Annotated in this window: 52 protein-coding genes, 1 tRNA gene, 1 pseudogene and 1 riboswitch (1 of these 55 cut by a window edge); of the genes and pseudogenes, 23 read left to right on the top strand and 31 right to left on the bottom strand. The window is 65.2% G+C overall.

The features are described from left to right. Positions 1-1,119, top strand: partial view of a M3 family metallopeptidase gene (locus tag QCE63_RS06265; RefSeq protein ID WP_309831569.1) — the 3' portion only. Its footprint begins 993 nt before the window's first position; the window shows 1,119 of its 2,112 coding nt (coding positions 994-2,112); its start codon lies off the left edge, out of view; the stop codon is at positions 1,117-1,119. A 54-nt stretch (positions 1,120-1,173) separates the two neighbouring features. On the opposite strand, the gene QCE63_RS06260 is transcribed toward QCE63_RS06265, so the two are convergent. Both QCE63_RS06260 and QCE63_RS06255 read right to left on the bottom strand, forming a co-directional pair. Beyond that, positions 1,174-2,448, bottom strand: a complete 1,275-nt coding sequence (locus tag QCE63_RS06260) for an amidohydrolase family protein (protein WP_309831567.1) — start codon at positions 2,446-2,448, stop codon at positions 1,174-1,176. Between the two features lie 103 nt (positions 2,449-2,551). Beyond that, positions 2,552-3,400, bottom strand: a complete 849-nt coding sequence (locus QCE63_RS06255; RefSeq protein ID WP_309831565.1) for a nitrilase-related carbon-nitrogen hydrolase — start codon at positions 3,398-3,400, stop codon at positions 2,552-2,554. A 105-nt stretch (positions 3,401-3,505) separates the two neighbouring features. On the opposite strand from QCE63_RS06255, the gene QCE63_RS06250 reads away from it, so the two are divergent. Then, positions 3,506-4,405, top strand: coding sequence for a LysR substrate-binding domain-containing protein (locus tag QCE63_RS06250; protein ID WP_309831563.1), 900 nt, complete (start codon positions 3,506-3,508; stop codon positions 4,403-4,405). Here the strand turns inward: QCE63_RS06250 and QCE63_RS06245 are convergent. From QCE63_RS06245 to QCE63_RS06210, 8 genes are all read right to left on the bottom strand, one after another. Then, positions 4,389-4,979, bottom strand: coding sequence for a GNAT family protein (locus QCE63_RS06245; protein ID WP_309831560.1), 591 nt, complete (start codon positions 4,977-4,979; stop codon positions 4,389-4,391). The two genes, QCE63_RS06250 and QCE63_RS06245, sit on opposite strands and share 17 nt — an antisense overlap. Before the next feature lie 56 nt (positions 4,980-5,035). Continuing rightward, positions 5,036-7,837 carry a sensor histidine kinase KdpD gene (locus QCE63_RS06240; protein ID WP_309831558.1) on the bottom strand — a complete coding sequence of 934 codons (2,802 nt, stop codon included), beginning with the start codon at positions 7,835-7,837 and terminating at the stop codon, positions 5,036-5,038. Positions 7,838-7,881: 44 nt separating this feature from the next. Then, a complete protein-coding gene (gene kdpC, locus QCE63_RS06235) occupies positions 7,882-8,454 on the bottom strand; it encodes a potassium-transporting ATPase subunit KdpC (RefSeq protein ID WP_309831556.1) in 573 nt (190 codons plus the stop codon). 24 nt (positions 8,455-8,478) lie between these two features. Further along, positions 8,479-10,536, bottom strand: coding sequence for a potassium-transporting ATPase subunit KdpB (gene kdpB, locus QCE63_RS06230; protein ID WP_309833706.1), 2,058 nt, complete (start codon positions 10,534-10,536; stop codon positions 8,479-8,481). Between the two features lie 85 nt (positions 10,537-10,621). Next, complete coding sequence (kdpA, locus tag QCE63_RS06225; RefSeq protein WP_309831554.1) at positions 10,622-12,430, bottom strand: potassium-transporting ATPase subunit KdpA; 1,809 nt, start codon at positions 12,428-12,430, stop codon at positions 10,622-10,624. After that, a complete protein-coding gene (locus QCE63_RS06220; protein ID WP_309807913.1) occupies positions 12,427-12,522 on the bottom strand; it encodes a potassium-transporting ATPase subunit F in 96 nt (31 codons plus the stop codon). The genes kdpA and QCE63_RS06220 overlap by 4 nt, the downstream gene beginning before the upstream one ends. Further along, the gene (locus tag QCE63_RS06215; RefSeq protein ID WP_309831551.1) at positions 12,519-12,626 is read right to left on the bottom strand and encodes a potassium ABC transporter ATPase; all 108 of its coding nucleotides are present in this window, start codon (positions 12,624-12,626) and stop codon (positions 12,519-12,521) included. Before QCE63_RS06215 ends, QCE63_RS06220 begins: the two co-directional genes overlap by 4 nt. Positions 12,627-12,794: 168 nt before the next feature. Next, positions 12,795-13,346 (bottom strand): glycosyl hydrolase 108 family protein, encoded by a 552-nt coding sequence (locus QCE63_RS06210; protein WP_309831549.1) that lies wholly within the window; start codon positions 13,344-13,346, stop codon positions 12,795-12,797. A 418-nt stretch (positions 13,347-13,764) separates the two neighbouring features. Here QCE63_RS06210 and xth point away from each other — a divergent pair, with 418 nt between their 5' ends. After that, positions 13,765-14,547 carry an exodeoxyribonuclease III gene (gene xth / locus QCE63_RS06205; protein ID WP_309831548.1) on the top strand — a complete coding sequence of 261 codons (783 nt, stop codon included), beginning with the start codon at positions 13,765-13,767 and terminating at the stop codon, positions 14,545-14,547. A 22-nt stretch (positions 14,548-14,569) separates the two neighbouring features. Here the strand turns inward: xth and ntrC are convergent, their stop codons facing one another. The 3 genes from ntrC to glnA all read right to left on the bottom strand — a co-directional run bounded on the left by ntrC (position 14,570) and on the right by glnA (position 18,931). Continuing rightward, a complete protein-coding gene (ntrC, locus tag QCE63_RS06200) occupies positions 14,570-16,063 on the bottom strand; it encodes a nitrogen regulation protein NR(I) (RefSeq protein WP_309831546.1) in 1,494 nt (497 codons plus the stop codon). Between the two features lie 148 nt (positions 16,064-16,211). After that, entirely contained in the window at positions 16,212-17,354 is a 1,143-nt protein-coding gene (gene glnL / locus QCE63_RS06195) for a nitrogen regulation protein NR(II) (RefSeq protein WP_309831544.1), read from the bottom strand. A gap of 161 nt (positions 17,355-17,515) precedes the next feature. After that, the gene (glnA, locus tag QCE63_RS06190; protein WP_309831542.1) at positions 17,516-18,931 is read right to left on the bottom strand and encodes a type I glutamate--ammonia ligase; all 1,416 of its coding nucleotides are present in this window, start codon (positions 18,929-18,931) and stop codon (positions 17,516-17,518) included. Positions 18,932-19,292: 361 nt separating this feature from the next. Between glnA and QCE63_RS06185 the strand changes: the two genes are divergently transcribed. Continuing rightward, a complete protein-coding gene (locus tag QCE63_RS06185; protein WP_309831539.1) occupies positions 19,293-19,757 on the top strand; it encodes a rhodanese-like domain-containing protein in 465 nt (154 codons plus the stop codon). A 394-nt stretch (positions 19,758-20,151) separates the two neighbouring features. On the opposite strand, the gene QCE63_RS06180 is transcribed toward QCE63_RS06185, so the two are convergent. The 6 genes and pseudogenes from QCE63_RS06180 to hrpA all read right to left on the bottom strand — a co-directional run. Further along, positions 20,152-20,850, bottom strand: coding sequence for a copper homeostasis protein CutC (locus QCE63_RS06180; RefSeq protein ID WP_309831537.1), 699 nt, complete (start codon positions 20,848-20,850; stop codon positions 20,152-20,154). Continuing rightward, positions 20,847-21,665 carry a molybdopterin-binding protein gene (locus QCE63_RS06175; protein WP_309831535.1) on the bottom strand — a complete coding sequence of 273 codons (819 nt, stop codon included), beginning with the start codon at positions 21,663-21,665 and terminating at the stop codon, positions 20,847-20,849. Before QCE63_RS06175 ends, QCE63_RS06180 begins: the two co-directional genes overlap by 4 nt. Before the next feature lie 19 nt (positions 21,666-21,684). Next, positions 21,685-22,545, bottom strand: coding sequence for an EI24 domain-containing protein (locus QCE63_RS06170; RefSeq protein ID WP_309831533.1), 861 nt, complete (start codon positions 22,543-22,545; stop codon positions 21,685-21,687). A gap of 78 nt (positions 22,546-22,623) precedes the next feature. Continuing rightward, positions 22,624-23,634 (bottom strand): sterol desaturase family protein, encoded by a 1,011-nt coding sequence (locus tag QCE63_RS06165; RefSeq protein ID WP_309831531.1) that lies wholly within the window; start codon positions 23,632-23,634, stop codon positions 22,624-22,626. Between the two features lie 91 nt (positions 23,635-23,725). Next, a complete protein-coding gene (locus QCE63_RS06160; protein ID WP_309831530.1) occupies positions 23,726-24,751 on the bottom strand; it encodes a beta-propeller fold lactonase family protein in 1,026 nt (341 codons plus the stop codon). 120 nt (positions 24,752-24,871) lie between these two features. Further along, positions 24,872-28,777: pseudogene (hrpA, locus tag QCE63_RS06155) on the bottom strand (ATP-dependent RNA helicase HrpA); the annotation flags it as partial. Positions 28,778-28,870: 93 nt separating this feature from the next. Between hrpA and QCE63_RS06150 the strand changes: the two are divergent. The 4 genes from QCE63_RS06150 to proP all read left to right on the top strand — a co-directional run bounded on the left by QCE63_RS06150 (position 28,871) and on the right by proP (position 33,990). Further along, positions 28,871-29,500, top strand: a complete 630-nt coding sequence (locus tag QCE63_RS06150; RefSeq protein ID WP_309833823.1) for a hypothetical protein — start codon at positions 28,871-28,873, stop codon at positions 29,498-29,500. A gap of 592 nt (positions 29,501-30,092) precedes the next feature. Then, a complete protein-coding gene (argA, locus tag QCE63_RS06145; protein ID WP_309807899.1) occupies positions 30,093-31,475 on the top strand; it encodes an amino-acid N-acetyltransferase in 1,383 nt (460 codons plus the stop codon). A gap of 62 nt (positions 31,476-31,537) precedes the next feature. Further along, entirely contained in the window at positions 31,538-31,810 is a 273-nt protein-coding gene (locus tag QCE63_RS06140) for an oxidative damage protection protein (protein ID WP_309831527.1), read from the top strand. A gap of 704 nt (positions 31,811-32,514) precedes the next feature. Next, positions 32,515-33,990, top strand: coding sequence for a glycine betaine/L-proline transporter ProP (gene proP, locus QCE63_RS06135; protein ID WP_309831524.1), 1,476 nt, complete (start codon positions 32,515-32,517; stop codon positions 33,988-33,990). A gap of 55 nt (positions 33,991-34,045) precedes the next feature. Here proP and QCE63_RS06130 read toward each other — a convergent pair whose 3' ends face one another. Then, complete coding sequence (locus QCE63_RS06130) at positions 34,046-34,498, bottom strand: metallophosphoesterase family protein (protein ID WP_309831522.1); 453 nt, start codon at positions 34,496-34,498, stop codon at positions 34,046-34,048. A 168-nt stretch (positions 34,499-34,666) separates the two neighbouring features. On the opposite strand from QCE63_RS06130, the gene QCE63_RS06125 reads away from it, so the two are divergent. The 3 genes from QCE63_RS06125 to QCE63_RS06115 all read left to right on the top strand — a co-directional run bounded on the left by QCE63_RS06125 (position 34,667) and on the right by QCE63_RS06115 (position 36,261). Beyond that, positions 34,667-34,751, top strand: a tRNA-Leu gene (locus QCE63_RS06125). A 333-nt stretch (positions 34,752-35,084) separates the two neighbouring features. Further along, on the top strand, positions 35,085-35,831 hold the full coding sequence (locus tag QCE63_RS06120) for a hypothetical protein (RefSeq protein ID WP_309831520.1): 747 nt from the start codon (positions 35,085-35,087) through the stop codon (positions 35,829-35,831). After that, entirely contained in the window at positions 35,803-36,261 is a 459-nt protein-coding gene (locus QCE63_RS06115; RefSeq protein ID WP_309831518.1) for a DUF4279 domain-containing protein, read from the top strand. Before QCE63_RS06120 ends, QCE63_RS06115 begins: the two co-directional genes overlap by 29 nt. 105 nt (positions 36,262-36,366) lie before the next feature. Here the strand turns inward: QCE63_RS06115 and QCE63_RS06110 are convergent, their stop codons facing one another. The 3 genes from QCE63_RS06110 to QCE63_RS06100 form a co-directional block, all read right to left on the bottom strand. Next, on the bottom strand, positions 36,367-37,863 hold the full coding sequence (locus QCE63_RS06110) for a hypothetical protein (protein WP_309831516.1): 1,497 nt from the start codon (positions 37,861-37,863) through the stop codon (positions 36,367-36,369). 177 nt (positions 37,864-38,040) lie between these two features. Beyond that, positions 38,041-38,265, bottom strand: a complete 225-nt coding sequence (locus QCE63_RS06105; RefSeq protein ID WP_309831514.1) for a hypothetical protein — start codon at positions 38,263-38,265, stop codon at positions 38,041-38,043. A gap of 123 nt (positions 38,266-38,388) precedes the next feature. Next, entirely contained in the window at positions 38,389-38,709 is a 321-nt protein-coding gene (locus tag QCE63_RS06100) for a hypothetical protein (RefSeq protein ID WP_309831512.1), read from the bottom strand. 238 nt (positions 38,710-38,947) lie between these two features. On the opposite strand from QCE63_RS06100, the gene QCE63_RS06095 reads away from it, so the two are divergent. The 3 genes from QCE63_RS06095 (at position 38,948) to QCE63_RS06085 (ending at position 41,515) form a co-directional block, all read left to right on the top strand. Then, positions 38,948-39,310 (top strand): hypothetical protein, encoded by a 363-nt coding sequence (locus QCE63_RS06095; protein ID WP_309831510.1) that lies wholly within the window; start codon positions 38,948-38,950, stop codon positions 39,308-39,310. Between the two features lie 59 nt (positions 39,311-39,369). After that, the gene (locus QCE63_RS06090) at positions 39,370-40,170 is read left to right on the top strand and encodes a phosphodiesterase (protein ID WP_309831508.1); all 801 of its coding nucleotides are present in this window, start codon (positions 39,370-39,372) and stop codon (positions 40,168-40,170) included. A gap of 64 nt (positions 40,171-40,234) precedes the next feature. Further along, positions 40,235-41,515 carry an MFS transporter gene (locus QCE63_RS06085; RefSeq protein ID WP_309831506.1) on the top strand — a complete coding sequence of 427 codons (1,281 nt, stop codon included), beginning with the start codon at positions 40,235-40,237 and terminating at the stop codon, positions 41,513-41,515. An 8-nt stretch (positions 41,516-41,523) separates the two neighbouring features. Here the strand turns inward: QCE63_RS06085 and QCE63_RS06080 are convergent, their stop codons facing one another. The 5 genes from QCE63_RS06080 to QCE63_RS06060 form a co-directional block, all read right to left on the bottom strand. Then, positions 41,524-41,964, bottom strand: a complete 441-nt coding sequence (locus QCE63_RS06080; RefSeq protein ID WP_309831501.1) for a response regulator — start codon at positions 41,962-41,964, stop codon at positions 41,524-41,526. 89 nt (positions 41,965-42,053) lie between these two features. Beyond that, on the bottom strand, positions 42,054-42,686 hold the full coding sequence (locus tag QCE63_RS06075; protein WP_309831499.1) for a response regulator transcription factor: 633 nt from the start codon (positions 42,684-42,686) through the stop codon (positions 42,054-42,056). 118 nt (positions 42,687-42,804) lie between these two features. Next, entirely contained in the window at positions 42,805-43,380 is a 576-nt protein-coding gene (locus QCE63_RS06070; RefSeq protein ID WP_309831497.1) for a ferritin-like domain-containing protein, read from the bottom strand. Between the two features lie 171 nt (positions 43,381-43,551). Further along, positions 43,552-43,713: a DUF1328 family protein gene (locus QCE63_RS06065; protein ID WP_016344888.1), complete on the bottom strand. Its 162-nt coding sequence runs from the start codon at positions 43,711-43,713 to the stop codon at positions 43,552-43,554. A 61-nt stretch (positions 43,714-43,774) separates the two neighbouring features. After that, positions 43,775-43,951, bottom strand: coding sequence for a DUF1328 domain-containing protein (locus QCE63_RS06060; RefSeq protein WP_309807883.1), 177 nt, complete (start codon positions 43,949-43,951; stop codon positions 43,775-43,777). A gap of 152 nt (positions 43,952-44,103) precedes the next feature. Here QCE63_RS06060 and QCE63_RS06055 point away from each other — a divergent pair, with 152 nt between their 5' ends. Further along, positions 44,104-45,660, top strand: a complete 1,557-nt coding sequence (locus tag QCE63_RS06055; protein ID WP_309831495.1) for a sensor histidine kinase — start codon at positions 44,104-44,106, stop codon at positions 45,658-45,660. Between the two features lie 229 nt (positions 45,661-45,889). Next, complete coding sequence (locus QCE63_RS06050; RefSeq protein ID WP_309831493.1) at positions 45,890-46,024, top strand: entericidin A/B family lipoprotein; 135 nt, start codon at positions 45,890-45,892, stop codon at positions 46,022-46,024. 401 nt (positions 46,025-46,425) lie between these two features. Here the strand turns inward: QCE63_RS06050 and QCE63_RS06045 are convergent, their stop codons facing one another. Then, positions 46,426-47,208: a DUF4397 domain-containing protein gene (locus QCE63_RS06045; RefSeq protein WP_309833704.1), complete on the bottom strand. Its 783-nt coding sequence runs from the start codon at positions 47,206-47,208 to the stop codon at positions 46,426-46,428. Between the two features lie 342 nt (positions 47,209-47,550). Then, complete coding sequence (locus QCE63_RS06040) at positions 47,551-48,492, bottom strand: EamA family transporter (RefSeq protein WP_309831491.1); 942 nt, start codon at positions 48,490-48,492, stop codon at positions 47,551-47,553. Between the two features lie 250 nt (positions 48,493-48,742). Beyond that, positions 48,743-48,884, top strand: a riboswitch (TPP riboswitch). A 180-nt stretch (positions 48,885-49,064) separates the two neighbouring features. On the opposite strand from QCE63_RS06040, the gene thiC reads away from it, so the two are divergent. The 7 genes from thiC to QCE63_RS06005 all read left to right on the top strand — a co-directional run bounded on the left by thiC (position 49,065) and on the right by QCE63_RS06005 (position 56,086). Further along, positions 49,065-50,996, top strand: coding sequence for a phosphomethylpyrimidine synthase ThiC (gene thiC, locus QCE63_RS06035; RefSeq protein WP_309831489.1), 1,932 nt, complete (start codon positions 49,065-49,067; stop codon positions 50,994-50,996). Positions 50,997-51,229: 233 nt separating this feature from the next. Beyond that, the gene (locus QCE63_RS06030) at positions 51,230-51,442 is read left to right on the top strand and encodes a glycine zipper 2TM domain-containing protein (protein WP_309831487.1); all 213 of its coding nucleotides are present in this window, start codon (positions 51,230-51,232) and stop codon (positions 51,440-51,442) included. A 206-nt stretch (positions 51,443-51,648) separates the two neighbouring features. Continuing rightward, positions 51,649-52,152: a hypothetical protein gene (locus tag QCE63_RS06025; RefSeq protein WP_309831485.1), complete on the top strand. Its 504-nt coding sequence runs from the start codon at positions 51,649-51,651 to the stop codon at positions 52,150-52,152. A gap of 257 nt (positions 52,153-52,409) precedes the next feature. Further along, positions 52,410-52,535 (top strand): hypothetical protein, encoded by a 126-nt coding sequence (locus tag QCE63_RS06020; protein WP_309831483.1) that lies wholly within the window; start codon positions 52,410-52,412, stop codon positions 52,533-52,535. Between the two features lie 278 nt (positions 52,536-52,813). Then, the gene (locus tag QCE63_RS06015; protein ID WP_309831481.1) at positions 52,814-54,415 is read left to right on the top strand and encodes an L-lactate permease; all 1,602 of its coding nucleotides are present in this window, start codon (positions 52,814-52,816) and stop codon (positions 54,413-54,415) included. 125 nt (positions 54,416-54,540) lie between these two features. Continuing rightward, positions 54,541-55,473 (top strand): DMT family transporter, encoded by a 933-nt coding sequence (locus QCE63_RS06010; RefSeq protein WP_309831479.1) that lies wholly within the window; start codon positions 54,541-54,543, stop codon positions 55,471-55,473. 85 nt (positions 55,474-55,558) lie between these two features. Further along, positions 55,559-56,086: a hypothetical protein gene (locus tag QCE63_RS06005; protein WP_309831476.1), complete on the top strand. Its 528-nt coding sequence runs from the start codon at positions 55,559-55,561 to the stop codon at positions 56,084-56,086. 37 nt (positions 56,087-56,123) lie between these two features. On the opposite strand, the gene arfB is transcribed toward QCE63_RS06005, so the two are convergent. Then, positions 56,124-56,537 carry an alternative ribosome rescue aminoacyl-tRNA hydrolase ArfB gene (gene arfB, locus QCE63_RS06000; RefSeq protein ID WP_309831474.1) on the bottom strand — a complete coding sequence of 138 codons (414 nt, stop codon included), beginning with the start codon at positions 56,535-56,537 and terminating at the stop codon, positions 56,124-56,126. Positions 56,538-56,860: the final 323 nt, after the last annotated feature.

Genomic DNA, 56,860 nt, shown 5'->3' with positions numbered 1-56,860 from the left:
TTCGCCGCGACCGAACTCGGCATGCCTGAACTGCAGCCGTGGGACGTCGCGTATGCGGCCGAGAAGCTGCGTCAGAAGCGTTACTCGTTCTCGGAGAACGAGGTCAAGCAATACTTCCCGCAGGAAGCCGTGCTGAAGGGCCTGTTCAAGGTCACTGAAACACTCTTCAACGTGTCGATCCGTCGTGACGAAGCGGCCGTGTGGAACCCGGACGTGCGCTTCTTCAGAGTCGAGAATGCGGACGGCACGCTGGTCGCGCAGTTCTATCTGGATCTTTACGCGCGCGAAGGCAAACGCGGCGGCGCCTGGATGGACGACGCCCGCTCGCGTCACAAGCGCGTCCAGGGCGGCGTGCAGACGCCGGTGGCGTATCTCACCTGCAACTTCTCGGCGCCGGTGGGCGGCAAGCCCGCCTGCTTCACGCACGACGAAGTCATCACGCTGTTCCACGAGTTCGGTCACGGCCTGCATCACATGCTGACACGCATCGACGAACTGGGCGTGTCGGGCATCAATGGCGTCGAGTGGGATGCGGTCGAACTGCCGTCGCAATTCATGGAGAACTTCTGCTGGGAGTGGGACGTGCTCACCGACATGTCCGCCCACGTGGAATCCGGCGCGCCGCTGCCACGCGAACTCTTCGACAAGATGCTCGCCGCGAAGAACTTCCAGAGCGGGCTGGGCACGCTGCGCCAGATCGTCTTCTCGATGTTCGACATGGTGCTGCACACGTCCTACGATCCGGCCAACGGCACGCAGAACGTCAACGACCTCGCGCGCGCGATCAACGAGCAGTTCCACGTCATTCCGCAGGCGCCGTTCTCGCGCTGGCCGAACACCTTCAGCCATATCTTCGCCGGGGGTTACGCGGCCGGCTACTACAGCTACAAGTGGGCCGAAGTGCTGTCCGCCGACGCATACGCCGCGTTCGAGGAAGCCGCGAAGCTCGGCAGCGGTTCGGTGCTGGACGGACAGACCGGCATGCGCTATCGCCGGGAGATTCTGGAAGTGGGCGGCAGCCGCCCGGCGATGGAATCGTTCAAGGCATTCCGCGGCCGCGAGCCGGACATCGACGCCTTGCTGCGGCATAACGGCATGTCGGGACAGGCGGTCCACTGAGCACACTGACCGGCACGATCAAGGACGCCGGCATCCCGCGGATGCCGGCGTTTTTTATCGACGGATGCGAAAGTCCACTTCAGCGGGCCGGCCTTCCAGCGCCAGCGTCGCGCGCACGGCGGGACTGCGGCTCACGACCTTGCCTCTTCTCACCACCGCCGTGCGGGCCGCGCGCAAGCGGATGGCCTCGATCGGATCGCGCGCATCGAGCACCACGCAGTCCGCGTAACAGCCCACTTCGATGCCATAGCCCTCCAGCCCGAGGATGCGCGCCGGATTGATCGTGACCGCATCGAAACAGGCGCGCATTGCCTCGACACCCGTCATCTGCGCGACGTGCAGCCCCATGTGCGCGACTTCGAGCATGTCGCCCGAGCCGAGGCTGTACCACGGATCCATCACGCAGTCGTGGCCGAAGGCAACCGTGACGCCCGCCGCCATCAACTCGGGCACGCGCGTCATGCCGCGCCGCTTCGGATAGGTATCGGCGCGGCCCTGGAGCGTGATGTTGATGAGCGGATTGGCAATCGCGGCCACGCCGGATTCGCGCATCAGCGGAATAAGCTTGCTCACGTAGTAGTTGTCCATCGAGTGCATCGAGGTCAGATGCGAACCCGTCACACGTCCCTGCAAGCCGAGCCGGTGCGTCTCCGCGACCAGGGTTTCGATATGGCGCGACAGAGGATCGTCCGATTCGTCGCAATGCATGTCCACGCGCAAGCCCTGTTCGGCCGCGAATTCGCACAGCAGCTTCACCGATGCCGCGCCGTCGTCCATCGTGCGCTCGAAATGCGGAATGCCGCCGACCACATCGACACCCAGCGCGATCGCACGTTTCAGGTTGTCGAATGCGCCGGCGCTGCGCAACACGCCGTCCTGCGGAAACGCGACGAGTTGCAGATCGAGATAGGGCTTCACGCGCCGCTTCACTTCGAGCAGCGCCTCGACCGCCAGCAGGCGCGGATCGCATACGTCCACGTGCGAGCGGATGGCGAGCAGCCCGCGCGCCACGGCCCAGTCGCAATATTGCAGCGCCCGTTCGACGAGCGCTTCCTGCGTCAGGTCGGGCTTCAGTTCGCCCCACAGCGCGATGCCTTCGAGCAGCGTGCCCGACGCATTCACGCGCGGCAGGCCATAGGACAGCGTGGCGTCCATGTGGAAATGCGCATCGACGAAAGGCGGCGTGACGAGCGCGCCGTTGGCATCGATTTCCTCACGCGCGGCGGCGGAGAGATGCGGCTCGATGGCGGCGATGCGCCCGGCATCCATGCCGATATCGACGAGTTCGCGCGCTCCTGCGAGCGCCGCGCGGCGAATGATCAAATCCATGTGCGAAACCTCCGTCAGTCCCGGGCCATGTGTCCAGCGTCTGGCCCGATTGTAGCGGGACAGAAATGCGCTGCGGATGTTGCCGGAGTGCCGCTGGAGGGTCCTATCGCGGCACGCGGTTGCGCGCGACCACCGCGAAGCTGATCGGCAGCGAACCGCGCGGCATCGCGCGCTCGGGTTCCTGCGCGAGCGGATACGACTGGCTCTGCCGCGCGAGCGCTTCATAGAGTTCCGGGCGGCGTGCCGCAAACGCCTTGCGTCCGGCGCTCGCGGCCGCCTGTGCCGGTTGCACGCACGCGATGATCGGCCCGTCCGTGCGCTGCAGGCGGCGCGCGAGCATGCGGCCATCCGGTCCGACGATCCGCGCCTCACGCGCCGCCGGATGCGCGCAGGCGATATACAGGCCGTTGTCGGCGGCGCGCGCGGCAAGCGTGGCATGCGCCGGTGCGACATCGTTCATCGGCGCGACGAGCAGCGTCGCACCGAGCAGCGCCGTCATCCGCACGTTCTCGACAATGTCGTTGTCGTCGCCAATGAGAATGCCGACGCGCATCCCGAACGGCGTATCGCTGACGGTGAAGCGGTGACCGCCATGCAGCGCGCGCTGCGTCACGTTCAGTCTCCGATGACGCACGCGCATGCCGCCCGGAAAGCACAGCGCATAGGCGTCGTAAAGCCGGCCGTCGCCACCGCGTTCCAGCCAGCCGACGCCGGCCGCGACGCCGCTTGCATCGACCGCCATGGCGACCGTGTCGAGCGATGGGCCGTCGACGGACTCGGCGAGCGTCGCGCCGTGCGGGCCGCTGATGCTCCACTGCGGAAACAGAGCGAGCTGGACGCCGCGCGTCGCGACATCCGCTAGCGCACACGCCACCCGCGCGGCGTTGCGTGCGGATTCGTCCGCTTGCGCTTCAAACGGCACGACAGCGACGCACAACGAAGCAGCTTCCACACGACACCTCGACGGGAACGTAAGAACGGCCTCATTGAAACGCTCGCGCATCGATAAGTAAAATGAATCTTTTGATCGATTCGATCACCGTTTGGAATCGAAGCCATGGACCTCAGGCTGCTCAGGGCATTTCTCACCATCGCTGAACTGCGCCATTTTGGCCGCGCCGCGCAGGCGCTGCATCTGAGCCAGCCGGCGCTCAGCAAGCAGGTCGCGGCGCTGGAAGCGAGCCTCGGCGCGCGCCTCTTCGAGCGCGGCCGTCACGGCGCCGAACTGACCTCATTCGGCGCGGCATTCATGGCGGACGCCGCCACGCTGATACGCGACGCCGACGCCGTGCTCGCACGCGCCCGCGAAGCCGCGAGCGGCGCGCGCGGCTTCCTGCGCGTCGGACTGTGCCTCTCGACGCTCACGCACGTGCCCCGGCTCATCGCCGAGTTCGGCGCGCTGCATCCGGGCCTGCGCATCACGCTGCACGATCTTTCGTCGCACGAGCAGACGCGCCGCCTCCTCACGGGCAAGCTCGATGCCGGTTTCATGCGCATCCCGGCCGAAGCGGGTCTTGCGGCGTTCCCCGTGCTCGATGAAACGCTCGCGCTCGCCCTTCCCGGGCAGTCCCGCCACACGCGGCTGCCCGCGCAACTGGACGAACTGAACGAACCCGGTTTCATCGTATTGGCGCGCGCGCGGGGACCGGGCCTTGCCGGGCAGATCGAGCGCTGGTGTGCGGAACATCGCTTCGTGCCGCGCGTGATTCAGGAAGCCGACGATATCCAGACCGTGCTGGCGTCCGTGGCGGGCGGCGTGGGCGCGGCGTTCCTGCCGTCGCGGGCGCAATATCTGTTGCGCGATGCGCGCGTGCTCCCCTTGCGCGACAAGCCCGCGCGCTGGCGCATCGGCCTCGCGTGGGCGAAGGAACGCGACGACGCGGTCACGCGCGGCTTCGTCGCGTTCATGAAGACGCGCAGCAAGGCCCTGAAACCCGCCGCTACGCCGGACGCCTGAGCCTCGCTTCGAGCATGGTCTTCACATCGGGCCATTCGTCGTCGATGATCGAAAAGCGCACCGAATTGCGCTTGCGGCCATCCGGCATGATGCGTTCGTGACGCACGATGCCTTCCTGCTGCGCGCCGATGCCGAGAATCGCAGCGCGGGATTTCTCGTTGAGTTCGTCGGTCGTGAACTGCACCCGCACGCACTGCATGACCTCGAACGCGTGCGTGAGCATCAGCAGCTTCGCCTCGATATTGATGCCGGTGCGCTGCGCCGATGCCGCCAGCCACGTGCTGCCGATTTCGCACTTGCGGTTGACGCGGTCGATCTTCCAGAAGCGCGTGCTGCCGACAACGCGTCCATCCTCCCGCCGCACGATCACGAAGGGCATGACCGTGCCGGCGTCGCGGTCCGCGAACACGGTGTCGATCATGCGGTCGATGGTGTCCTCGTTCGGCACGACCGTCACCCGCAGATTCCACAGTTCGCCGTCGGCGGCGGCCGCCAGCAACGCGGCGCGGTCTTCGCGTCGCAAAGGCCGGAGCTGGACGCGCATGCCGCTCAACGTGGGTTGGGATTCGCTCATGGCCGCTCTTCTTTCGTGGGTCGAGGGCACATCATAAAGCGCGGCCGGAGCGAGCCCTATGCTTCCCGCGCGGTGTGCTCGCCGGGCGGCAGGTCATCGGGCACGTCGCGCGGTGCGGCGTCGCTCACCGGCAGCGTGAACCAGAAGCGCGCGCCGCGCACGCGGCCTTTGCCGTCCCGTCGATTCTCGACGCCGATCTTCCCGCCGTGCGCCTCGACGATCGCGCGGCAGATCGCGAGACCCAGCCCGATTCCCGCTTGCGCCGATTCCTTCTCGCCGCGCGTGAACTTGTCGAACAGACGCGCCCGCAGCGCCTCGGGCACGCCCGGGCCTTCGTCGTCGAGATGCACGCGCACGACACGCGCATGGCTTTCATCTGCATCTTCCGCCTCGACCCGCTCGGCGCCGATGCCCACTGGCGTACCCGCCGGCGTGTACTTCGCCGCGTTCTCCAGCAGATTGGCGAAGAGCCGTTCCATCAGCACCGCGTCGAGTTCGAGCAAGGGCAGGTCCGCTGGCACGTCCGTGTGTATCCTCCGGCCCGCGAGCACGCGACGCGAGGCGGCGAGCGCCGCGCCAACCGTTTCCTCCAGCATCGACCACTGCCGGTTCAGCCGCACCGACCCGGCTTGCAGCCGCGCCATGTCAAGCAGGTTGACCACCAGCCCGCTCATGCGCAGCGCTTCCTCGTGGATCGCCTGCACCAGTTCGCGCGAGGTTTCCGGGTTGCCGCCGCCCGCCTCGCGCGCCTGCTCCTCCAGCACGGACGCGAAGCCGACGATCGACGTAAGCGGCGTGCGCAAGTCGTGCGAGATCGCCGACAGCAGCGAGTTGCGCAGCCGCTCCGATTCCATGTTGACGAGCGCATCCTGTGCGATCTCGACGTAATGCACCCGTTCGAGCGCCAGCGCGATCTGCGCCGCGAAGGTCTCGATCATGCGGCGCTGCTCGGGCACGGCAAACTCGCCTTCGCGCCCGGTGACGAGCGCGAGCACGCCGCGCGTGCGCATCGGCGCCTTCAGCGGCAGGTACAGCGCGCGGCTCGCGGGCAAGGTGTCCGTGCCGTGGCCCGCCGGCCGCTGCTGGTCGTAGACCCATTGCGCGACATCGGCATCGAGGGCCGTTTCGTCCAGCCCGATGCCGCCCTCCTCGCCCACGTTCCGGCGCACCTTGTCCGCCGCGTCGGGCAGGAGAATCGCGGCTTTCGCCTGGAAGACCTCGGCGACATGCCGCACGCCGATCCCGACAATCTGCCCGGTCATCAGCGCCGCGCCGAGCTCCTTGGTCATCGCGTACATGGCGCCGGTCCGGCGTTCGCGCAGCGACGCGATGCGCGCCTGACGCCTGAGGCTCGACGTGAGATGGCTGATGGTGAGCGAGGTCAGCAGCATCACGCCGAAGGTCAGCAGATACTGCGTGTCCGTAACCGAGAATGACAGTTGCGGCGGCACGAAAAAGAAATCGACAGCGGCGACCGAAAGAAACGACAGCATCACGCCCGGCCCGCGCCCGAGCCGCACCGCCGTGAAGACCACGCCGAGCAGATAGAGCATCACGAGATTGGTGATCGCGAACTGACGCGCGGCGAGCAGGTCCGCCACCAGCGTGATGCCCGCGCCGATCGCCAGCGCGATGCCATACGCGCGCGGCGGCGAGTGCGCGCCGTCGCGCCATGCGGCGAGCGCGCCCGGACGCGGCGCCTGCGTGCCGCCCGGTTCGTCGCGCGCGCCGGTCGCGACCAGCGTCACGTCGATGTCCGAACCGCGCTGGACGATGCGCTCGCTCACCGGGGCATCGAAGAGCCGCCGCCAGCCGCGCGCCGCCGATGCCCCCGCGACCAGCTTCGAGACATTGCGCAGCCGCGCGTAGTCGATGAGCGTCGCGGCGGCATCGGCGCCATCGAGCGTGACCGTTTCCGCGCCAAGTTCGGCTGCGAGCTTGAGCGCGTCGAGCGTGCGCGTGCGGCGTTCGTCGGAGAGACGCTGCAGCTTCGGGGTTTCGACATACACGGCAAGCCAGTCCGCCTTCAGCGCCGCGGCAAGACGCGCCGCCGCGCGCACCAGCGTCGCGCTTTCCGGCCCGGGCCCGACGCACGCGATCAGCCGCTCGCGCGCCCGCCAGATGGGCTCGATGGACTGGTCGGCACGGTACTCGCGCATCTGGGCATCGACGCGGTCGGCGGTGCGGCGCAAGGCCAGCTCCCGCAGTGCGATCAGATTGCCCTTGCGGAAGAAGTTGCGCACCGCGTGCGCGGCCTGCTGCGGCACGTAGACCTTGCCGTCGCGCAGGCGGTCGAGCAGTTCTTCGGGCGGCAGATCGACGAGCGTGACTTCATCGGCGAGATCGAAGATGCGGTCGGGGATCGTCTCGCGGACCCGGATGCCGGTAATCCGGCCGACGATGTCGTTCAGGCTTTCGAGATGCTGCACGTTGACGGTCGTGTAGACGTCGATGCCCGCGTCCAGCAACGCCTGCACGTCCTGCCAGCGCTTCACGTGGCGCGCGCCCTGCACGTTGGCGTGCGCCAGTTCGTCGACGAGAATCAGTTGCGGCTTGCGGCGCAGCGCGGCGTCGAGATCGAACTCGGCGAGCACGCGGCCGCGATAGTCGATCTGCGCGGGCGGCAAGGTGTCCAGCCCGTGTGCGAGCGCCAGCGTTTCCTTGCGCCCATGCGTCTCGACCACGCCGACCAGCACCTCGCCGCCTTCGTCGCGACGCCGGCGCGCGGCCTGCAGCATCGCGAAGGTCTTGCCGACGCCCGCGGACGCGCCGAAGAAGATCTTCAGCCGGCCGCGCTGGCGCTTTTCTTCCTCGCGGTGAAGTTTGTCGAGAAGCTCGTCTGGGGTTGGGCGGGGCATGTGCTGCTTCGGGTGGGCGGGCGCGCTGGGTCGAGGTTCCGTTCTTATTGCTTGTCGAGCGCAAGGTTCAATTTAAGCACATTCACCCTGGGCTCCCCGAGCAAGCCGAACTGACGTCCGGACGTGGCCTGCGCCACCATCACCTCGACCCGTTCAACCGGCAGACCGCGCGCGCGGGCCACGCGTGCTACCTGATACGCCGCGGCGGCCGGACTGATCTCTGGATCGAGTCCGCTCGCGGACGACGTCACCAGGTCCACGGGAACCGCTTCATGATTGTTCGGATCGGCGGCCTGCAGCGCAGCGATGCGCGCCTTGACCTCGTCGACGAGCGCGGGGTTGGTCGGCCCGAGATTGGACCCGCTCGAACTGCCCGCGTTGTACGGATTCGGCGTCGTGGCCGAGAGACGCCCCCAGAAATAGCGCGGCGCATCGAACTGCTGGCCGATCAGCGCCGAGCCAACGACCTTGCCGTCGCGCTCGATCAGACTGCCGTTGGCCTGATGCGGAAACACGGCCTGGCCGATCGCCGTGACCGCGAGCGGATAGAGCACGCCGGTCAGCACCGTCAGCGCGACGAACAGCACGAGCATCGGACGCAATGAAGTTTTCGTCATGATTCTGCCTTTGAAATGAATGGCTCAGTGCCAGCCGAGCGCAGTGATCGCCATGTCGATCAGCTTGATGAACGGAAACGGCAACACGATGCCGCCCAGCCCGTACACGAGCAGATTGCGCCGCAGCAGCGCGGCCGCACCGAGCGCGCGATACTTCACGCCCTTCAGCGCGAGCGGAATCAGGAACACGATGATCAGCGCGTTGAAGATCACCGCCGACAAGATCGCCGACGACGGCGACGCCAGATGCATCACGTCCAGCACACGCAATTGCGGATAGGTCGTCGCGAACGCGGCCGGAATGATCGCGAAGTACTTGGCGACATCGTTGGCGATGGAGAAGGTGGTCAGCGAGCCGCGCGTCATCAGCATCTGCTTGCCGATCTCGACGATCTCGATCAGCTTGGTCGGATTCGAATCGAGATCGACCATGTTGCCGGCTTCCTTCGCCGCCTGCGTGCCGGTGTTCATCGCCACGGCGACGTCGGCCTGCGCGAGCGCGGGGGCGTCGTTGGTGCCGTCGCCGGTCATCGCGACGAGCCGGCCTTGCGCCTGATGCTCGCGAATGATCGTGAGCTTGGCTTCGGGCGTCGCTTCGGCGAGAAAGTCGTCGACGCCCGCTTCGGCCGCGATCGCCGCCGCCGTGAGCCGGTTGTCGCCCGTCACCATCACGGTCTTGATGCCCATCTTGCGCAACTCCGCGAAGCGCTCGCGAATGCCGCCCTTGACGATATCCTTCAACTCGATCACGCCAAGCGCGCGCGCTTTGCCGTTCACACACTCCGCCACCACGAGCGGCGTGCCGCCGCGCCGCGCGATCTCGTCAACGGCGTGCTGCACTTCCTGCGGAAAGCGCCCGCCGCGCGTTTCGACGTACTGTTTCAGCGCCGTCGCTGCGCCCTTGCGAATCTCGCGATTGGGCAAATCGACGCCGCTCATGCGCGTCTGCGCGCTGAACGACAGGAAGTTCGCGTGCAGGGTCGCCATGTCGCGCGCGCGGATATCGAAACGCTGCTTCGCCAGCACGACGATGCTGCGGCCCTCGGGCGTTTCGTCCGCGAGCGAGGCGAGTTGCGCGGCATCGGCCAGATCGCGTTCGTCGATGCCGGGCGCCGCGCTGAACGACGACGCCTGCCGGTTGCCCAGCGTGATCGTGCCGGTCTTGTCGAGCAGCAGCACGTCGACGTCGCCCGCCGCTTCCACCGCGCGCCCCGAGGTCGCGATCACGTTCGCCTGCATCATGCGGCTCTTGCCAGCCACGCCGATGGCGGACAGCAGCCCGCCGATGGTCGTCGGAATCAGACAGACGAGCAGCGCGACCAGCACCGTGATCGTCACCACCTGCCCCTGCCCCGCCGCCTCGACCGCGAACATCGAGAACGGCAGCAGCGTGGCGGTCGCGAACAGCAGCACGAGCGTCAACGCGACCAGCAAAATGGTCAGCGCGATTTCGTTCGGCGTCTTGCGCCGCTTCGCGCCTTCGACCATCGCGATCATGCGGTCCAGAAACGCCTCGCCCGGGTTCACCGAGACCCGCACCACGATCCAGTCCGACAGCACCCGCGTGCCGCCCGTCACCGACGAGAAATCGCCGCCCGACTCGCGGATCACCGGCGCGGATTCGCCGGTGATGGCGGATTCGTCGACGGACGCGACGCCGTCGATCACTTCGCCGTCGGCGGGAATCACATCGCCGGCCTCGACGAGCACGACGTCGTCGCGGCGCAGGTCGGTGGACGTGGTGATGCGGATCGGCGACTTCGGATGCGGCTCGTTGAGCTTCTTCGCCATCACGTTGTGCTTGGCCTGGCGCAGCGCAGCCGCCTGCGCCTTCGAGCGGCCTTCGGCCAGCGCTTCGGCGAAGTTCGCGAACAGCACCGTGAACCACAGCCACAGTGCAATGGCCAGGATGAAGCCGGCGGGCGCCTCGGCCTGACCGGCGAGCGCGGCGACCCACAGGATGGTCGCGAGCACGCTGCCCACGTAGACGCAGAACATCACCGGATTGCGCAACTGCGTGCGCGGCGCGAGCTTCCTGAAGGCATCGACGACCGCGGGGCGGACGAGCGCCGGATCGAACATCGAGCGTGCCGCCGTGCGCGCCTGGCCGAGATTGCCAGGGAGATGCGCGGACGGTTGTTTTTCGTGATTCATGCAGTCCTCGAAATCATTGTCCAGCGATCATGGCGAGATGCTCGACCACCGGGCCCAGCGCGAGCGCGGGAACGTAGGTGAGCGCGCCGACCAGCAGCAGCGTGCCGAGCAGCAACACGACGAACAGCGGCCCGTGGGTCGGCAAGGTGCCGGCGTTGGCGGCGAGACGCTTCTTTGCCGCCAAAGAGCCGGCGATCGCCAGGATCGGCACGATGGTGCCGAAGCGGCCGAACCACATCGCGACGGCGAGCATCTGGTTGTAGAACGGCGTGTTGACCGACAGTCCCGCGAACGCGCTGCCGTTGTTGTTGGCGGCCGAGCTGAACGCGTAGAGGATCTCGGAGAAGCCGTGCGTGCCCGGGTTGGCGATCCCCGCCTTGCCCGCCGAGGCCAGCACGGCCACCGAGGTGCCCGCCAGGACCAGCATCGGCGTGAGCAGGATCACGATGGAGACCATCTTCATGTCGAAGGCCTCGATCTTCTTGCCGATGTATTCGGGCGTGCGGCCGATCATCAGCCCCGCGACGAACACCGCCAGCAGCGCGAACGCGAGCATGCCGTAGAGACCCGAACCGACGCCGCCGAAGATCACCTCGCCGAGCTGGATCAGCAGCATCGGCACGAGACCGCCGAGCGGCGTCAGCGAGTCGTGCATGGTGTTCACGGCGCCGCATGAGGCGGCTGTGGTCACCACGGTGAAGAGGCCGGATTGCGCAATGCCGAGGCGCGTCTCCTTGCCCTCCATGTTGCCGCCCGGCTGCACCGCCGAAGCCTGAGCGTCCACATGCAGCTTCGTGACGAGCGGATTGCCCGCCTGCTCCGCCGAGATCTCGCCGACGCAGGCCACCGCGAGCGCGATGGTCATCGCCGCAAGCACTGCGTGACCCTGGCGTCCGTCGCCGACCATGCGCCCGAAGGCCACGCACAGCGCGGCCGGGATCAGCAGGATCGCGAGCATCTGGAGGAAGTTGGAGAACGGCGTCGGGTTCTCGTACGGATGCGCCGAATTGGCGTTGAAGAAACCGCCGCCATTGGTGCCGAGCATCTTGATCGCTTCCTGCGAGGCCACCGGACCCATCGCCAGCGTCTGCGTGCGGGCTTGCTGGTCGAGCATCTCGGGCTTGCCCTGCGCATCCTTCATCGCGTTGCCTTGGGCGTCGAGGCGCGGCGCCTGATACGTCGTGACCTGGAGCGTGGGCACGTCGGCATACGGCCTGAAGTTCTGGATCACACCCTGGCTCACGAACACCAGCGCGAACAGCACGGCGAGCGGCATCAGCACGTAGAGCGTCGCGCGCGTCAGATCGACCCAGAAGTTGCCGATGGTCTGCGCGCCATGACGCTTGAAGCCGCGCACCAGCGCAATCACCACCGCGATGCCGGTTGCCGCCGAGAGGAAGTTCTGCACGGTCAGGCCCAGCATCTGCGCGAGATAGCCGAGCGTGCTCTCGCCGCCGTAGTCCTGCCAGTTGGTGTTGGCGACGAAGCTGACGGCGGTGTTGAAGGCGGCATCGGGCGTCATGCCGGCCATGCCCTGCGGATTGAGCGGCAGCACTGCTTGCAGACGCAGGATCGCGTACAGCACCAGCGCGCCCAGCCCGTTGAAGAGCAGCACGGCGAGCGCATAGTGCTTCCACGACATTTCCGCTTCGGAATCGACGCCCGCGAGACGGTAAAGCAGTTGCTCGACAGGCGCACCGATTCTGCGCACGACAAGCGACGTGCCCTCGAACACGCTCGACATATAACGCCCGAGCGGCACTGCAAGCGCGATCAGCACGGCGATGAACAGTGCCGTCTGCATGAGACTGCTGGCGTTCATTCGAGCTCCTCCGCGCGCAACAGCGCGTACACGAGATAGACGAGCAGCAGCAGCGTGGCGGCCGAGGCCAGCGCGATCATCCAGCCGTTCATGGGCGGCCTCCCGGCGGATGGCGGCGCAACTGCTCGCAGCCGCTCGCGAGCGCCATGCAGAGTCCGAGGAACAGGACGATGCCGGCGAGGTAAAACAGGTCCATTGTGTGGTTCTCCCCTTGTTCGATCAGTGCGATCGGTCCGATCAGTCCGATCAGTCCGATCACGACAAGGGGAGATTAGGGAAAGCCGCGTAAAGGGCGCGACAAGAGTGCGAGGCGGCGTATAAAAATCGCGTAAACGTCGCGGTCGACGCGCTCTGTATTGCGCGCCTACCCCGCGATGCTGAATGCCCGGTTCAACTGCCAGCCGTACTCGAAGCTCTCCTGCGACGGATCGTCCTCCGCGATCTCCACATACCGCACCGACTGCTGGGCGGCGATCATGCCGAGCAACACGCGCCGTCCGTCGTCGCCGCGCTGATCAATGAAGGACTGCATCGCGGAGAGCGTCATCGGGCCGATGAGTCCGTCAGCGGAGATATCGTCGTAGGAGGACGCCTGGTCGTTCAGCACGTTGAGCGCGCGTTGCAGGAACCGGACGCCGGTGGCGGGCCCCATGTTGACGCCAATGTCGAACAGCTTGCCGGCGATGTCCTCGTCGATTGCGTTCACCTCGTCGAAGCGCGGTTCCTCCCAATAGCATTGGAGGTAGATGTCGATGGCCGTGTCGCGCGGCATCTCGTCCATCGGGCCGGTATAGCCGTACGCGCGAGCGGTCGTTTCGGTGATGCCCCACATGGTTTCACCGCCCGCGTCGTCGGGATGATTCGAATAGCCGCCTTCAAGGCCAATGGTTTCTTCGATGAGGTCGATCGGATTCATTTGAACAAGGATGCGCGTGAGTGTGGAAGACGGGTGCGAACCGTCCTTGCGACGGTTGATCGCGTTCGCCCGGGTCAGTAGGATCGCCAACTATTTCGCTTGCTCGATCGGGTTTGGTTTGCCTCATCGAGCGGCATTGCCGCGAGTCCGGCAATGCGGAGCCAGTATCAGCGAGTTCAGGAGGAACTTCCCGCCCGTGCGGGGCAAGAATCGCCCGCGTGGAGTGAAATGTGGCCTTGGCATGCAGCATCGTGAAGCGACCGCGCTGCATGGCGTCGGAAAGCGCAACGCAGCGCTCGGACTGCGCAGTGCAAGGCGCGTTTATCGCGGCAGGTTTGAATAATTTCGTAGAATGCCGGGCTGTGTCACACCGCTTTTTGGACACCGGCCATGGCGCCGGGCGAACCTGAGATCACTCGTGAAGATAGCTACCTGGAACGTCAACTCCCTCAAAGTCCGCCAGCAGCACGTCATCGACTGGCTCGCGCAATCGGGCGTCGACGTGCTGTGCCTGCAGGAACTGAAAATGCCCGACGAGAAGTTTCCGCGCGCGGAGCTCGAAGCCGCCGGCTACAAAAGCTGGTTCGCGGGACAGAAGACCTATAACGGCGTCGGCATCCTCGTGCGCGCCGAGGCGAACTTCGACGTGGACGAGATCAGCGTCGTGCGCAACATTCCCGGCTTCGAGGATTTGCAGCAGCGCGTGATCGCCGCGACCATCAACGGCGTGCGCATCATCTCGGCCTATTTCCCGAACGGCCAGGCGCCCGGCACCGAGAAGTTCGCCTACAAGATGCGCTGGCTCGACGCGCTGCGCGAATGGCTGCGCGAAGACCTGGCCCGGCACCCGAAGCTCGCGCTCCTCGGCGACTACAACATCGCCCCCGACGACCGCGACGTGCACGACCCGAAAGCCTGGGAAGGCCAGAATCTGGTGTCGCCGGAAGAACGCGCACACTTCGCGCAACTGCTCGAACTCGGCCTCACCGATGCCTTCCGCCAGTTCGAACAGGCGGACAAGCTCTTCACGTGGTGGGACTACCGGATGATGGCGTTCCGGCGCAACGCGGGGCTGCGCATCGACCACATTCTGTTGTCGAAGGAGCTGGCCGCGACCTGCACCGCGTGCGAAGTCGACAAGGCGCCGCGCAAGTGGGACCAGCCGTCGGACCACGCGCCCGTGATCGCGACGCTCGGCTGATCCCGTCTCGCGGGCATCGACATCACGCGTCCAGGTGCAGTTCCTGGATCTTGCGTGTGATCGTATTGCGCCCGATGCCCAGGCGTTCGGCCGCTTCCACCTTGCGGCCACGCGTGAAGTCGAGCGCCTCGCGAATCACGGCGGCCTCGAAACGCCGCGCGAGTTCGTCCATCACGTCGGCGGAATTTTCACGCAACAGCCGCGCGACTTCGGTGCGCAAGCCGTTCTCCCACACACCCGCCGCCACCCCGGCCGCCAGCGCCGCCGCAGCGGCCGGCGCGCCCGCGCCGTTCTGCATGAGGGGCGCCGCGGCCACCGCGCCGTCAGTCGAGACCGCGATGGCTTCGGCCGCATAATCCTGACTCGGCGTGAGATCCGGCGGCAGATCCTTCTGCTCGATCACCTGCGCGGGCGCCATCACCGTGAGCCAGTTGCACAGGTTTTCAAGCTGACGCACGTTGCCGGGAAACGGCAGCGACGCGAGATACGCCAACGCCTCGTCCGACACGCGCTTCGGCTCCACGCCCAGGTCACGCGCGCTCTTCTGCAGAAAATGCCGCGCGAGCAAGGGAATGTCCTCGCTGCGTTCGCGCAACGCCGGCAGCCGCAGCCGGATCACGTTCAGCCGGTGGTACAAGTCCTCGCGGAACAAGCCCTGCCGCACGCGCGCATCGAGATTCTGGTGCGTCGCCGCGATCACGCGCACGTTGGCCTTCAACGGGTTGTGCCCGCCCACGCGATAAAACTGCCCGTCCGACAGCACGCGCAACAGTCGCGTCTGCAAGTCGAACGGCATGTCGCCGATTTCGTCGAGAAACAAGGTGCCGTTCTCGGCCTGTTCAAAACGACCCTGGCGCATCGCCTGCGCGCCCGTGAACGCGCCGCGCTCATGGCCGAACAGTTCGGATTCCAGCAGATCCTTCGGAATCGCCGCTGTGTTCAGCGCGATGAACGGCCCGCTCGCGCGTGGGCTATGTCGGTGCAAGGCGCGCGCGACAAGCTCCTTTCCGGTGCCTGATTCGCCCGTGATGAGCACAGTCGCCGCCGAATGCGACAGCCGGCCGATCGCGCGGAACATGTCCTGCATCGCGGGCGCCTGGCCGAGCATCTCGGGCGTTTCCGTCACGCGTTCGTCATAGGCCGCTTCGCCGCGCATGCTTTCGTCCACCGCGCGGCGAATCAACTCGACCGCCTTGTCCACGTCGAACGGCTTGGCGAGATATTCGAAGGCGCCGCCCTGGAAGGCGGCCACGGCGCTGTCGAGGTCCGAGAATGCCGTCATGATGATGACCGGCAAGCCCGGCAGCCGGTCGCGCACGGTCTGCAACAATTCGAGCCCCGAACCACCCGGCATGCGGATGTCGGACACGAGCACCTGGGGGCTGTCCTGTTCGAGCGCGGCGAGCGCGTCGCGCACGCCGGAGAAACTGCGCGTCGCGAAATTCTCGCGGGCCAGCGCTTTTTCCAGCACCCAGCGGATGGATTGGTCGTCGTCTACTATCCAGATCGGCTTCATATCGTTCGGCGAGAAGTCTTCGTATGGTTCGGTGTGAGCCCGTCGAAACGGTGCGGCTTCAAAGCGTGATGCGGACGCGGCCTATAGGGATGACGGCCTGTGACTTGATGGCGCGTGATGTCGCTTGATGTCGATCATCAACCCGATTTCAGCTCCCGAATGGCAACAGGATGATGAACTCGGTGCAGCCCGGTTTGCTCTCCACTTCGATCAACCCGTCGTGCTGCTGCACGAACGATTGCGCGAGCGTGAGTCCCAGGCCGCTGCCGTCTTCCCTGCCCGACACGAGCGGGAAGAAGATCCGGTCGCGAATCTCGCTGGGGATTCCAGGACCGTTGTCAGTGATATGCAAGTCCAGTGCCAGTTTGTGCAGCTTTTTGCCGATCGTCACCTTGCGCGCGATGCGTGTACGCAATTCGATCTTCGCATCGCCTTGTGAAATGCGTTCGCGCAACGCCTCGGCCGCATTGCGCACGATGTTGAGCAACGCCTGGATCAGTTGCTCCTTGTCGCCGCGCAGGTCGGGCACGCTGACGTCGTAGTCGCGTTCGATCGTGAGTCCGCGCGGGAACTCGGCGAGGATCACCGCGCGCACGCGCTCGCATACTTCGTGGATGTTCACGTCGCCCACGATATGCGGATGCCGGTGCGGCTCCAGCAGGCGATCGACCAGCGTCTGCAACCGGTCTGATTCCTTGATGATGACCTGCGTGTATTCGCGCAGTTCGTCGCGTTCGAGCGCGCCCAGTTCGAACTCGAGCAACTGCGCCGCGCCCCGGATGCCGCCGAGCGGATTCTTGATCTCGTGCGCCAGGTTGCGGATCAGCTGCTTGTTGACCGCGGTCAGGTCGTGGATACGCTCTTCGCGATCGGTACGCAGGTGGCGCTCGTTTTCAAACAATTCGAGCAGCACGTAGTCGCTGGCCGCTTCGAGATAACCGACGATCGCATGCACATGCACCGGCTCGCGGTTCGGACGGTCGAGCACGGCGTCGAGACGCGTGGCATTGAAACGGTTCTCGGCGATCGACGTGATCGTGCCCGCGAGCTCATCGGCGTTCGCGAACAGCTCGGTCCAGTTCATCTGCGTCAGCTGCTTGCGCGACATCTCCAGCATCGCTTCCGCCGAAGGGTTCGCGTACGCGATGCGCACGTGACGCATGTCCAGCACGAGCACGGTCGTCGGGAGCGCCTCGAAACCGGCCAGCAAACCGCTGCTGGCGAGCTGGGCGTCGTCGGAGAGCGCGTCGGCGTGGCCACGGCGCGCCTTGATCAGATTCTTGAGCACCATCGGGCAATGATTAAGGCCGTTCGTGAAACCGATCTTGTTGTTGGATTTCAGGAAACCGCAGCGATGAAAAAAGGGACGGCGCGCCGTCCCTTTGTGTCACCGCTTCGCATGTGCCGCGCGCTTCGCCGGACTAACAGGAAAGAAGCGCGCCGCCGTCATGCTTACAGCGAGTAGTACATCTCGAACTCGATCGGATGCACCGCCTGACGATAACGCTGCAGCTCGTTCGTCTTCAGTTCGATGTATGCGTCGAGCATCGAATCCGTGAACACGCCGCCGCGCGTCAGGAATTCGCGATCCGCGTCGAGTGCGTCGAGTGCCTGGTCGAGGCCCGAACACACGGTCGGGATCTTCTTGTCTTCTTCCGGCGGCAGGTCGTACAGATTCTTGTCCGCGGCTTCGCCCGGATGAATCTTGTTCTGTACGCCGTCAAGACCCGCCATCATCAGCGCCGAGAAGCACAGGTACGGATTCGCGAGCGGATCCGGGAAGCGCGTTTCGATACGGCGGCCCTTCGGGTTGCTCACGTGCGGAATACGGATCGATGCCGAACGGTTGCGAGCCGAGTAAGCCAGCTTGACCGGCGCTTCGAAGTGCGGCACGAGACGCTTGTACGAGTTCGTACCCGGGTTCGTGATCGCATTCAGCGCGCGGGCGTGCTTGATGATGCCGCCGATGTAGAACAGCGCGAATTCCGACAGACCGGCATAGCCGTTGCCCGCGAACAGGTTCTGACCGTCCTTCCAGATGGACTGGTGAACGTGCATGCCCGAACCGTTGTCGCCGACGATGGGCTTCGGCATGAACGTCGCCGTCTTGCCGTAGGTGTGCGCGACGTTGTGGATGATGTACTTCATCTGCTGCAGCCAGTCCGCGCGCTGCACGAGCGTCGAGAACTTGGTGCCGATTTCGTTCTGGCCCTGGCCCGCCACTTCGTGGTGGTGCACTTCGACCGGAATGCCGATCTGCTCGAGCAGCAGACACATTTCCGAGCGGATGTCCTGGAACGTGTCGACCGGCGCGACCGGGAAGTAGCCGCCCTTGGTGCCCGGACGGTGGCCGGTGTTGCCGCCTTCGAATTCCTTGGCCGACGACCACGGCGCTTCTTCCGAGCCGATCTTGACGAAGGTGCCCGACTGGTCCGTGTTCCACTGGACGCTATCGAAGATGAAGAATTCCGGCTCCGGACCGAAGTAGGCGGTGTCGCCCAGGCCCGAGTTCTTGAGATAGGCTTCCGCGCGCTTTGCGAGCGAACGCGGGTCGCGCTCGTAGCCCTTGCCGTCGGCGGGCTCGACGACGTCGCAGCTCAGCACGAGCGTCGATTCTTCGAAGAACGGGTCGATGAAGGCGGTGTCCGCGTCCGGCACGAGCAGCATGTCCGACGCCTCGATGCCCTTCCAGCCGGCGATGGACGAACCGTCGAAAGCGTGGCCGCTTTCAAATTTGTCTTCGTCGAATGCCGAGACCGGCACGGAAACGTGTTGTTCTTTGCCGCGCGTGTCGGTGAAACGGAAGTCGACGAACTTGACGTCCTCGTCCTTGACGAGTTGCATGACGTCGGCCACGGATTTACTCATTACCTATCTCCTGATTAACAAAAGTCGGCGAATCGCTCCGCCGCCCCGACCAATCCTGTACATCAATTCAATCGAGGATGAAAAAGCAGCTTCCGTGCCAAGCGCACCAACTTTACGCTAAGCGCCTGAAGCAGCGCGCATTTTTAGTGAGACGGCGGAGCGGTTCACGATGAACTCGCAGTCGCCCTCCATCGTTCACGCACACACATGGTGCGCAACCGCATGACCGATCTGAAACATGATCGTTCATGGTGCATCGATGCAGGAATGCACCAATGTGAATCATTTTCCGCAACGAGGCCGGCATCCCCGTTACCTTCGCTAGAATCATTGTTTGCGTTTGACCGGAGACCAACACGCCATGAGCACGCTGCAACAACTCTTTGATCAGGCGGGACGCCGCGCCGCCGACAACCAACTGACCTACGCGGGCGCCTTCTCGCCCGCCGAGGCGTTCGAACTGCTACAGCTTGATCCGGCCGTGCGGCTCGTCGATGTCCGCACTCGCGCCGAACTCGATTGGGTGGGCCGGCCGGCCATCGATGGCGCGCAGTACGCGCATATCGAATGGATCCGCTACCCCGGCTCGGTGCCGAACGCTGAGTTTATCGAACAATTGCGACAGGTCGCCACCCCGGATACGACAGTGATTTTTCTGTGCCGCAGCGCAGCGCGCTCCAAGCTCGCGGCCGTGGCCGCGCAGAAACAGGGCTTTGCGAAGGCCTATGACCTGCTGGAAGGCTTCGAGGGCGACAAGGATGCGAACGGACATCGGAAGACGTCGGGCGGATGGTGCTTCCGGGGACTGCCGTGGATTGGGGCTTGAGTTTTTCAGAAAAGTCGTTGTTTTCATCTGAAGGCGTTTCAGGGAGATTGAGTGCAACGACTTTTCGCGTGTAGAGATGCACCGGGCACTTCGGGTGCGAGCGGCCCGAACGGAAGCGCAACACGAAAGCAGAGGGAATCGCAATTTTTGAACACACCGTCATCTTTGAACAACAGGTGAAGCCAGGGTCTTTGCTTGCCCCTGCCCGGGCGCGACGCGAGGTTTCGACTGGACCATGACGAGTTCGCTACGCGGGAGGAATTCGTCATCGGTCGCTTGCCAAGCCTGTGAGCGTTGCGTGACGTGTTCGTGTCCAAATCCCTCGGCGCATATTCAAAGACGCGGGGCATCGGGTAAAGCAACGCACAGCCCATTCAACCGCTCCGCGTCGCGCTCAGGAAGCCAGCCCGTCCAATAACGTCCGCGCACGCCGGACCCGGGCTTCATCGACCGGCGCCATTGCCTGTCCCCCGACGCGCACGCCGGAACCCAGATGCACGGCGTGCACGCCCGTCGATGCCACGAAAGGCGCGACGGTCTCCACCCCGAGACCCGCGCCCGCCAGCACCGTACAGTGCGATCCGGCCGCCATGCCGACCAGTCGCGTGATCGTCTCCGCGGCATCCAGCACCGAGGCCTTGCCACCCGACGTCAGCACGCTTGTAACCGTATCGAATGCCGAGAGTGTGTCGAAGGCCGCGAACAGGTCGCGTGCTTCGTCGAATGCGCGGTGAAACGTCAGCGGCAGTGCTCCCGCCGCCTGCACCACGCGCGTCAGCCCTTCCGTGTCGATGGTGCCGTCCGCCCGCAGCATCCCGACCACGAGCGCATGCGCACCCGTTCTCGCGATCGCGCGCGCCTCGCGCTGCATCACCGCGATATCGTCGGCATCGTAGACGAACGAGCGGCTGTGCGGCCGCACCATCACGTTCACTGGAATCGCCACCGCTTCCACGATCGCCTCGACCAGCCCGATACCGGGCGTCAGGCCCCCCTCGCCCATTGCCGTGACCAGTTCGAGACGGTCGGCGCCGCCGCGCTCGGCGGCGCGCGCGTCGGCCACGGTCGTCGCGATGACTTCGAGCACCGTCACTTCGCCTGCTCCGGCGGCACTTCGACGATCTCGCCGCCCAGCGCCTTCACGCCCTCGCGCAGCGCCTCGAACGCCGCGTTCGCTTGCTGCGGATCGCCCTTCACGCCCAGATCGATGTGCGACCGCGCGTACAGCGCGCCGCGCGCCGCATCGCCGACGCTCGGCAGGCTGAACGCGCGCACGCCCTCGAAGTCGCGTTCGATCGCCACCATCAGCGGCGTGATGCGCGACTCCGGCAGCCCGAACACCAGCAGCGAGCGCTCGACATGCGGCACCGCATGATGCAGATGGGCGTAACGGTTATCGAGCACCCATTCGATCATCGGCCAGGCCATGACCGGAAAACCCGGCACGAAATGATGATCGCCGACCGAAAAGCCCGGAATCTTGTTGTAGCTGTTCGGGATGATGGCCGCGCCCTGCGGAAACGTGCCCATGTTCAGGCGATGCAGGTTCTCGGGCGAGTCCAGCTCGACCGGCTTGCCGGCCTGTTCGGCGGTGTCGCGGATGCGCGCGCGGATCAGCTCCGCCGCCTCCGGCTGAAGTTCGAGCGGACGCCCGAGCGCTTCGGCCGCGCACTGGCGGGTGTGATCGTCAGGCGTCGCGCCGATGCCGCCCGTCGAGAACACGATGTCGCTGGACGCGAAAGTGCGCTTGAGCGTGGCCGTGATGCGCGCCGGATCGTCGCCGACATATTCGGCCCAGTCCAGCGACAGCCCGCGTGCGCCCAGCAGTTCGATGATTTTCGGCAGATGCTTGTCGGTGCGTCGGCCCGACAGGATTGCATCGCCGATGATGATGACGCCAATGCCCATGGGATTCCCCTTTATTGCCTCATTGTTCCTTGATGAAAACTTCACGGGACTCGACCGTGATCGCCGGATACTGCGGCTCCCCGGCGCGCAGGCGTTCCAGCGCATGCAGGCAGTAGTGCGCAAACCAGAGCGCCGAGAACACCAGGATGAATGCATACGCCCAGATCGTCACGACCGCGACCACCGGGAACAGCGGCAGCAGCCAGACGGACCAGGCCCAGAGCATCGTCGGGACGGAACTGAACAGGCCGCTCACGATGCCGATCGCCAGCAACGGCCAGCGTCCGTCCCGCACGATCGCCCGGCGTTCCTCGACGCTCGCGTGCAGCGCGAGCGCGTCGTAGGTCATTACGCGATACGTCAGCCAGCCCCACAGCAGCGGCGGAATCAGCGCGAAGAACGGCGGGATCAGCCACAGCGGCAACGTGACGGCCAGCAGCACGAGACAGACTACCGTCGTCACCACCGAATGTCCGAGACTGCCGTACCACGAGCCGCCGCGCCGTTCTTCCAGCGACGCGTAGTGGCCGCGCGGCCGGCGCGTGAGCAGCTTGACGACGCCCGGCATGGAGAGCGTCGCGATCAGCAGCAGCACCGTCACGACGATCAGCGGAATCGTCATGATGACGACCAGGAACGGCGCAATCACCGCATGCAGCGACGAGAAGCCGACCGCGTCGAACAGCCGGTACATCGCAGAAGTGAGCGCCCAGCCTTCGAGCAAGCCGTTGGCGGCGCCGGTGAGCGTCTGCCAGAAGAACCACAGCAGGCCGCCCCACGCCACCGTCGCGACGCCGAAGGGCATCAGCGTGAGCCACAGCATGCGCGGATGTAAGACGTTCGCCACCGCGCGCACGAACGAACGCAGCAAGTCATTCATGCGTGATCGTCAGGGAAAAGAGGAAACAACAGGATAAACCAGCGCCGCGTGCGGGCGCTGGTAAGGAAGAGGCAGAGATCAGACGGCTGCGGAATCGGACGCGCGGGCGCGGCGGTTCGAGAGCCGCGCGCCGATGCGCTTGAACGCGAGCCAGTGCTGTTCGAAGAAGCCGTCGCCGTAACGTACGGGGATCACGCCCGGCGCGCCGAGCTGGTCGCGGATGCCGGTCGGCTCGACCGTGCGGTCAAACGACGCCGAGCGGAACAGGATGTCCCAGAAGGAGAACAGCACGCCGAAGTTGCAGCCGTAGGTGGTGCCTTCGTGCCCGAAGCCGATCGCATGATGACGCCGATGAAACGCCGGACTGACGACGATGCGCTCGCCAAGCCAGCCGAAATGCAGGCGGATGTTGGCGTGCTGCACGCTTTGCATGAAATTGGTGATGGCGACGAGCATGACGAACTGCGACGGCTCCACGCCGATCACCAGCGCAACCAGCGCGAAGACGCTGGCCTGCAGGATATCGTCGAGCAGATGGTTGCGGTCGTCGCTCCACAGCGACATCTTCTGCTGGCTGTGGTGCACCGCATGCAGTTCCCACCAGATGCCGATGCGATGCTCCAGCCGGTGATACCAGTAGCCGGCGAAGTCGAGGATCAGCAGATAGATGACGAAGGTGACGAGCGGCTGCGTGGTGACGCCGGGCCACAGATTGTCGATCTCGAGATTCGGTATGCCGTGGAGACGCAGCCAGCTTTGCAGCGAATCGAAGATCGGCTGGAAGGTAAAAAAGAAGAACAGATTGAGGATGCCCAGCTTGACGATCCACGTGTACAGCACGTCCACGCGCACGCCCTTGCGGTCTTGCCAGTTTTCCGCCGGACGGAAGGCTTCGAGCGGACGCAGGACCGCATACATCGCGAGCACTTCCAGCACGCCGACGATCACCCAGTACAGCGCATCGTAGGTGTCCTCGTCGTAGTCCATCATGCCGATCTTGAACAGCACCGGCTGGACCACGTCGACGTACAGCAGCGTCTGCAGCGACGAAACAAAGGTGTCTAGCAGCGAAACGATGGAATGAAACATGATGCTCCGTGGTGCTGGCGGCGGCCCAATACCGCGGGCCATTCCTCAATCGTAGTACAGGGCGCGGCAAAGCGCCCTTTCACTCCGACGCCTACGCCCCGTTCGGCGCCGTGACGGGCGCGCGGTTGTAGAAGTAGATGCCGTGCGGCGAGCGGCCGACCTTGATGGTTTCGATCAGCTTACGACTCGCAAGATCGATCACGCCGACATGCTTCGCGAAGCGGAACGTCACCCAGAGATACTTCTTGTCGGCGGAAAGTTCCATGTCGTCCGGGCCGGGCAGGAGTCCGGTGATGTCGCCGACATTCGTGAGCGCGTCCTCATCGATGATGCTGATCGTGTTCGCCACACGGTTCGACACGAGCACGTGCTTCCCGTCCACCATCGAACGGAAGTTGTGCGCGCCCTTGCCCGTCGTGATGGTCTTGACGACCTTCTGGTTGCGCCAGTCCACCACGGCCACGTAATCCGCGCCCGTCATGCCGACGAGCAGGTACTTGTCGCCCGGCGTGAGCCAGACGCCGGCCGGCACCTTGCCAACCTTCATCTTCCACTTGACGGTCTGTGTCGCCAGGTCGACGGCGGCGATCTCGCCGGACACCTGCAGCGAGATGAACGCAGTCGCGCTGTCCTTCGTGAAGGCGATGTGGCTCGGCATGGTCGCGAGCGGCAGGCGCTTCGCCATCGAGAGATTCTTGCCGTCGAAGTGATAGATGTCGAGGCGGTCGAGGCGCAGGCCTGTCGACACGAACCACTTCTTGTCCGGCGAGAAGCCGATCTGGTACGGATCCTCGATGTCCTGCACCCAGCGCTGGAACGCGCCGGTTTTCGGGTCGACGAACATCAGGTTGTTCGACACCGAGTTCGCGACGATCAGCGAGGTGTTGTCGGGCGTCACCATCAGATGGTGCGGTTCCTTGCCGGTCGGCACGGTGCCGACGACCTGGCGCGTGTTCTCGTCGATGAGACTCAGCGTGGCTTCGGCGGAATTCAGAACGATGACATTGTTGGCGAAGGCGGCGGTGGCGACGAGCGCCGCGCCGGTTGCGAACACTGCGCGCGCGGCGGCCGCGCGGAAGCGGCCGGACGGGCGGCCAGAACGGAAAAGATTGCGCATGAAAGATTGGCTTCGGAAACCAGGCGTCATTGTAGAACGTTTGCCACGGGCGGCACGTTGACCGAACGCGGCATTTTGCGAGATAAGCGGCCCCGCCCGGCGCAATAATGCGCGCCAGGCTCAGCGTTGCATCGACTCCCAGACCTTGTGCAGGCGCTTGACGGACACGGGCATCGGCGTGCGCAACTCCTGCGCGAACAGCGACACGCGCAACTCCTCCAGCAGCCAGCGATATTCCGCGAGCCGCGCATCCGCGACGCCGCCGCGCTGCGACACCGCGCGCTGGTAGTGTTGCGCGAGCGGCTGCAAGTCGGCGAACTGGCGCGCGTCGCGGGCGGGCTCGGCCTTGAGCTTGTCGATGCGCAGACCGATTGCCTTCAGATAACGCGGGAAATGGGCAAGCTGCGCATAGGGCGTGTCGATCACGAAACGCTTGCCGATCAACGCGGACAGCTGCGCCTGGATGTCGGTGTAAGCCTGCGCGAACGGCTTCGCCTGCGCGAGCTTTTTCGGGAGCGCCGCGTATTCGGTCAGGATCGTGCCGACCAGGCGCGCGATCTCCTGCGCCAGCAGCGTGAGACGCCCTTTCGCGGCGTCGCGGCGGGCGTGGAAGCTGGCGTCGTCATCGGGCAGCGGGTCTTGCAAACACGCGCGATCCAGCGCCGTCCCGACGATCTGGTCGCTCAATTCATCCGCCGTGCCGAGCGCCATGAAATGCAGCGACATCTCGCGCAGACCCGGCAGATTCTTCTCCAGATAGCGGATCGGCTCGCGCAGCTGCAACGCGAACAGCCGCCGCAATCCCGCGCGATGAATGCGCGCCGCTTCCTCGGGCGAATCGAACACTTCGACATCGCAATGCGTGGCGCGATCCACCAGCGCCGGATAGCCGAACAGCGTCTGGCCGCGCCGGCGGATTTCCAGCAGTTCGGGCAGCTTGCCGAAGTTCCAGGTGGTCAGGTTCTCGTACAGCGCGGTGCCGGCGCCGACGCCCGCCGCCGGCGTCACGGGCGCGCTGGATTCGCCGGAGAGCGCGTCCAGCGCCTCGCTGGCCGCCGCCGACGTCAGCTTCTGGAACTGCTGCTGCGCCTGGCCGCCGAGTTCCGCGCGCAGTTGCGCGAGATTGCGGCCCATCGCGAGCTGGCGGCCGTGCTCGTCGATGACCTTGAAGTTCATGAACAGATGCGCCGGCAGCGTCTCGAGCTTGAAGTCCGCGCTCTTCACAGCGACCTGCGTCTCTCCGCGGATATCCGCGATCAGCGACTCGACCAGCCCGCCCGCGCCGAACGCAGGTCCGGCATGCCGCTGTGCGAAGCCCGCCGCATAGTCCGGCAGCGGCACGACGTGCCGGCGCAGCTTCTGCGGCAGCGACTTCAGCAGCAGTTGCGCCTTCTCCTTGATCATCCCCGGCACGAGCCACTCGACGCGCCGCGCATCGACCTGATTCAGGCCGTAGAGCGGCACCGCGAGCGTGACGCCGTCGCGCGGCGCGCCCGGCTCGAAATGATAGGTCAACGTCATCTCGATGCCGGACATCGTCATGCGCTTCGGGAACAAGTCGGTGGTGACGCCGGCGGCCTCGTGGCGCATCAGGTCGTCGCGCGACAGGAACAGCAGCTTTTCGTTACCTGGCTTCCTTTGCTCGTCGCGATACCAGCGCTCGAAGGCCGCGCCGGTCCACATGCCTTCCGGTAGCAGCGCATCGTAAAAGGCGTAAATCAGTTCGTCGTCGACCAGCACGTCCTGGCGGCGCGACTTGTGTTCGAGCTGCTCGATATCGGCCACCAGCTTGCGGTTGTGCGCGAAGAACGGCAGCCGCGTGTCGAACTCGCCCTCGACCAGCGCGCCGCGAATGAACAGCTCGCGCGCGTATTTCTGATCCTGCTGGCCGAAGCTCACCCGCCGCCGCGCATAGACCGTCAGGCCATACAGCACCGCGCGCTCGAACGCGACGACCTGCGCGGCCTTCTTTTCCCAGTGCGCGTCCGAGAGCGATTTCTTCAGCAGATGCCCGCCGACGGTTTCGAGCCATTCCGGCTCGATCTTCGCGATGGTGCGCGCGTACAACCGGCTCGTCTCGACGAGTTCGCCCGCCATCACCCAGCGCCCCGCTTTCTTTAGCAGCGCCGAGCCCGGCCACAGATGGAACTTGATGCCGCGCGCGCCGAGGTAATGCGGTTCATCGTCGGCCTTCAGGCCGACGTTGCCGAGCAGGCCGGTCAGCAGCGACAGATGCACTTGTTCGAAGGTGGCGTCCGATTCGTTCAGCCGCCAGCCGTGTTCGCGCACGACCGTGAGCAGTTGCGAGTGCACGTCGCGCCATTCGCGCAGCCGCAGGTGCGACAGGAAGACGGCACGGCAGGCGTCGGTGAGTTGACGGTTCGACTTCTTGTGCGCGACCGCGTCCTCGAACCACTTCCAGATGCGCGTCCATTGCAGGAATTCGGAGCGCTCGTCGACGAACTGGCGGTGCGCCTGGTCCGCCTGTTCCTGCGCCTCGATGGGCCGGTCGCGCGGATCCTGCACCGAGAGCGCCGATGCGATGATCAGCACCTCCTTCAGCGCGTGGTGATCGCGCGCGGCGAGGATCATGCGGCCGACGCGCGGATCGAGCGGCAAACGCGCGAGCTCGCGGCCGAGCGGCGTGAGGGCGTTGTCGTCATCGACGGCGCCGAGTTCGTTCAGCAGCTGATAGCCGTCGGCGATCGCGCGTCCCGGCGGCGGCTCGATGAACGGGAAGGTTTCGATCGCGGTCAGATGCAGCGACTTCATCCGCAGAATGACCGCCGCGAGCGACGAGCGCAGGATCTCGGGATCGGTGAAACGCGGGCGCATCTGGAAGTCGGCTTCGTCGTAGAGACGGATGCACACGCCGTCCGCGACGCGGCCGCACCGCCCGGCGCGCTGGTTCGCCGCCGCCTGCGACACCGGCTCGATCTGCAACTGCTCCACCTTGTTGCGATATGAATAGCGCTTCACGCGCGCCATGCCGGTATCGACCACATAGCGAATGCCCGGCACCGTCAGCGAGGTTTCGGCGACGTTGGTGGCGAGCACGATGCGCCGCGCGTTCGACGGCCGGAACACCCGCTCCTGCTCCTGCGCCGAGAGCCGTGCGAACAGCGGCAGGATTTCGGTGTGCGGCGGATGATGCTTTCTCAAGGCCTCGGCGGCATCGCGGATTTCGCGCTCGCCGGGGAGGAACACGAGCACGTCGCCGGAACCGACGCGGCAAAGCTCATCGACGGCATCGACGATGGCTTCCATCAGGTCGCGGTCGCTCTTGCGGTCGTTGCGCTCGCCGCGTTTGGGCAAGGTGCCCTGCGCGGACTTCACCGCGACGCTGTCTTCCTCGATCGGCCGATAGCGCACTTCCACCGGATACAGACGGCCGCTGACTTCGATCACCGGCGCCGGGTGCTCGTCGCTGCCGAAGTGGCGCGCGAAGCGTTGGGCGTCGATGGTCGCGGACGTGACGATCAGCTTCAGTTCCGGGCGCTTCGGCAGGATCTCTTTCAGATAGCCGAGCAGGAAGTCGATGTTGAGACTGCGCTCGTGGGCCTCGTCGATGATGATCGTGTCGTAGGCCGTGAGCAGCGGATCGGTTTGGGTCTCGGCGAGCAGGATGCCGTCGGTCATCAGCTTGACGGAGGCGCCGGGCGCGAGATTGTCCGTGAAGCGCACCTTGTAGCCGACCACTTCGCCGAACGGCGTGCCCAGTTCCTCGGCGATGCGCCGTCCGGTCGCGGATGCCGCGATCCGGCGCGGCTGCGTATGACCGATCAGGCCGCTGCCGCCCGCGCCCCGCCCGCGCCCGAGCGCGAGGCAGATCTTGGGCAACTGCGTGGTCTTGCCGGAGCCGGTTTCGCCGCTGACGATCACGACCTGATGTGCGGCGATCGCCCGGGCGATTTCCTCGCGCCGGCCGGAAACGGGCAAGGCTTCCGGGAAAGTGATGGGCGGGACGGGGTTGGGCGTGATGACGCGTGGCGGCCGGGGGGGACGGAGTTCGCGTGGATCGCCGGCTGCGCGCGTCGCGCGTGCCTGACGGGGTTCGCGCGTCTCCGGGGGTTCGCGCGTCTCCGGGGGTTCGCGCGTCTCCGCGGCTTCGCGTGGCTCGTGAGCCTGAAGCGCCTCGCGCGGTTCGGCGGCTTCGCGCGGTTCGCGCGGTTCGCGGGTTTGACGCGGTTCACGCGGTTTGGCGCTTTCGCGAGCTTCACTCGGCTCGCGCGATTCCGCAGCTTCGCGGGATCCGCGTGCTTGACGTGGTTCGCGCTGTTCGGCGGCGTCGCGCCATTCGCGAGCTTGACGCGGCTCACGTGTTTCGGCGGCTTCGCGGGCTTCGTGTGCTTGACGCGACTCGCGTGTTTCCGCGCCTTCGCGCGATTCGCGTGGTTCGGCGGCTACGCGGAATTCGCGCGCTTGTCGCGGTTCGCGCGATCGGGCGGTTTCGAGCGGTTCGCGGGTCTGACGCGGGTCGCGCGGGTCGCGCGGGTCGCGCGGGTCGGCGGTTTCGTGGGCTTTGTGTGCTTGACGCGACTCACGTGGTTCAGCGCCTCTGCGCGATTCGCGAGCTTGACGCGCCTCTCGCGATTCAACGCCTTCGCCTTCGCCTTCGCCTTCGCCTTCGCCCACGTGGCGCGTGCGGCGCTCTTCACTGACCCGGCTGGCATCCGTCGAAGACGCCGCGCCCCGGCGTTCGCCGCCCGGCGCAGCGGACTTCGTCCCAGCAGGCCGACCGGTCTGTGATGCATGCGGTTGCGGCGCGCGCGGCGTGCGCTCGCCGCGATCGCGCTGCGCTTCCTCGCGTCCGGGCCGCGACGGCCGCGCCGCTTGCGGTTCGCTTGCGCGTTCAGCCTGCGCAGGCGCAGGCTGCCGCTGCGAAGCCTCTCCGGAATGTGCGGGTCGTGACGTCGGCGCGGTTTGCGCCTGCATCGACTGACGCGGCGCCTGCGCCCCTTGCGATTTCGGCGAATCCTGCGTGAACGGTGCACGAACGCCCGCAACCCCCGACGCCGGTTTCCGTGCCCCCGTGCCGGCCGCCTCACGCGGCGCGCTTCCCCGCTCCGCTCCCTTTTGCGGCTGCGCGCCCGCCGTGCCGGCGAAACGCCGTGCGGCCAGTTCCTTCTTGCTCAGCGTCGCGGCATCGCCGGAGGGTTCGGGCGCTTCCTGCGCGTCGCGCCGCAGACTGTCCCGCAGTTGCCGCAACTGCGTCAGGGGATCGGTGGAGGAGTCGGCGGACCGGGACGTGTCTGCCTGCTCAAGACTTGAAGGGCGCGCGGGACGCGAGGGACGCGAGGGACGAGAAACATTCGACATAGCGTCGCATTATAATCCCGGGATGAATTCTCAAACCGACCTCACGATGACTCCTCAAGCGGCATCGCCACTGGCCGCGGCCGAGCCGGAAGCGCCCGATCCCCATGCCCAGTTCGTCGACTGGATGCGCTCCGTCGCGCCGTATATCCACGCGTTCCGGAACAAGACGTTCGTCGTGGCGTTCGGCGGGGAACTGGTGCAGGAAGGACGCCTGAATGCGCTCGTGCAGGACGTCGGCCTGCTTCACGCCATGGGCATCCACGTCGTTCTGGTGCACGGCTCGCGCCCGCAGCTCGACGAACAGCTGAGTCTGCACGGCGTCGAGTCGTCGTTTTCGCACGGCCTGCGCATCACCGACGCGCGCGCGCTCGAATCCGCCAAGGAAGCCGCCGGCGAAGTGCGCCTCGACATCGAGGCCGCAATCAGCCAGGGGCTGCCCAATACGCCGATGGCGCACGCGCACATCAGCGTCGTGTCGGGCAACTTCGTGACGGCGCGGCCGGTCGGCATTCTCGACGGCGTCGATTTCCAGCACACCGGCGTCGTGCGCAAGATCGACGGCGATTCCGTGCGCCAGTCGCTCGCCAGCAACAAGCTCGTGCTGCTTTCCCCGCTCGGCTTCTCGCCCACCGGCGAAGCCTTCAACCTGTCGATGGAAGACGTCGCCTCCGCCGCCGCCATCGCGTTGCGCGCCGACAAGATCATCTTCGTCACGGAGATCCCTGGTCTCGCCGATGCGGAAGGCGAACTGGTGCGCGAAATGTCGCTCGACGACGCCTACCGCCTGCAGGAAAGCGGCGAATTGCAGGGCGACACCGCGTTCTACCTGAAGCATACGATTCGCGCCTGCCGTGGCGGCGTGGCGCGGGGTCACATCATTCCGTACGCGCTCGACGGCAGCGTGCTGCTCGAACTGTTCCTGCACGACGGCGTCGGCACGATGATCTCGTACGAGAATCTCGAGAGCCTGCGCGAGGCCACGCCGGACGACGTCGGCGGCATTCTCACGCTGATCGAGCCGCTCGAGTCCGACGGCACGCTGGTGCGCCGCGGCCGCCACCAGATCGAACGCGACATCGACCATTTTTCGGTCATCGAGCACGATGGCGTGCTGTTCGGCTGCGCGGCGCTGTATCCCTATACGCAGGAGCGCATCGGCGAGATGGCCTGCCTGACGGTCGCGCCCGAAGCGCAGGGTTCCGGCGACGGCGAACGGCTCCTGAAACGCATCGAGCAGCGCGCTCGCGCGCGCGGTCTCACGCGCATTTTCGTGCTGACGACGCGCACCGAGCACTGGTTCCTGAAGCGCGGCTTCGTCAAGGTCACTGTCGACGACCTGCCGGAAGACCGCCGCCGCCTCTACAACTGGCAGCGCAAGTCGCTCGTGCTGATGAAACAGCTTTGAAGAACCGTTTTCGAGAGGCGCGAGACGGCGCCTCTCCCCCCGATACAGAGGAGAAAGACACAATGGCCCGAATGATTCAATGCGCGAAGCTCGGCAAGGAAGCCGAAGGACTGGATTTCCCGCCGCTGCCGGGCGAACTCGGCAAGCGCATCTATGAAACGGTTTCGAAGGAAGCCTGGCAGGGCTGGCTCAAGCAGCAGACGATGCTCATCAACGAGAATCGCCTGAACATGGCCGATCCGCGCGCGCGCCAGTATCTGATCAAGCAGACGGAGAAATACTTCTTCGGCGAAGGCGCCGATACCGCGTCCGGCTACGTGCCGCCGCAAGGCTGAACTGCCGCATCATCCGTTCGACGAAAACCGGCCCGCAGGCCGGTTTTTTATTGCCCGCGCAATCCGCAAGATTGATCCAGACGGTACACCGTGAAGCATCGCCCTAACCTGGCGCTATCCCAGACGGGGTAAGGGATTGAGCGTCTCCCGGAGTGTCCGCTCGACGGGTCGGTTTGCAGATCGTCTGCCATCGTGATATCATCTTCTTCTTACCAACAGCAATTCACCATCATTCACGCGACGTAGTTCAGCATCAAAGCTGTCGAACTCGGCGCGGTAGTGACTGTTTTTCATACAAAGAGGCGCGTCGGTTTTTAAGCTGCTTTTGCCAGATGGACCCGATGGTCCAGCAAAACACGCCGGCCTTTTTCGTCTCAAGCTGTTTTTTCGCCGACGTCGCGGCCCACCCGCGGCAACCCAGGCTGACTGCCGGGGTTGACCGTCCGCACGTCAAACTCGTTGGTTACACCCGAGTGCAATTTCGCGACCCACCGCGATACACCGGCACCGCGTTTGCTACCTCAATTTCAGCGTCCGCTTCATTCGACGCTGCGCGGAGCCATTGGCGATCGTTTTCCGCTGCCTTGCATGGCGGCGCCGTCGCGAAACTGCACTCTCCCGGCAATTCGCGCCGTCGATGCTTCGATGGCGCGCCCGAAGCCACGCTTCGGCGTGTTCGGGATTGAATACGGAGTCTTCGAAACATGTCTTCCCATCACGAGGGCCTTTGGCGCACCAGCGATTCATCGAGCCAGAAATCCGACCTCACCCTCGACGACATCACGATCGTCGACCAGTCCCTGCTCAAGCGTGCCGTCGGCGCCATGGCCATCGGTAACGCGATGGAGTGGTTCGACTTCGGCGTGTACAGCTATATCGCCGTGACGCTCGGCAAGGTGTTCTTCCCGTCGAGCAGCCCGGCTGCGCAGCTGCTTGCGACCTTCGGCACGTTCGCGGCCGCGTTCCTTGTGCGGCCGATCGGCGGCATGGTGTTCGGCCCGCTCGGCGACCGCATCGGCCGCAAGCGCGTGCTCGCGATGACGATGATCATGATGGCCCTCGGCACGTTCGCGATCGGCCTGATTCCGAGCTATGACAGCATCGGCGTGCTGGCGCCGGTACTGCTGCTGGTCGCGCGCCTGGTGCAGGGCTTCTCGACGGGCGGCGAATACGGCGGCGCGGCGACCTTCATCGCCGAGTTCTCGCCGGACAAGAAGCGCGGCTTCATGGCGAGCTTCCTCGAATTCGGCACGCTGGTGGGCTATGTGCTCGGCGCCGGTGTCGTGGCGGTGCTGACGGCGGTGATGTCGGAGCACGCGCTGCTGTCGTGGGGCTGGCGCATTCCGTTCATGATCGCGGGACCGCTCGGTCTGATCGGCCTGTATATCCGGATGAAGCTGGAAGAGACCCCGGCGTTCCAGCGTGAAGCCGAGAAAGCGGAAGCCGTTTCGCACGAGACCACCAAGCAGCAGTTCCGCGAGACCCTGGTCCAGCAATGGCGCCCGCTGCTGCAATGCGTGGGCCTCGTGCTGATCTTCAACGTGACCGACTACATGGCGCTGTCATATCTGCCGAGCTATCTGTCCGCGACGCTCAAGTTCAACGAGACGCATGGCCTGTTCATCGTGCTCGTCGTGATGGTGCTGATGATGCCGTTGACGCTGCTGTTCGGCCGCCTCTCCGATGTCGTGGGCCGCAAGCCGGTGATGCTCGCGGGCTGCGTCGGTTTGCTGCTGCTGTCGATCCCGGCGCTCACGCTGATCCGCATGGGCACGATTCCTTCGATCTTCACGGGCATGATGATTCTCGGCGCGCTGCTCTCGACGTTCACGGGCGTGATGCCGTCGTCGCTGCCGGCGCTGTTCCCGACGAAGATCCGCTATGGCGCGCTTGCCATCGGCTTCAATGTGTCAGTGTCGCTGTTCGGCGGCACGACGCCGCTCGTCACGGCATGGCTCGTCGGCAAGACCGGCATGCTGATGATGCCCGCTTACTATCTGATGGGCGCGTCGGTGATCGGCATCGTGTCGGTGATCGCGCTGCATGAATCGGCGAAGAAGCCGTTGAAGGGTTCGCCGCCGGCAGTTGGCTCGCACTCGGAAGCGCATGCAATCCTGCGCGGTCATCGAGAAGCGGGCGAAATGGATGACGCGTTCCCGGAAGGTACGGTGCGCGCCTGATCACGGTTGTCGTGGCATGAGTGGTCGAAGGCCGATGCTTCACGCATCGGCTTTTTCATGGCGCAAGCGTCACGATGCGCGCGTCGAGCGTTCCGGTGCCGATGTCGAGCAGCGCCAGTGTGATCGGCAGCTTGAAGCGGCGCGGTCCTGCGCTGCCGGGATTCACAAAGAGCGTGGCGGCGCGCCGCTCGATCAGCGGCTTGTGCGAATGTCCGGTGACGATCACGTCGATGCCCGCGAGCTGCTTCGGTATGTCGGCGATGTCGTGCACGACGTGGATCGACACGCCGCCGAGTTCGATGTGCGCGTGCTCCGGCAGATGGGCCAGGTCCGCACCCGTGTCGTTGTTGCCGCGCACGACGGTCAGCGGCGCGAGCGCCGTCAGGCTGTCGAGCACGTCGCGCCGGCAGATGTCGCCGGCATGGATGATGTGCGCGCAGCCGCGCAGTGCGTCGAGCGCTGCGGGGCGCAAGAGGTTGTGGGTATCGGAGATCAGGCCGATGCGCATGGTGCTCTCCTGACGTCGACGCCGGCGTCTTTCAGGCGGCGTGGGCTCATCGTGAGGTGCGGGTTGCATGAACAGTGCCGCCGATTATGCGTGACGGTGAAACCCGTGTCGAACCGCATGCGCGGGTTTTGGCTGATGGATGCGCAATGGTAGAATCGCGTCCGCCCTGCCGGGGTGATGAAATTGGTAAACATAGCGGACTTAAAATCCGCCGCCTAACGGCTTGCCGGTTCAAGTCCGGTCCCCGGTACCAGGCAGATTTCAGGCGACGCAAAGATGACCAGAGACCCCGACAGCGTAGCGCTCTCGGGGTTTTTTGTTATCCACACGGGCATTTTGGCAGGCACCTTCGAGATGTGTGGCTTCATGAGTGCCCCATACCCCGTACCGAAACTGCCTGACGCAATGCGGCGCCGATCGACAAGACCGGTAGCTGGCCGACGCTGGCGGAGAGTAATCGTGCACGAAGTACCACTTCGGGCGGCCGCGCCAGAGTGCGCGAGCGCTGCATGATCCTCGCCCATGCGGGTGAGCGGCGCGATATTTCGCCATGCTACTAATACGCCCTCACAGCAGGGAGACACGCTTGAGTCAGGAAGTCAAAGTATTCAACGCGGGGATCATCGTGCAGCGCCGCCGTGACGTGCTTTACATGAACAGCGATGATGAGGCGCGCGCCGCCGCACAGGCGCGCATGTTCCTCGCGGATTCGATGACCTGGTCGAACGATCGTCGCGTGCTGAGCGAGCTGGTCGAGTTGATTGGCGTGAGAGATGAGGACGCAGAGCGTCTTCGAAAGACCAAGCGCGCGATTGAAACAGGCGAGCTGGTGACCGTTCCGGACCGTCCGGCGCGCACGACGACTTTCATCCAAAGGGGCGGCGGCGATGCGCGGCCTGCGCCGAAGTCACGGGAAGCCGTCGCGGCGCTGCCACTCTTCCAGCGCGCAACCGAGGCGGTGGCCCGCGTCCGACCGTTCGAGATTCCTGCACGGCCGCCGAAGCCGCGCAACCACTTCTTCGCAATCATGGCGGCCAATCCAGGCGACGTGCTGCCTGACGGTACGATTGCGACAGCGCTCGAGACAGAGCCATTCGTGTACGTGCCGCACACGCTCAGCGAAGAAGCGATGGAGCTGGCGGCCAAGACGAACAATCCAGACCACGGCGCCAGAATGCTCGGATACGAACGCGATACCTTCGGCGCCATGCTGCACGTCTTCAAACCACCGAACGGACTAAGGCCGAATGACAATGTGATTTTCTACGACGACGGGAGCGTGGAATTCAAGAAGCAGATTCTCGATGACAACATCCACAACTATGCGCCCTGAAAACACCGCTGCGGACATACGGAACGCCCTTGCTAACGCGACGCTGATTATCTCCGGCCCCACCGTGCTGCCCGTGTTCTGGACAGCATTTTTCGGCGTCACGCCAAGTCGCACGTCCACGAAAGGAGAGCGATTCAAACTGCCGTCTGGTCGAATGAGTCCTCGCCCTGCACAGCTAGGTCTATGGGCGTTTTCAAGCGGACCCGGTACCAAGTCCGACTCTCTCGCGCCGCATCTGATTTTCCTTCAAAGCCGCCTGTCGCTGCCGCGCAGGGACGCGCGCGCATTCCTGGAAGCCCAAGGCGCAACGCTCGCGCTGTGGTGCTACTGGCGCAACGATTCCGGCGCGCGGGTTCCGGACATTCCGCCGTTTGCGCACGAGATGATGGAAGCGATGGGAGGCACGATCGAACTTGACGAATACCGGTAGTGGAGCACTCGGGGCGCCGGGGTTTCCCCGCGCCGCACAACCCCGGATGCCGATCCCGCTCACATACCCGCATCGCACATTCAGCTCGAGCGCACGCCACCCGCTTCACGCGCTCACGCTCTCCTTCACTCGCGCCGCCGTCGCGCCGCGCTCATCGACAGTCGATCCCGCGTCATACGCGCGCTCCGCCGTTCCAGGCAGCGTAGCCGCCCATCCAGCGCCCGCATCGATTCCCGCCGATGACGAACGACGCCACGTCCGCCAGCCCTTCGTTCCGCGCACCGCGACCCTCGCCGTGCTCGCGCACAGCGCAGCGGCGAACAGCACGCCCGCAAAAGACAGACAGTAGTTCGCCCCGATCAGATGCTTCTCGACCTCCATGAAGCCGTCCGCGAGCACGAGCGCGTATTGCAGCGCGCCCCAAGCCGCGAAAAACAAGCCTGTCGCCGCTACCGCGCCGATTCTCCGCGCCTGCGCACGCCACGCCACGACAAGCGCCAACCCCAAAATCAGCACGTTCAGCCGATGCGCATACATGCGTGACCAAAGCCGGAACAACGGGGCGTTCGCGAAACTCGGCGCGTTCGGCATGCTCATCCCGAGGCCGGGCAGCTGGGTCTGCTTGCCCTTGTCGAGCACGTACCGCGCCATGGCCGGAAGAATGCCCGGATGCGCGAGCGCGACGCGCACCGTGTCCAGATACGTCGCCTGCGCATCGCGCACGCATTGCACGCCGGCCTCGTCATAGCCCGGGTTGCCGATGCACGCGGCGAGTACCGGCTTGTTGCCGATCTTCGCCACGACGATGCCGTCGTGAGTCTTCAGCTCACTGAGAATGCCGAAGTACAGCGCATGATATTTGTTGCTGTCGGTATTGGGTCCGTACACCGAAGGCAACAGCGCGATGACCGTCGCCAGCACGGCCGCGCACGCCGTTTTGCGCGCTCCGAACGCGCCCGCAATGAAGGGCGCGAGCACCAGCGGCAACGCGAAGTAAGCCGTCTTCGACAGCGCGATGAAGCATCCCAGCCCGAACGCGGCCAGCGCATCCCGACGCCGTCCGCGCGCGCGGAAGATCAGAAGGCAAGCGCCGAGCATCGGCAGGCCGATGATCATCGACTGCTCTTCGAAGAACGAATTCAGGAACGCGATGAACGACGAAGACAGCGCGACCGGCGTAATCAGGATGAGATAGGCCCATGCGGCGCGGTGGCCCGCATGACGCCGCAGCGCAAGGAAAAACCCCGTATAGGCCGCGGCATAGGCGAGACGCCCGGGTACGGAACCCGCGATCACCGAATACGCCGACGCGCTCCCCGTCAGCGCAATGGAACTGAGAAGCTGGACGATCATCCAGATCTTGTGCGTGGAGAAAGAATACAGACGCTCGAAGCAGGGAGGATGCGAGCACACCTGCCAGTTGTCCATCCAGACGTGGAAATAGCGTTGTTGCCACGCCGCCGTACCGATGTCCGGCATGTCGGTGTTCCAGCCGAGCGGGTTGTCGATCAAAAAGCGGAACGTGCGCGCAAAATCGCCGTTATCGGCCCATCCCGTAAAAACATGCAGCATCGACACGGTCCACAAAACGGCCAGGTACATCACCGCCGTCCCTCTCCAGGCGACTACTCTGCGTACAGCCCCGAACATCGGTCGTTCTCATGGTTTTTTTGATGCGCGGATTTTATTATCGGTATTAAGAAGCCGCCAAATAATTATTACCCAGTGTGTGGCGCGCGCGAAACGAGTCCAACGTGCACGTAAAACATGCCGCCGATCTCACACGGCATCGAGCAGCCGCTCGGCGTCCCGCACGGCATCGAACAGCGCTTCGATCGGCGTATCGCGATCGAACACGCACAGATGCTCGATATCGAATGGCAGCGCCTCCACGCCGATGAAGCGCACCTTCCCGCTGAACGATTCGCGCGCCTTGCCGCGCCGTACCGAAGCAATGTAGTTCGGCGTGACATACAGCGCCATGGGCAGGGTCAGGGACGTCATGGCGGCCTCCGCAGCTCGGTCATGCCGGCCGGCATCCGGACGACGAGGCCAGTCTAGCGAGGACCACCCGGGAGGCGCACCCCGCATCATGCGGGGACGCGCACCCCGCTTTCGCCCGCCTCCCTACACCGAATGTCCCAGCACGCGCGCCACGTAGTGACGGCCCCAGGCCTCGCCATGCGCAATGGCCTCGGCGACGGTCTCGAACGGACCGTGGTCGCCGGTCATCTCGCCGGATTCGTCGGCCACGCGGCCGCCGTGGACCGGTTGGCGGTCGAGGCGCGTAACGCGCACGCGGATCGCATAGCCTTCGGACGGCGCCGCGTCGGCGTCGGCGTCGGCTTCGGCGTCGGCGTTCGCGTTCGCGCCGTCAACGCTCGGGCGCAACCGCGGCACGGTCTGCAGGGCGAGCAAGTAATCGCCCACTTCGATGTCTTTTTCCATGACGATCGTCTCCATCGTTAGACACGCAGTCCGAGCGCGCCGATACGCAAAGGGAAGCACGCCGTGCCGATTGTGCTACCGCATCACGCGACAAGACAAGCTGCCCGATCGGCCAGGGGCGCGCCCCGCCGCGATGCACTACAGTAATGCACGGCCGCGCACATGTTATAAAGCTCCGCCCCGACTCTCATCACGCCCGAACGCCGCTGGCTGCGCCGGGCATCGACCGGATTCATTGATGAATCGCATGTCCTCGCTGCTGTTGCTGCTCGCCCTTCCGCTCGTCACGCTCGCCGGCTGCACGTCTTATTACAAGAACGTCGAAGCCTGCAAGGGGAAGATGATCGCGGATTACCCCGACGCCGCCAGCGCGCCGCTCAAGATCACCGGCTCCAACGCCGCCTATCATGGATCGCGGGTGATCGTGCATGCGACCATCGACGAGCGGAGCCCGCCGCCTGCTGCCGACAAGGCCAAGAGGGTCACGAAGTACGCCGCGGCCGAATGCACCTTCAGCGAGCAATCGATGACGGGCTTCCAGTGGCTGTTGCCCGCGAAGCTCGCCCCCAAGCCGCCGGCCGACGACGCCGACGCCGAGTAAGCTCACCGCGAGACCCGGCCGCCCGCCCCACCGCGCGGCCGCATCGAGGAGATCGAGCCATGCTGCTAGCCCAGATCACCGATCTGCACATCACGCCGCCGGGCACGCTCGCCTATGGCCAGGTCGATACGGCCGCCTGTCTGGTGCGCGCCATCGACGCCCTGAATGCGCTCGACCCGCGCCCCGATGCCGTGCTCATCACCGGCGATCTCGTCGATGCGGGCGGTCTCGACGAATACCGGCACTTGCGCACGCTGCTCGACCGCCTGGCCATGCCGTGGTATCCGATGGCTGGCAATCACGATGCGCGCGACACCCTGCGCGCCGTCTTCATGGACCGCCTGCCGCTGGCCGATCCCGCTGACTTCATTCATTACGCGTTCGATGTCGGCGAGGTGCGCGTGATCGCGCTCGATACCCTGGATCCCGGCCACGGTTCCGGACGGCTGTGCCCCGCCCGGCTGGCCTGGCTCGAAGCACAACTCGACGCGTGCCCGGAGCGGCCCGTGCTGATCGGCATGCATCATCCGCCGTTTGCCTGCGGCATCGAGTTCATAGACGAGATCCGGCTCGCGCCCGACGACAGCCGCGCGCTCGACGCGCTGCTGCGCCGCCATCCGAACGTGGAGCGCATCGTGTGCGGTCACGTGCATCGTGCGATCAGCGCGCGCTTCGGCGGCACGCTCGCGTGGTGCGCGCCGTCCACGGCGCATCAGGTCGCGCTGCAACTGAGGCACGGCGCGCCCGAGGCGTTCGTCATGGAGCCGCCCGCCTTCGGCCTGCATCTCTGGCGCAAGGAGACGGGACTCGTCACCCATTGCATGAGCGTCGATCAGGGCGGCGGGCCGCAGCCGTTCTAACCGCGGCGAGCGGCCTGCGCGGGGCTTCAGTATCATCGGCGGCTGGCTTCCCGCACCCGCCGACATGTCGACTTCGCCACCGCATCCTCACGATTCACCCTATTCGCGCGCCACGCTGTGGCTGCTCGCGACCATCGCCGGCGTCTCGGTCGCCAACATCTATTTCAACCAGCCGCTGCTCGACGACTTCCGCGCCACCTTCCCGCACAGCGCGTGGCTGATCGGCGCGGTGCCGGCCGCGACCCAGCTCGGCTATGCGCTCGGCATGCTCGTGCTCGCGCCGCTCGGCGACCGTTTCGACCGGCGTCTGCTGATCCTGCTGCAACTCGCGGCGCTCGGCGTCTCGCTCGTGGCCGCGTGCTTTGCGGGCACGCTTGCCGTGCTCATCGCCGCGAGCCTCGCGATCGGCGTGGCGTCGACCATCGCTCAACAGGCCGTGCCCTTCGCCGCCGAACTCGCGCCGGCCGCCGAACGCGGCCACGCGGTCGGCACCGTGATGAGCGGCCTCTTGCTCGGCATTCTGCTGGCGCGCACGGTGTCAGGCTTCGTCGCGCAGTACTTCGGCTGGCGCGCGGTGTTCGGGGCGTCGGTGTTCGCGTGCGTCGCGCTGGCGGGCGTGGTGATCGCGCGCCTGCCGCGCAGCCGCCCCACCTCCACGCTCTCCTACAGCAAGCTGCTCGGCTCGATGTGGCATCTGACGCGCGAGAGCCCCGCGCTGCGTGAAGCGGCGCTTACGGGCGGCGCGCTGTTCGCCGCGTTCAGCATGTTCTGGACCGTGCTCACGCTGCTGCTGGCGGGCGAGCCGTTCCGCATGGGGCCGCAGGCGGCCGGCCTGTTCGGCATCGTCGGCGCGGCGGGCGCGCTCGCCGCGCCGCTTGCGGGCAAGTCGGCCGACCGGCGCGGGCCGCGCGCCGTGATCTCGCTGTGCATCGTGCTGACCGCGCTGTCGTTCGTCGTGTTCGCGTTGTCGGGACGCAGCATCAGCGGGCTCGTGATCGGCGTGATCGTGCTCGATGTCGGCGTGCAGGCCGCGCAGATCTCGAATCAGTCACGCATCTATGCGCTCAGGCCCGACGCGCGCAGCCGCGTCAACACCGTCTACATGGTGGCGTATTTCATCGGCGGCTCGCTGGGTTCGGCGCTCGCGTCGCTCGCCTGGCATACGCTCGGCTGGACCGGCGTCTGCCTCGCCGGGCTCGCGGCCACCGGGCTTGCGGGGCTGAGTCACTGGCGCAGGCGTGCGCGCACGCCGGAGGGTCAGGCGGGGACGCCAAAAGGTCAGACGGATATGCCGAAAGGGCAGACGGAAAGGCCGGAAGGTCAAGCGGAACAGCGCCCGCAATGAGCACCGCTTCAGCCGCGTTCGCGCGCGTAGTCGTGCAGCGCGTCGAGCACGCGATCGAATTCGAGTGACTTGTCGAAGAAGCGATGCACGCCGTATTGAAGGCATCGTTCGCGATAGGCGGGCAGCGCATGATTGGTCAGCACCGCGACGAACGCGTCCCGCAGATAACCCGCGCCGGCTTGCCCGAGCCACGCGAGCACGTCGATGCCGGATCCGCGCTTCAGTTGCAGGTCGACGATCACCGCATCGAAGCGCCGCGCCGACAGCAGTGCGATGGCGTCGTCGGGCGCATCGGCGCAGGCGGCCACGCGCCACGGTCCGAGCGCGTCGATCGCCTCGGTGAGACTGCTGCGGATCAGCGGCGAATCCTCGATCAGCAACACGGCCAGCGGCGTCTGATGCGGCGCTGCGTGCCGTGCCCGGTCGTCGGTGGTGATGTGATTGCCCACGTCGGGCGTCCTCCGGCTGAGACGCGCCGCACTCGGGGCGCGAGGCGCGCGATTCCTTTGCGTGGCGCCTGAACCTGAATGCAGCGCCGCTATTCGATGAGGCCGTTCTTGATCGCGTAATACGTGAGGTCGGCATTGTTTGCCAGCCGCATCTTTTCCAGCACCCGCGCCCGGTATGTGCTCACAGTCTTGACCGAGAGATGCAATTCCTGCGCGATTTCCGTCGGAATCTGCCCGCCCGCGAGCTTGCAGAAGATCTGGAATTCGCGCTCCGAGAGCACTTCGTGCGGCCGTTCCGCGGCGGGCTTGTCGAGCTTGTCGGCCAGCGCGTCGGCGATGTACTCCGACAGATAACGATGCCCGCGCGCCACCGTGCGAATCGCCCGGACGATCTCGTCGGGCGCGGCATCCTTGTTCAGGTAACCGTTCGCGCCCGCCTTGAGCAGGTTGATCGCGTACTGGCTCTCCGGATAGCCCGACAGCATCAGCACGCCCTGCTCCGGCCGGATCTGCTTGATGACGCGCAAGGTGTCGACGCCGTTCTTGTCGGGCATCGCGATGTCGAGCAGGACGACATCGAAGCTTTGCGCGCGTACGAGCGCGATGGCCTCGTCGCCGCTCGCGGCCTCGGCGGCGACTTCCATGTCGGGCTCGTCCGCGACGAACTGGCGAAAACCGCTGCGGACGATTGCGTGATCGTCGGCTATCAGGACTCGAATCATGCGCGCCATCCGTGCTGCCGGACGCTCTGTGTAAAGGTGGAGGCTCATTGTACGCATGCACGACGCCGGACACCGCGCGGGACAAGCCATCCGACGCGGCGCACGACCATCGCCGGCATCAACCGTTGCGGCCTTCCAGCAGATCCGCCATGTCGTCGGCGTGCTCTTCCTCGACGGCGAGAATGTCTTCGAACAGACGACGCGTCGTGACGTCCTTGTCGCCGAGATAGCGAATGATCTCGCGATACGTGTCGATGGCGATCCGTTCGGCAATCAGGTTCTCGCGGATCATGTCGATCAGATCCTTGCCTTCGCTGTACTGCGAATGCGAGCGCGAAGCCAGGCCATCGGGCGCGAAATTCGGCTCGCCACCCAGTTGCACGATGCGCTCGGCGAGCGTGTCGGCGTGTTCCTGTTCCTCGTTTGCGTGCTCGAGGAACTCCTGCGCAACGGCTTCCGAATGGATGCCCTTCGCCATGAAATAGTGGCGCTTGTAGCGCAGCACGCAGACGATCTCGGTGGCCAGCGAATCGTTCAGCAGCTTCAGCACCGTTTCGCGATCGGCGCCATAGCTTGCCGTGACAGGGCCATCGTCCATGTGCTGGCGCGCATCGGCGCGGATCTTGTCCAGGTCGAGCACGAACGGGTCCGACGACGTGTGGGGCGCAGCTTTGACAGCAGACGATTTGGACATGAGGTTCGCTCCTGAGAATGAGTTGAGGGGTCGATGGCTGGAGCAGGACGGCTGTTTTTGCGGAGACCGCATAGCGCCCTGCTATCCAAACACATACGCCGATGCATGCTGCATGCCCGCTCTATCGAATCCGCCGGAAAACGGGCTGTGGCGCGGCGCGGGCGCCGGCCGTCAGGTCCGGAAGACGCCGAGCAGCAAGGTAACGACGAACACCACCAGAAAAATGAAGAACAGGATCTTGGCAATCTCCGCCGCACCCGCCGCGATACCCGTGAAACCGAACACGGCGGCGATGATCGCAATGACGAAGAAGACGGCTGCGTAATGAAGCATGGGACCTCCTCCATGAATGGGTTCAGCGTGATCGGGTTCAGCGGGTCAGGAACAGGCGCCGCTAGTCGACGACTTTTTTCGTGACGACGAACCCCAGCACCAGGAACACGACGCAGAGGATCAGGAACAGCACGAATATGAACTTGGCGATGGCGGCAGCGCCGGCGGCGACGCCCGTGAAGCCGAGCAAACCGGCAATCACGGCCACGATCGCGAAAAACAAGGCCCACTTCAGCATGATCGTTCCCCGTATGAGTGATGACCGGACCATGCTAGTCGCGGCGCCGGGGCCGCGCACTCGGGCTGGCTCCTTTTTTGCTGTGGGAATCCACCGACACATGCTTTCAACGATCTTCGTTTTTTTCGCTCCACGATTTTCTCGATCACGCCATGAGCCAAGTCCCGCCCGCCCTGCCGTCCGAGCTTCTGGAAGACAAGGCGCCGCTCGCCACCGCCGCGCACGATGCGCCCGACAAGCCCGCCCCCGCCGGATTGGCGCGCCGCGCCGCGCGTGTCAATGAATGGATGCGCCGCTATAGCTGGGCCGTGGCGATGACCGTGGCGATCGTCATTACAGTGGGCGGGCTCGTGATCCTGGAGTCGGGACGCATGCGCATCGCCGCCGAGTACGAGACTGCGCTCGACGCGAAGGCTGCGACGGCGCAACTGTCGACGCTGGCCGCCGACATCGCCACGCTCGTCGGCGACGAACGCGGCTTCGCGCTCGATCCGGCCGCCGTCTTCCAGACGCATTTCCGGGATACCGCGAGCCGCGTGCAGCGTACCCTCGCCTCGCTCGACGCGTATTACCGGCGCATCGGCGACGACACCGCGCTCGCGAGCTTCGCGCAAGTTCGCAGTGCCGCCGTCAATGAAATTGCCCAAGGCAGCGCGCGCTTCTCCGCTCAGTCGCAGGACGCCGCCCCTTCCACCAATTCCATCCCTTCCACCAATTCCACCGCGCGCGCGAACACGCTCGCGCTGCCGCCGCCCGACACGAGCGTGACACTCGATGCCGCGCTGGCCCTGCTGCGCCTTAACGAAGATCAGCGTGCGCAGCACGCGCTCGATGCCAGCCGCGCCGACCAGCGCATCTCCACGCTGTGCGTCGGGGCGCTCTGCGCGCTCAATATCGTGTTGTTCCTGCTCCTGTTCCGCAATCTCGGCATCCAGCTCGACAAGCAGGCGCGCGTGCAGAAGGCGCTCATCACGCAGCAGGAAGAACTCGATCAACTGGTCTTCGCGCGCACGCGTCAGCTCGAAGCGCTGGCTTGGCATCTGCAATCCGTCAGCGAGAACGAAAAGACCGAGCTCGCGCGCGAACTGCACGACGAACTCGGCTCGATCCTGACGGCCAGCAAGATGGACGTGGCCTGGGTCCGCGGCAAGCTCAGGGATGCCGAGCCCGCGATGGCCGACAAGCTCACGCGCGCACTCGGCAATCTGGACCAGGGCATTGCGCTGAAGCGTCGCATCATCGAGGACATGCGACCGACCGTGCTGGCCAACTTCGGGCTCGTAACCGCGCTACGCTCGCTCGCCGACGAAGCCGCGCAACGCAATGGCTGGAGTCTTGAACTCGCTCTGCCCGAGGAGGATGTGAAGCTCGGGGAAGCGGTCGAGATCGCGCTGTTCCGTGTCGCGCAGGAGAGCCTCACCAATGCCGCCAAGTACGCGCATGCCAGCGGCATCCGCGTTGCGCTCGCACTCGACGACGAGACGGTGTCGCTCGCGATCCGCGACGACGGCATCGGCATCCGGCCGCAAGATCTGAAGCGTACCCAGACCCATGGGCTGGTGGGCATGCGTCAGCGCGTGTCGGCGCGCGGCGGGCGCTTCGACATCGAACGCGCGAGTCCGCGAGGCACGATGATCAGCGTATCGATGCCGCGGGAGCGGAGGACGGGACAGGTGGATCCGGCCCTCGGCCTGACGCCGCTCGTGTAGGACGATTCCCACTCGAAATGCGGAACGGGACTACAGGAGAATCCCGGCTCTGCCTACAGCCGGTCTGCTGCGCCTTTTTTATGATTGTTTTTACCGGTAGGTCGGGCGCTGAAATTGCTGGGTGCATCTGCCTTGCATCATTTGCCGCTGGCCAGACAGGCGCCTTTCCACCCGACACGATGCGCGATTGCGATTCCTGTCACGCATTTCAACTTCAAGGGGAATACACATGACTCGACTCATCGCACTTTTTCTGCTCGCCGGCACGGCGATGCTCGCAGGTTGCAACACGGTTTCGGGCGCCGGCCAGGACATTTCGAAGGGCGGCCAGGCCATCAGCAATTCCGCCGAAGAACACAAGTAAGCGCCAGACCTACGGTGCGCCGCCGCAGTGCGGCGCCTGCCTCGGCGCGCTGCATAGCGTTAATGTCGTTCCCTGTCGTCCCGCCGCCTTGTGTGGCGGGACTTTTTTTGTTGCGTGATGAACGCGCGTATCGCTCAGCGTGGCCTGCCGGCGTGGATCCACGCCTGCGTCGCCGCCATGATCAGCCGGTAACGCGCGCAGTTGTAGACCTCCAGCTTGTTTAACTCGTCGAGCAACATGGCTCGGAATCCGGGCGCCTGATCCTCGGTAAGGCCCAGTTCATCGATTGCCTGCTGTGCCGGGCGTCCGTCCCGGACCACGCGTCCCACGCGCTCTCTATCCCGCAACGAAAAACCGGCCGCAAGCGACCGGTTCTCCCTGATCCAAACCAACCGTTTAACTTACTGCGTATCCGGCAACTCCCGCACCGGTTGCTGCGTATTCCCGCCCTGCGCCACCAGCAGACGAATCTTCTCCGGAATCAGCTGCGAAAGCGCATTGCCGGAAGGAAGCGTCGTGATCAGCCAGTCCGCGTTGTTGACCAGATCGAACGAAGCCGACGTGTAGACCGGCGTCTTCGATCCCGGCAGCGTCGCGATCAGTTGATAAGTCCCGCCCGACACGTAGATCGAATCTTGCGTCGTTGCAGGCACGGCGTTCTTGTAGGACACGCCGGCCATCGTCGGGCTGACGTTGGCAATGCTCGCGTTCGGCGCGACCAGGTACAGGTCCAGGTTCGGCGCGTTCGTCGATGCGTTGAAGGCCCGCACCCGTGCGCTGCCCGAAAGCAGACCCTTGTCGAAGGGATCGTCGATCACCGCGATCGACGGCAGGAAGCCCGCGTCCGGCAACGCGATCACCGTGTATTCGTGACCCTTCGCTGCGTTGTTGATGCTGGTGTCGGTGGCGAGTTGCGTCGTCGTGTTGACGGCCGCGTAGGAGAAGTTGTGCTGGCCCGTGTCGATGTTCGCGAAGTTGGTTGCCGTCGGGTAGGCCAGGTTCGGCTGGAGGATCTTGCCGTTGTCGTAGAAGTCGACGTTCGGCCCGCCAGGCAGCGCGTGAACGAAATGAACCTGGGGCTGTGTGACGCCGATCTCCTTGCCCAGATCGTCCGAACTGCCGCCGCAAGCGGACAGCACGGAGGCAACGGCGGCGAGCGCGGCTGCGGTGCGGATGAGCTTCATGATTCCACCTTCCTTGTTGTAATCGACCACCTCGTTATGCGGATCGATACGCGCGAACGTCGAAATGTCTACCCCTTCCATCTCGCGGACCGACCTTCTGTTTTCCTTCCTTGCCGGTTTCGGCGGCGCAAGCCAGGCCGCGCATTCCGGTGCCAGCAATGAGCAATGCCCATGCCCCGGGTCGGTGCGCGCGGCTCGCATACGCGATGCGGGCCCTTGCGTGACAAGGCTTCGGGATTAGTTAGAGGAATTGTTCGGAAGAGCCGGGCAGGAACGCGCGTGCGGCTGCCGACTTCACGCGTCGTACCGCACGGAATGGTGGTTTTTACACAATGCAAGCGTTCAGCGCAGCCCGCGCCGGCGGTGATCGAACCAGAACGACAGCCCGACCGACAGCAGGATCACGACGGTGGCAATGACCGTCCAGCGCGTGACGATCTCACCCAGCAGCAGCGCGCCGAGCAGCACGGCCACGACCGGATTCACATACAGGCAACTGGTCGCGACGATCGTGCTGGTATGGCGGATGAGGAAGTTGTAGGCGACATAGGCGACCATCGAACCGATCAGCATCAGGTACAGGAACGAGACGCCCGCGCCGAGGCTGACATGCGTCAGGCGTTCTCCGGCGGCGAAGGCGATGCCCGTCGCAATGAGCCCGCCCAGCCCGATCTGCAGCGCCGTGGACATCAGCAGGTCGGTCGGCTGCGGCAGGCGGCCCGCCAGATGCGCGCCGCCTGCCCAGAAGATCGCGGCGCACAGGATGGCGAGCGTGCCGACCGTGGAACTCGCCGAAGGATCGCCGTGATTCAGCAACACGATGCCGATCAACCCGAGCGCCACCGCGAGCCATTCGCCGCGCGCGACGCTCCGCCCCGACAGCGCGGTGAAGAGGGTTGCAAAGAGCGGCACGGTGGCGACCATCACGGCGGCGGTGCCGGTGCCCACGGTGCCCATGCCGTAGGCCATCATTCCGCTCGACAGACCCTCGAGCAAGGTGCCGACGATCGCCGCATTGCGCACTTCGCGCGCACTGGGCCACACGGCCTTGCGATGCACGGCGAGTGCGAAGAGCCCGACACCCGCGCACAGGTTGCGCAGGCCGCCGAGCAACAGCGGCGGAAACGATTCGAGCGCGAGATGAATGCCGAGATACGTCGAGCCCCACACGAGATAGACGACGGCCAGCGCAAGCACGACCTGCCCCTTGAAGGAGCGCGGCGCACGGAACGGAAAACGATCGGGAAAACTGAATGGCAGGCGCGGCGGCGGAAGCGCGGACATGCGTTACTCCGCGACGGCTGCGCGCCGGATCGATGAAACAAAAACCGGCGAAAGCGCTGCGGCGAAAACCAGACTCAACGGCATGGCGGAACGAGGAAAAGCGGGATAGACGGAGTACGCAGGAAGGTCCGCAAACGCCCCGGGAAAACCCGGAATTTGCGGCGCCCGCCATTATGCAGTAAGCGCCCTGCCCGTTCGAAGGATTTCGCCGATGGTTGCCAAGACGCCACGCCGCGGTGTAATGTCACGGCTGCTAACGCGGGGGTCCTGCGTTGCGCATCGCGGTTTGGCCGGCCTGACAGGGCCGAACCGCTTCGTGCGGCGTGGGTGAGAAATACCCTTTGAACCTGATCTGGATAATGCCAGCGCAGGGAAGCGTTCGGGCTCCATGGCCTGCCGCATCCGGCCACCTCTTCCGAGCCCGTTCCTTTCCATCTCGTTCCTCCTGTCTAGCTCCTGAGTCAGCCCGGGCAGCGTCATCGCTCGTGCTGAAAAAATATCGTCCCTATTGCTTCGCATGGGACGGAAGCAAGCGCGCGAGCGCTCACTTCTGTCACAAGGAGAAACAGCACATGAATGCCAATCCCAAGTTCCTGTCCGAAAACGCCGTCGTCGACGCCGCCGCCATCGCGCCGCTGCCGAACTCGCGCAAGGTCTACGTCACCGGTTCGACGCCCGACATCCGCGTGCCGATGCGCGAAATCAGCCAGTCCGATACCCCCGACGGCTTCGGCGGCGAGAAGAATCCGCCGGTCTACGTGTACGACACGTCCGGCCCGTACACGGACCCGGATGCGAAGATCGACATCCGTTCGGGATTGCCCGCGCTGCGCGGCGCATGGATCGAACAGCGCGGCGACACGGAAGCACTCGCCGGCCTCTCCAGCGACTTCGGCCGCGAGCGCGCCGCCGACGCGAAGACCGCCGAACTGCGTTTTCCCGGCCTGCATCGCCAGCCGCGCCGTGCGCTCGCCGGCAAGAATGTCTCGCAGATGCACTACGCGCGCGCCGGCATCATCACGCCGGAGATGGAATACATCGCGATCCGCGAAAACCAGCGGCGCGCCGAATACCTCGAGAGCCTGAAGCAGAGCGGCCCGAACGGCGAGAAGCTGGCCGCCATGATGGGCCGCCAGCATCCGGGCCAGGCGTTCGGCGCGGCGGCGTTCGGCAAGGACGCGCTGAAGGCGATCACGCCCGAGTTCGTGCGCGAGGAAGTGGCCCGCGGGCGCGCCATCATCCCGGCGAACATCAATCACCCGGAAAGCGAGCCGATGATCATCGGCCGCAATTTCCTCGTGAAGATCAACGCGAATATCGGCAATTCGGCGGTGACGTCGTCAATCGGCGAGGAAGTCGACAAGATGACCTGGGCGATCCGCTGGGGCGGCGACACCGTGATGGACCTCTCCACCGGCAAGCACATCCACGAAACGCGTGAGTGGATCATCCGCAATTCGCCGGTGCCGATCGGCACGGTGCCCATCTACCAGGCGCTCGAAAAGGTCAATGGCCGAGCGGAAGACCTGACCTGGGAAATCTTCCGCGACACGCTCATCGAGCAGGCGGAACAGGGCGTCGACTATTTCACGATCCACGCCGGCGTGCGTCTGCAATACGTGCCGCTGACCGCCAACCGGATGACGGGCATCGTGTCGCGCGGCGGCTCGATCATGGCGAAATGGTGTCTCGCGCATCATCGCGAGAGCTTCATCTACGAGCACTTCGAAGACATCTGCGAAATCATGAAGCAGTACGACGTCTCGTTCTCGCTCGGCGACGGCCTGCGTCCCGGCTCCATCTACGACGCCAACGACGAAGCCCAGCTCGGCGAACTGAAGACGCTCGGCGAACTCACGCAGGTGGCGTGGAAGCACGACGTTCAGGTGATGATCGAAGGTCCGGGCCACGTGCCGATGCAGCTCATCAAGGAGAACATGGATCTCCAGCTGCAATGGTGCGACGAGGCGCCCTTCTACACGCTCGGGCCCTTGACGACGGACATCGCGCCGGGCTATGACCACATCACGTCGGGCATCGGCGCGGCGATGATCGGCTGGTTCGGCACGGCGATGCTGTGCTACGTCACGCCGAAGGAGCATCTCGGCTTGCCGAACAAGGACGACGTCAAGGTAGGCATCATCACCTACAAGCTCGCGGCGCACGCGGCCGATCTGGCCAAGGGTCATCCGGGCGCGCAGGTGCGCGACAACGCGTTGTCCAAGGCGCGTTTCGAATTCCGTTGGGACGACCAGTTCAACCTGGGCCTGGATCCGGACAAGGCGCGCGAATTCCACGATGAAACTCTGCCGAAGGATTCGGCCAAGGTCGCGCACTTCTGCTCGATGTGCGGCCCGCATTTCTGCTCGATGAAGATCACGCAGGACGTGCGCGACTTCGCGGCGAAACAGGGCGTCAGCGAACAGGAAGCGCTGGCGAAAGGCATGGAAACCAAGGCGATCGAATTTGTGAAGAAGGGTTCGGAGATTTATCAGCCGACCTGATGCCCGACGCCTTTCAGTAGCCTACAACGGCCTGACGTGCCTGATGTGCGTCAGGCCGTTTTGATTCGTGCATCCGGGCGCGAGCCTTGTCCTGTAACGTCCGGGCCTCTCCTGACGAATCAGGCACTTTTCCTGCTGATCCAGCGATGAAGCGGTCTGAACCCGCGCGGCCCTGCAGATGCCTGGAAGCCGCACCACCGCCGCTTCACTCAATATCGCATTGGAGAGTCGACATGAAAAACATCAAACAGATCGGCGTCGCTGCAACGGTCGTGGCGCTTCTCGGGGGCCTGACAGCCTGCGGCGACATGAGCACGCGTCAACGGGATACCGCGATCGGCGCAGGCGTCGGCGCGGCGGGCGGCGCCGCCATCGGCGGCAGCGGACTTTCGACGCTCGGCGGCGCAGCCGTCGGCGGCGTCATCGGGAATCAGGTCGGGAAGTAAGCCGGTCTGCGCAAGGCGGCGAAACGCAGTCGTTTCGTCGCCACGTTTCAGATCTGACACAAACGGCCCCGCGAATCCTCTCTCCTCCGACCGCTGGCCGAGCGCAGCGCCGCCGTTCGAGTAAGCTGCTTTATGACGGACCCGCCCGGCTGCAACGCTTCATCATCGATCTACACCGGGCGTTACACACCGTCAGGAGCAGCATCATGGAATTCGCTCGTCTCGTTCTCCGAAGGTCGGCTGCACTGGCGGCCACGGTAGCCGCAACGCTTCTTGGCGGGTGCTACTACGGTTATCCGGCCTATCCTTCCTACCCGGTCGTCAATCCTGTCTACACGCAGCGCGAGTTCACCGTCCCGGCCTCCGGCGCGACAGTTGCCACCGCATCTTCGGCAAGCTTGCCGCCGCAGTACGAGTACGCGATCGGCGCCCCCGATCCGAACTATTACCAGACCTATCCCTACCCGTATCCGTATGCGGGCTACCCTTATTACCCCGCCTATGGCGGCTATCCCGGGTATTACGGGTACGGCTACGCGCCGGTTTCATTCAGCTTCGGCTACTGGGGCGGCGGCGGTTGCTGTTGGGGCCGCGGCTGGCGTGGCGGCGGTTACTACGGCCATGGCTGGCACGGCGGCGGCGGATACGGGCACGGATGGCAAGGCGGCGGCGGCGGCTGGCACGGTGGCGGCGGCGGACACGGCCACTAGATCCGGGCGTCCCGGCGCGGCGAGTGCCGGTACGCGATATCGACTTTGCTCACGAGTAACAAAGCTGCAACATTTTCCGCGCGCTTGACTCGCATCAGCGCATAAGCGGCTTGCGTGCGCTGGACCACTTTCCTTTTCCGTCAAAGACTTGGCGGATATCGCCAGACCTATGGCACGAAACTGGCTAATCGTGTCCCTCATTTGCCGTCGCGCAACGCGGATCAAGGTTGCGAAACATCGGTTCTCGGGAGTCGGACATGATGGCCTTCGTGTTTTTCCTGCTTTGGATGCTGGCTTCGCTCGGCTTGCTGACCATCTGGGTTTTCCGGCAGACGCCCATCGCCCGTCGCGAGGAAGCCGTGCCGAGCGGCGCCGAGGGCTGAGCGCCCGGGCGTCAGCGGCGTCCGTTCATGCGTCGTTCGGCGCGCGCCAGGCCACGTGTCGGGCATGCCTGCGCCCGAAACGCCACAATGCGCACGCATTCACGCCTTGACGCAAACGGATCGCGCCCTATTCTTAGTGAGCGCGTTATGCGCCCGCTTAAGGCTTCGGTGCCGCGCCGATGCGCCCGAAGCGCGGACGCCCGCAGCTTTCGCATCGATGGGACGCGCACGGCGGCGAGCCAGCCCGCCGCTCCCGCTCATGTCCGCCAGGAGACGCGATGTTCCATCAGATCCTCACGCCGATCGCCCATTCGCTGTTTGCATCGTTCATCGTCGCTGCGCTGCCCATCCTGCTCGTGCTCGTGCTGCTCGGTTGGGCGCGCCGCCCCGCCTGGCAGGCCTCGCTCGCGGGTCTCGTGCTGGCGCTGATCATCGCGGTCGCGGGCTGGCACTTCCCGGTCGGACTCGCGCTCGATTCGATCGCGGCAGGCGCCGTCTTCGCACTCTGGCCGGTCATGTGGATCGTGTTCGCCGCCATCCTGCTGTACAACATCGCCCAGCGCTCGGGGCGCTTCGAAGCCTTCCGCCTGTGGATGGTCGACAACCTGCCGAACGACCGGCGCATCGTCCTCGTCGTGATCGGCTTCTCGTTCGGCGCGCTGCTCGAAGGCATCTCCGGCTTCGGCACGCCGATCGCCATCACGAGTTCGCTGCTGATCCTGCTCGGCTTCCCGACGCTCGAAGCCCTCACCTTCACGCTGATATTCAACACCGCCCCGGTCGCCTTCGGCGCGCTCGGCGTGCCGATCACGGTGCTCGGCGCGGTCACGCATCTGCCCACCGACGCTCTCGCGAAAATGGTCGGCCGCCAGTTGCCGCTGTTCGCGCTGTTCCTGCCGTTCTACGTGATCGGCGTGTATGCGGGCTTTCGCAACATGCTGCGCATCTGGCCGGTGCTGCTCGTCTCGGGCGGCAGCTTCGCGCTGACCCAGTTCGTGACCTCCAACTTCATCAGCTATGCACTCACCGACGTGCTGTCCTCGCTCGTCTCGCTGATCCTGACGATCGCTTTCCTGCGCGTGTGGAAGCCGGTTGCGGACGAGCGCTTCGCCGTCAACGTCGACCGCCTGTCCGAGACGCGCGCGACGCTCTCGGGCGGTCACGGCTGGGTGCCGTGGATTGTCGTGTCGGTGGTGGTGATCGTGTGGACGGTGCTGAAGATCTTCCTGATCGGCGACGTCAAGATTGCCTGGCCGGGTCTCGACAAGGCCGTGTTCATCACGCTGTACAACCAGCCCTATGGCGCCATCTGGGACTTCCAGCCGCTCGCGACCGGCACGGCGATCCTGGTGGCGGCGATCATCACCGCGCTGCTGGTGAAACTGCCCGCGCGCGACTTCGGCGCGGCGATCGGCGATACGTGGGTGCAGACGCGCATCGCGATCCTCACGGTGGCGACCATTGTCGGACTGGCTTACCTGATGAACTACTCCGGGATGAACTACACGCTCGGTCTCGGCGTGGCGTCGGTGGGCGCGTTCTTTCCGCTCGTCTCGGCATTCCTCGGCTGGGTCGCGGTCTTCCTGTCGGGCAGCGATACCTCGGGCAATGCGCTGTTCGGTAACCTGCAGGTGGTGGCGGCGAACCAGCTCAATCTCAATCCGGTGCTGATGGCGGCGACCAACTCGTCGGGCGGCGTGATGGGCAAGATGATCTCGCCGCAGAACATCGCGACGGGCGTCGCCACGACCGAACTCAAGGGACGTGAGGGTCTCGTGTTCGCCCGCACCTTCTGGCATTCGATCCTGCTCACCGTGCTGCTGGGCGTGCTCGTGTGGCTGCAGCAGAACGTGCTGACGTGGATGATTCCGCCGCATTGACGGCGGGGGGCCGGTGGGAGTGGCGTCTACCGGTTCTTGCGCTCTCGTCCGGAGGATGTCCGAACGGGTAAGGGCCGGTGTTAGGATGCGCGGACTTTCGTTGCATTCCCGATGTCCGCCCTGCCATGTCCCTCGCCAACCTGCTGCAACTGATCGTGCTCGCCGCCCTGTGGGGCGCGTCGTTCCTGTTCATCCGCGTGGGGGTCGTCGAGTTCGGCGTCGCGCCGCTGATGGCACTGCGAGTCGGCATCGGCGCGTTGTTCCTCGTGGCGATGCTGCTCGCACGACGCCCGCTCGACGCCACCCTGGCGACGCTGCGCCGTTGCGGGTGGCCGTTGCTGATCGTCGGCATCCTCAACTCGGCCGCGCCGTTCTGCCTGTTCGCCTATGCGGAGCTGACGCTTTCGGCCGGCGCGACCTCCGTCATCAATGCGACCACGCCCTTATGGGGCGCGCTGGTGGCGTACCTGTGGCTCAGGGATCGCCTGACGACTGTGCGCACCATCGGCATGGCGATTGGTTTTGCGGGCGTGATGGTGCTCGTGTGGAACCAGATTGCACCGGCGGCGGGCGCCGCCGCCCCTGCCGTGCCGGTGCAAGGCCTGCTCGCGGCAGCCGCGGCGCTGGCAGCGGCCGCGCTCTACGGGGTGGCGGGCAACTTCGCCAAGCGCTATCTGACGGACGTCGATGCGCTCACCAACGCCGCCGGCAGCATGCTCGGCGCCACCGTTACGCTGGCGCCGCTCGCGTTTCTCACCTGGCCGGCCGCGCCGGTGTCCGCGCAGGCCTGGGGCGCGGTGCTGGCGCTGGGCGTCGGCTGCACGGGTATTGCCTACTTCATCTACTTTCATCTGGTCGCCGTCGCCGGTCCCGCCCGCGCGATGACCGTGACCTTCGTCATTCCGCTCTTCGGCATCTTGTGGGGCGCGTGGTTTCTCGGCGAACCCGTCTCGCTCGCGATGATCGCAGGTTGCGGGATCGTGCTCGCGGGCACGGCGCTCGCCACCGGCGCGCTCGGGCGCCTGCCGTTGCGAAGGCGACGCAAGCTCGCGCGGTGAATCAGACTTTTCCTGTGACGCGCGAGCCGCCGAGATGCGCGCGAGTCCGCGTCATCCTTCGCGCCTTGCGCACGGAGCCGCCGCCATGGGAATGTCGTTCGCCGAAATCAAGCACGAGATGCTCAAGATGGTGCCGCCCACCCTCTTTTTCTTCGTGCTGCTGCATGGGGTGATCCTCGTCCGCGCGCTGATGGTGAGGGGCACCGGCATCTCGCTGCCGACCTCGTTCCCGGTCATCGTCGCATCGCTGATTCTCGGCAAGGCCGTGTTGCTCGCCAACATGCTGCCGTTCATCAATCGCTATCCGGAGCGGCCTTTGATCTGGAACGCCGCCTGGAAGACGCTCATCTATACGATCGTCGCGGGGTTGCTGCATTACCTCGAACGTCTGTTCGAGTTCTGGAAGGAGACGCATAGCCTGAGTGCCGCGCATCATGAATTGATCGGGCAGATCAACTGGCCGCAGTTCTGGGCGGTGCAAATCCTGCTCGTGCTGATGATCGGCAACTACTGTGTCTTTGCCGAGCTTGCCCGTGTGATCGGCAAAGACACGATGAAGCGATACTTTCTGGGTCCGCGCGTTGGGCAGCCGCCTGGGTTGAGACGGGGTTGAGACGGGGTTGAGACGGGCCTGGGCAGCTTCGGCGATCTTATTCGCTGCGCACGGGTCCACGGCCTGCCTTGATGGCGCCGCGCTTGACCTTGCCTTCGACGCGCCGGACTTGCGACCCGCGCGTCGGCTTCGTGGCGATGCGTGTGCGCCGCGTGATGCTGACGCTGTGGATGAGTTCGTCGAGCCGGGCGAGCGCCGCCGCGCGGTTCATGTCCTGCGTGCGATGTTCCTGCGACTTGATGACGATGACCCCTTCGCGCGTGATGCGGCTGTCGGAGAGCGCGAGCAGGCGCGCCTTGATGTGTTCCGGCAGCGATGACGCGCGAATATCGAAGCGCAAGTGAATCGCGCTCGACACCTTGTTGACGTTCTGGCCGCCCGCGCCCTGTGCGCGCACGGCGGTCAGTTCGACTTCGTTCGGCGGCACGGCGAGGGTTCCGGTAATCGTCATCGATCCGCTCCTGTGGTGCGGTTCTTTATGAGGGGGTGGGTGCGGTTCATGCCTGCCGGCGCGGCTTTGGGATGGTTCGGATAGCGCATTCAGGCGATTTGCGGTTCAGGCGCCAGCATAGCAAAGCGAGGGGGGGGGCGCTCGTGGGCTTCGCTTGGATTGCTTGTGTTCGCCAGGGCTTCTATGGACTTCCCGTATTCGCGTCGGTTTGCTAGCACTGCCCCGGGCCTGTCAGCAATTTCGTGTTTGAGGCATAACATGCTCACAAGGAGAATTTATGCCTCGCAAACCGAAAACGCAGCCGGCGGATCTGCCGACGATTC

This window comes from Caballeronia sp. LZ065, assembly GCF_031450975.1.
Classification (GTDB): Bacteria; Pseudomonadota; Gammaproteobacteria; order Burkholderiales; family Burkholderiaceae; genus Caballeronia.
The sequence above is the reverse complement of the archived record's forward strand: the minus strand, read 5'-3'. Positions and strand labels throughout refer to the sequence as shown.

Bases quoted from the DNA above. Each gene is read 5' to 3' on its own strand.
- QCE63_RS06160 (WP_309831530.1), bottom strand. From the start codon at position 24,751: ATGCGCAATCTTTTCCGTTCTGGCCGCCCGTCCGGCCGCTTCCGCGCG.
- kdpC (WP_309831556.1), bottom strand. From the start codon at position 8,454: ATGACGAAAACTTCATTGCGTCCGATGCTCGTGCTGTTCGTCGCGCTG.
- QCE63_RS06040 (WP_309831491.1), bottom strand. From the start codon at position 48,492: ATGTCCGCGCTTCCGCCGCCGCGCCTGCCATTCAGTTTTCCCGATCGT.
- ntrC (WP_309831546.1), bottom strand. From the start codon at position 16,063: ATGAAGCCGATCTGGATAGTAGACGACGACCAATCCATCCGCTGGGTG.
- QCE63_RS06110 (WP_309831516.1), bottom strand. From the start codon at position 37,863: ATGTACCTGGCCGTTTTGTGGACCGTGTCGATGCTGCATGTTTTTACG.
- QCE63_RS06140 (WP_309831527.1), top strand. From the start codon at position 31,538: ATGGCCCGAATGATTCAATGCGCGAAGCTCGGCAAGGAAGCCGAAGGA.
- QCE63_RS06005 (WP_309831476.1), top strand. From the start codon at position 55,559: ATGGGAATGTCGTTCGCCGAAATCAAGCACGAGATGCTCAAGATGGTG.
- QCE63_RS06245 (WP_309831560.1), bottom strand. From the start codon at position 4,979: ATGAGCGAATCCCAACCCACGTTGAGCGGCATGCGCGTCCAGCTCCGG.
- QCE63_RS06010 (WP_309831479.1), top strand. From the start codon at position 54,541: ATGTCCCTCGCCAACCTGCTGCAACTGATCGTGCTCGCCGCCCTGTGG.
- QCE63_RS06115 (WP_309831518.1), top strand. From the start codon at position 35,803: ATGACAACATCCACAACTATGCGCCCTGAAAACACCGCTGCGGACATA.
- QCE63_RS06045 (WP_309833704.1), bottom strand. From the start codon at position 47,208: ATGAAGCTCATCCGCACCGCAGCCGCGCTCGCCGCCGTTGCCTCCGTG.
- QCE63_RS06085 (WP_309831506.1), top strand. From the start codon at position 40,235: ATGTCGACTTCGCCACCGCATCCTCACGATTCACCCTATTCGCGCGCC.
- QCE63_RS06030 (WP_309831487.1), top strand. From the start codon at position 51,230: ATGAAAAACATCAAACAGATCGGCGTCGCTGCAACGGTCGTGGCGCTT.
- argA (WP_309807899.1), top strand. From the start codon at position 30,093: ATGAATTCTCAAACCGACCTCACGATGACTCCTCAAGCGGCATCGCCA.
- kdpA (WP_309831554.1), bottom strand. From the start codon at position 12,430: ATGAACGCCAGCAGTCTCATGCAGACGGCACTGTTCATCGCCGTGCTG.
- QCE63_RS06185 (WP_309831539.1), top strand. From the start codon at position 19,293: ATGAGCACGCTGCAACAACTCTTTGATCAGGCGGGACGCCGCGCCGCC.
- thiC (WP_309831489.1), top strand. From the start codon at position 49,065: ATGAATGCCAATCCCAAGTTCCTGTCCGAAAACGCCGTCGTCGACGCC.
- QCE63_RS06240 (WP_309831558.1), bottom strand. From the start codon at position 7,837: ATGCCCCGCCCAACCCCAGACGAGCTTCTCGACAAACTTCACCGCGAG.
- QCE63_RS06070 (WP_309831497.1), bottom strand. From the start codon at position 43,380: ATGTCCAAATCGTCTGCTGTCAAAGCTGCGCCCCACACGTCGTCGGAC.
- arfB (WP_309831474.1), bottom strand. From the start codon at position 56,537: ATGACGATTACCGGAACCCTCGCCGTGCCGCCGAACGAAGTCGAACTG.
- QCE63_RS06065 (WP_016344888.1), bottom strand. From the start codon at position 43,713: ATGCTTCATTACGCAGCCGTCTTCTTCGTCATTGCGATCATCGCCGCC.
- QCE63_RS06095 (WP_309831510.1), top strand. From the start codon at position 38,948: ATGAATCGCATGTCCTCGCTGCTGTTGCTGCTCGCCCTTCCGCTCGTC.
- QCE63_RS06250 (WP_309831563.1), top strand. From the start codon at position 3,506: ATGGACCTCAGGCTGCTCAGGGCATTTCTCACCATCGCTGAACTGCGC.
- kdpB (WP_309833706.1), bottom strand. From the start codon at position 10,536: ATGTTCGATCCGGCGCTCGTCCGCCCCGCGGTCGTCGATGCCTTCAGG.
- QCE63_RS06215 (WP_309831551.1), bottom strand. From the start codon at position 12,626: ATGGACCTGTTTTACCTCGCCGGCATCGTCCTGTTCCTCGGACTCTGC.
- QCE63_RS06100 (WP_309831512.1), bottom strand. From the start codon at position 38,709: ATGGAAAAAGACATCGAAGTGGGCGATTACTTGCTCGCCCTGCAGACC.
- QCE63_RS06090 (WP_309831508.1), top strand. From the start codon at position 39,370: ATGCTGCTAGCCCAGATCACCGATCTGCACATCACGCCGCCGGGCACG.
- QCE63_RS06210 (WP_309831549.1), bottom strand. From the start codon at position 13,346: ATGAATCCGATCGACCTCATCGAAGAAACCATTGGCCTTGAAGGCGGC.
- QCE63_RS06130 (WP_309831522.1), bottom strand. From the start codon at position 34,498: ATGCGCATCGGCCTGATCTCCGATACCCACAACCTCTTGCGCCCCGCA.
- glnA (WP_309831542.1), bottom strand. From the start codon at position 18,931: ATGAGTAAATCCGTGGCCGACGTCATGCAACTCGTCAAGGACGAGGAC.
- proP (WP_309831524.1), top strand. From the start codon at position 32,515: ATGTCTTCCCATCACGAGGGCCTTTGGCGCACCAGCGATTCATCGAGC.
- QCE63_RS06165 (WP_309831531.1), bottom strand. From the start codon at position 23,634: ATGTTTCATTCCATCGTTTCGCTGCTAGACACCTTTGTTTCGTCGCTG.
- QCE63_RS06050 (WP_309831493.1), top strand. From the start codon at position 45,890: ATGACTCGACTCATCGCACTTTTTCTGCTCGCCGGCACGGCGATGCTC.
- QCE63_RS06105 (WP_309831514.1), bottom strand. From the start codon at position 38,265: ATGACGTCCCTGACCCTGCCCATGGCGCTGTATGTCACGCCGAACTAC.
- QCE63_RS06075 (WP_309831499.1), bottom strand. From the start codon at position 42,686: ATGATTCGAGTCCTGATAGCCGACGATCACGCAATCGTCCGCAGCGGT.
- QCE63_RS06260 (WP_309831567.1), bottom strand. From the start codon at position 2,448: ATGGATTTGATCATTCGCCGCGCGGCGCTCGCAGGAGCGCGCGAACTC.
- QCE63_RS06015 (WP_309831481.1), top strand. From the start codon at position 52,814: ATGTTCCATCAGATCCTCACGCCGATCGCCCATTCGCTGTTTGCATCG.
- glnL (WP_309831544.1), bottom strand. From the start codon at position 17,354: ATGGTGCTCAAGAATCTGATCAAGGCGCGCCGTGGCCACGCCGACGCG.
- QCE63_RS06220 (WP_309807913.1), bottom strand. From the start codon at position 12,522: ATGAACGGCTGGATGATCGCGCTGGCCTCGGCCGCCACGCTGCTGCTG.
- QCE63_RS06060 (WP_309807883.1), bottom strand. From the start codon at position 43,951: ATGCTGAAGTGGGCCTTGTTTTTCGCGATCGTGGCCGTGATTGCCGGT.
- QCE63_RS06170 (WP_309831533.1), bottom strand. From the start codon at position 22,545: ATGAATGACTTGCTGCGTTCGTTCGTGCGCGCGGTGGCGAACGTCTTA.
- QCE63_RS06055 (WP_309831495.1), top strand. From the start codon at position 44,104: ATGAGCCAAGTCCCGCCCGCCCTGCCGTCCGAGCTTCTGGAAGACAAG.
- QCE63_RS06025 (WP_309831485.1), top strand. From the start codon at position 51,649: ATGGAATTCGCTCGTCTCGTTCTCCGAAGGTCGGCTGCACTGGCGGCC.
- QCE63_RS06175 (WP_309831535.1), bottom strand. From the start codon at position 21,665: ATGGGCATTGGCGTCATCATCATCGGCGATGCAATCCTGTCGGGCCGA.
- QCE63_RS06020 (WP_309831483.1), top strand. From the start codon at position 52,410: ATGATGGCCTTCGTGTTTTTCCTGCTTTGGATGCTGGCTTCGCTCGGC.